The following is a 56,325-nucleotide window of genomic DNA, read 5'->3' as shown; positions in this document are numbered from 1 at the left end:
CTTGTTCGGGAAGGTGTGAGGCTCAGTCCTCGTCGGGTCCGAGCGTCGGATCGAGATCGCGCGGGCGGACGAAGCGCGTCAGCCGTCCGCTCCCGCCGGCAAGCGTCGCCCATTCGCCCGCGAAGCTGATCTCGGCGATCGTCGCGGTCGGATATTTCGCCTCGAGCGCGACGCGCAACGGTTCGTCTGAATCGGGAACGAGCAGCATCGCGAGATCCTCGAGCCCGGGATTGTGCCCGACGAGCAGGAGGTGCACCGCCTCGGCGGGCGCTTCGTGGATGATATCGAGCAAGGTCACTGCCGAGGCGAGGTAGATGCGCCGGTCAAAATGAGGCGCGAGCGTGCGGCCATAGCTGCTCTCGACCTGTTCGAGCGTCTCGACGACCCGCACTGCGGGCGAAGCGACGACATGGTCGAACACGCCGGCGGCATTGCGCAGATGGCCACCGATCAGCGCCGCCGCACGCTTGCCCTTGGCGTTGAGCCCGCGATCGTAATCGCGCAAAGCGGGATCGTCCCAGCCCGATTTGGCGTGGCGGAGCAGCGTCAGCGTCTTGGTGCCGGCGGTCATGCTAAAGTCTCCGTCAGGCGGGTTCGCGCGCCTCATGCCCCGTTTGCACGGCGGAGGGAAGCGCTCCCGCGCGCGCGACCGCTTCGTCGAGCGTACAGCGCGTGATCTTCACCCCCGGCGGGAACGCGCTGAGCAGGCGCGACGGCATTGCGGCGGAAAGCAGGACGAACAGCCCGTGGTCGTCGGCGCGGCGGATCAGCCGGCCGAACGCCTGCGCCATGCGCGCGCGGACGATCCGGTCGTCATAGCGGCTGCCGCCTCCGGCGAGCCGCCGTGCGGCGTGAAGCACGGTCGGCTTGGGCCACGGCACGCCCTCGAGCACGACGAGTCGCAGCGAGCGGCCGGGCACGTCAACCCCGTCGCGCAAGGCATCGGTGCCGAGCAGCGAGGCGGCGGGATCGTCGCGGAAGATGTCGACCAGGGTGCCGGTGTCGATCGGGTCGACATGCTGCGCATAGAGCGGCAGCCCCTCGCGCGCGAGGCGGTCGGCGATGCGGGCATGGACGCCGCGCAGCCGCCGGATCGCGGTGAACAGCCCGAGCATCCCGCCGCCGCTCGCGACGCCAAGCTTGGCATAGGCGTTGGCGAGCGCGCCCATGTCGCCGCGCTTGACGTCGGTGACGATCAGCACTTCGGCCTGATCGGCATAGTTGAACGGCGATGTCGCGGCGAAGCGGCTCGCGCCGCGCAACAGATGGTTGGCGCCAGTGCGCGACTCGGCGACGCCCCAGCCTTCCTCGCCATCGGTCCCGCCGCCGCGCAGCGTCGCCGAGGTGATGAGCACGCCGTGCGCTTGCTTGAGCACGGTTTCGGCGAAGGGCCGCGTCGGGTCGAGCCAGTGGCGGTGAAGGCCGATATCGTATTCGCGCCCCTCGACGCGGTCGACCGCAAGCCAGTCGACAAAATCGGGCGAGGCCGGCCCGCCGATTCGGGCAAGCAGCGACAGCCATGCCGCGACCGTCTCGGCGCGCCAGCCGAGCGAGGCGACAGCACCTTCGATCCGCGCGCGCGCCTGGCCGTCCATCCAGTCGGGCCCTTCCTCGAGCACCGCCTCGAGCCGGCGTCCGAGCGCGACGAGTGGCCGGACGAGCGCATCGAGCGCATGCGCGGCGGGGCCCGCGGCTTCAACCAGCCCGGGGTCGGGCTCGGCGAGTTCGGTCTCGAGCGCATAGCCCGCATCGCCTTCTGCCTCGGCGCGCGCGTAGGTCAGGCCGCGGACGGCCGCGAGCAGCGTCTCGATCGGGCCGAAAGGCGCGCCTTCGCCGATCCGCTGGAGCCAGCCGTCGCTCGCCAGGCCCTGCGCCGCCGCCACCGCATCGGCGATCGCGCGTGCGCCGCCCTCGTCATAGCTCGCCACGTCGGAAAGACGCGCGGCAAGCCCGCGCCGCCGCCCACGTCCGCCCGATTCGGGGCCGAGCACCCAGCGGCGGAGTTCGATCGTCTCGGAGCCGGTCAGCGCGGTCGAGAACATCGCATCGGCGGCATCGAACAGGTGATGGCCCTCGTCGAACACGTAGCGCGTCGGACGCGTGGTCGATTCGCGCCCGCGCGCGGCGTTGACCATCACCAGCGCATGGTTGGCGATGACGAGATCGGCATCGGCGCTGGCGCGCGCGGCCTTTTCGATGAAGCACTTCCGGTAATGCGGGCAGCCGGCATAGACGCACTCGCCGCGCCGGTCGGTCAGCGCGGTCGCGCCGTTGCGGCGGAACAGCGTGGGGAGCCAGCCGGGCAGATCGCCGCCGACCATGTCGCCATCGGCGCTATACGCCGCCCAGCGCGCGACCAGCTGCGCGAGGATCGCGGCGCGGCCGGCGAAACCGCCCTGCAGCGCATCTTCGAGATTGAGCAGGCACAGGTAATTCTCGCGCCCCTTGCGCGTGACGACTTTCGCGCGGCGCGTCGCGGCGTCGGGGAAGAGGCGTGCGCTTTCATGGCCCAATTGGCGTTGCAGCGCCTTGGTGAAGGTCGATACCCACACCGCGCCATCGGCCTTCTCGGCCCAGAGCGAGGCGGGTGCGAGATAGCCGAGCGTCTTGCCGATGCCGGTGCCGGCCTCCGCAAGCACCATGTTGGGTGCGCCGTGCGCCATGCGCGGGGCGAACGCCTCGCGCGCGGCCTGGGCATAGGCGCGTTGGCCTGAGCGTTGCTCGGCGGCGCTGCCCGTCAGTCGCGCAAGCCGCGCCTGGGTCTCGTCGGCATCGAGCGTTACGGTGCGCGGCTGTGGGCGCGGTGCGCCTTCGGACCATTCGCCGAGTTTCGAGAACAGCCACCGTTCGGCGACGTCGGGGGTCTTAAGCCGCTGCGCGAGGATCGGCGCCCAGGTCCAGCGCAGTTTGAACAGCGACTGCGCCGCGGTCCATGCGCCCTCGCGCTCGGGCCAGTCGGTGCGGGGCTCGGTCATGCCGAGCAGCGCCACCGCGGCGTCACGCAGGAAGGCGGCGATCTCGCCATCCTCGCTCGGCGCTTCCAGCCCTGCAACGCGCGCTAAGCCGCGCGGCGTCGGCACCATGAAGCGCGCGGGGCACAGGAAGGCGAACAGTTCGAGCAGGTCGAGCCCCGACAGGTCGGCATAGCCGAGCCGCTGCCCGATCAGCGCAGCATTGAGCAGGATGACGGGGGTATCGGCGGCAATGCGGATCGCCTCGCCGCGTCCGATCGGTCGCGTGCCTTCGGCATCGGCGATCCAGATGCCGCTGTGGCTCGCATGGAGCGCGGGGTAGGGGAGCGCGGTCACGCTGGGTATATCGCGTGGCGGGAACGGAATGGCAACGTTGGAGGGGTCGGATTGCCGGGTTTATACCCTTTCCTATGCCGCTTCCCCGGCGAAGGCCGGGGCCCAGGAGCGAAGGTCGCAGTCTTCGTGCGCAACGCCCGCTTGCAATCGTGCCACGACTGGGCCCCGGCCTTCGCCGGGGAAGCGCTCTGTGGAAGCACCGTTGAGCGCTATAGGATGCCCCGTCCGTCGATCGTCAGCTCCGACATGGTTGCACTGGTCAGTTCGCCCTCGAACGGCACCGTGCGTCGCGCGGCGAAGCCGTCCACTCCCGGCTCCCAGAACTGGTGCACCTCGCCGGTCGGCAAGGCCACGACCCAATATTCGGACACGCCCTGCGCCGCATACATCGCGCACTTCAGGCCGAGATCGCGCACAGCTGTGCTGTCGGCCACCTCGATGACGATCGCAAGGTCGTCGATCTCATAATAGCGCGAGTCCGTCCCGCCGATCGCGACGATGATATCGGGCTGCAACAGGTTGTGTTCCGACAGCGCGAGCGATGCTTCGCAAAACGCCTTATAAGGCGAGCCTAACGCAGCTAGCGCACTCCGCAGACGATAGGTCAGGTCGTTCTTGATATGATTGTGCCGCCGGAATTCCGCGTTCATGACCTCGATCACCCCGTCGATCAATTCGACCTTGCCGTACGCGTCAAACACGCCCGCGCGATCGAGGATGGTAAAATCCTCGATGCGGAGCTTCAGGCGATGCGGCTCGGTCAGGGACGGCGGCATATTCATGGGCTAACCATAGCATTTGCGCTTCCCGCACTAAAGCGTCAAACGCGTGCGCATATGACCGACACAGCCCTCCGCACCGCCGCATTCGATTCCAAGGCCTGGCCGTATGAGGAAGCGCGCAAGCTGCTCAAGCGCTATCCCGATGGCAAGCCGGGCAACCAGCCCGTCATCTTCGAGACGGGCTATGGTCCCTCGGGCCTGCCGCATATCGGCACCTTCAACGAAGTGCTGCGCACGACGATGGTGCGCCACGCGTTCCAGACGCTGTCCGACGCGCCGACCCGGCTCATCGAGTTCAGCGATGACATGGACGGCCTGCGCAAGGTGCCCGACAATGTCCCGAACCAAGCGATGCTGACCGAGCATCTCGGCAAGCCGCTCAGCCGAATTCCCGATCCGTTCGAGAAGTTCGAGAGCTTCGCTGCACACAACAACGCGATGCTGCGCGATTTCCTCGATCGCTTCGGTTTCGAGTATGAGTTCATCTCGTCGGCCTCGCAATATGAAGCGGGCGTGTTCGACGATGCGCTCAAGGGCGTGCTGCGCCATTACGCCGGGATCATGGGCGTGATGCTGCCGACGCTGCGCAAGGAGCGCGCCGCGACCTATTCGCCGATCCTGCCGATCAGCCCCAAGACCGGCATCGTGCTGCAAGTCCCGGTCGAGGTGGTCAATGTCGAGGAGGGCACGATCCGCTTCACCGACAGCGACGGCGAGGTGCTCGTGCAATCGGTGCTCGGTGGCCACGCCAAGCTGCAGTGGAAGGTCGACTGGGCGATGCGCTGGGTCGCGCTCGGCGTCGATTACGAGATGTACGGCAAGGATCTGATCGACAGCGGCGTGCAGTCGGGCAAGATCGCGCGCGTGCTCGGCGGTCGCCCGCCCGAGGGGCTGATCTACGAGATGTTCCTCGACGAAAAGGGCGAGAAGATCTCCAAGTCGAAGGGCAATGGCCTGACGCTCGAGCAGTGGCTCGATTACGGGACGCAGGAGAGCCTGTCGTTCTTCGCGTATCGCGAGCCCAAAAAGGCCAAGCAGCTGCATATCGGCGTCATCCCGCGCGCGGTGGACGATTATTTCCAGTTCCGCGCCAGCTACGCCGCGCAGCCGGTCGAGCAGAAGCTCGGCAATCCGGTGCACCACATCCATGACGGCGACGTGCCGGGGACGAACCCGCCGGTCACTTTCGGCCTGCTGCTCAATCTCGTCGGCGTGCTCGGCGCGGGCGCGACCGCGGAACAGGTCCACGGCTATCTCAGCAACTATGTCGAGGGCGCCATCACGCCCGAGCTCGACGCGCTGATCGGCCATGCGCTGGCGTACAACCGCGATTACGTTGCGCCGACGCTCCAGCGCCGCAAGCCCGAGGGGATCGAGGTCGCAGCGCTCGAACGGCTCGACCGTGAGCTCGCTGCGGTGCAGGCCGACAGCTCCGCGGTCGATCTGCAGAACATCGTCTATGCGATCGGAAACGAAGGCGGCTTCGATCCGCTGCGTGCCTGGTTCGGGGCCTTGTACGAGACGCTGCTCGGATCGAGCCAGGGGCCGCGGATGGGGAGCTTCATTGCGCTCTACGGGGTCGAGAATACGCGCAAACTGATCGCCGAGGCGCTCGCTCGCTAAGCGTACTTGCGGCGATGCGGGGTCGGCGCGGGGTCGGCGCGGGGTCGGCGCGGGCCGATCCCGCTGGTCTTTGTGCGGCGCGGCGATAGGGTGGCGCGATGACCAAGCGCAAAGCCTCTGCGCCGTTCCGCACCGTGCGGTCGGCGCTCCGCACCTTTCTGCATCAAGAGGCGGCGGGCGGGATTGTCTTGATGGCGACCGCGGCGCTGGCGCTGATCGTCGCCAATTCGCCGCTCGCCGAGTCCTATTTCGCGCTGCTCCACCATGCCACCGGCCCGACGCTGGCGCCGGCGATCGGCCCGATGACGGTCCATCTGTGGATCAATGACGGCCTGATGGCGGTGTTCTTCCTGCTCGTCGGGCTCGAGATCAAGCGCGAGCTGATCGACGGGCAATTGGCGAGCCCGGCGCGGCGGCGCTTGCCGATCATCGCGGCGGCGGCGGGGATGGCGGTGCCCGCCTTGGTCTATCTCGCGATCACCGGTGGCGCCGCGGACTTGCGACCCGGCTGGGCGATCCCGGCGGCGACCGACATCGCCTTTGCGATCGGCGTGCTTGCCTTGCTCGGCAGCCGCGTGCCGCCCGCGCTGAAACTGTTTCTGACGACGGTCGCGATCGTCGACGATTGCGGCGCGGTCGCGATCATCGCGCTCGCCTACAGCCACGGCATCGACTGGATCGCGCTTGGCGGTGCGGTCGGCGTATTGCTGGTGATGTTCACCTTGAAGCAGCGCCGCGTATGGGCGCTGTGGCCATATCTGATCGGCTTTGCCGCGCTCTGGTGGCTGATCCTGCTGTCGGGCGTCCATGCGACGATCGCGGGTGTGCTCGCCGCGACGATGATCCCGATCACGCGCTCGCCCGGCGCGCCCGACGACGTACATTCGCCGCTCCATCGGCTCGAACATGCGCTGAGCCCGTGGGTGGCGTTCGGCATCGTGCCGTTGTTCGCGCTCGCCAATGCCGGTGTATCGCTTGGCGGCGTGAGTCTCGCCACGCTCGGCGATCCGCTCGTGCTCGGCATTGCGGGCGGGCTGTTCCTCGGCAAGCAAGCGGGAATCATGGGGGGCGTCGCGCTCGCCGAGCGGCTCGGGATCGCGCAGCGCCCCAAGGGGATGCGCTGGATCCAGCTCTACGGCGTCGCGCTGATCGCCGGGATCGGCTTCACGATGAGCTTGTTCATCGGCGGGCTCGGCTTCCCTGACAGCCCGCATCTGCAGGACGAAGTGAAGATCGGCGTGCTCGCAGGTTCGATCGTCTCGGCGATCGCGGGCTTTCTCATCCTGCGCTATTGGCCGGTACGGAGGACGCATGCGTAATTTCTTCTCGCCCGCGCAGCTTGGCCATGCGCCGGCGCGCGAACTGCACAATGGCGGCTTTACCGCTTATGCCGAGACACCGTCGCGCGCGCAGCGGATCGCGGAGGCGATCGGCGGGGCCGAGGCGCCGCGCGATCACGGCATGGCGGCGATCGCGGCAGTCCACACCCCCGACTATCTCGCTTTCCTGCGCGAAGCCCCCGCGCGCTGGGCGGCGGCGGGGCGGCCCGGCGACGCGATGGGCTATGTCTGGCCAATCGTCGGCCGACGCGCGCTCAAGCTCGATCGGATCGACGGGCAGATCGGGCGCTACAGTTTCGACGCCTCGACCCCGCTCACCGCGCAGACCTGGGATGCCGCCTATTGGAGCGCGCAAAGCGTGCTCGCCGCGACGCACGCGGTGCTCGACGGCGACCGCGCCGCCTTCGCTTTATGCCGGCCGCCGGGCCATCATGCCGGGGCGGATTATTATGGCGGCTATTGTTACCTCAACACCGCCGCGATCGCCGCGCAGGCGGCGCGCGATGCCGGGGCGCGGCGCGTCGCGATCCTCGATATCGATTATCACCACGGCAACGGCACGCAGGACATCTTCTGGGAGCGCGGCGACGTGTTCTACGCGAGCATCCATGCCGATCCCGCGACCGACTATCCCTTCTATTGGGGCCATGCCGACGAGACCGGCGACGGCGACGGGCGCGGGGCGTCGCTCAACCTGCCGCTGCCGCACGGCACGACGCTCGACCCGTTCCGCCGCGCGCAAGGCGTGGCGCTCGATGCGATCACGCGATTCGCGCCCGATCTGCTCGTGCTGAGCTTCGGCGCGGACACGTGGGAGGGCGACCCGATCTCGCACTTCAAGCTGACCAGCGCAGATTATGCGGTGCTCGCGCGCGACATTGCGGCCTGTGGCTGGCCCTGCGTGATCGCGATGGAAGGCGGCTATGCGCTCGACGCGCTCGGTGCCAATGTCGAGAGCCTGCTTACCGGATTTTAGCCGCGATTGCCGGTGTCTTCTTGGGTCCACAGCGCGTAGGCTTGACTTATGTTGGCCGAGTTCCGCGTTACGTTCTCCTTTCGGTCCGTCATTCGTGCGGTGCTGATCGGCATGCTCGTTTTTGCGGCCTCCGCTGCGGCGATCCGCTTCACGCGCTTCGGCGGCGGACCCGCCTGCCTGTGGTTCGCCACCGCGATCCTGATCGTCGAACTGGTGGTGCGGTCGCCCCGCGCCTGGCTCTTGCCGGTGACGGCCGCGATGATCGGGGGCGTCGTGGCGACGGGGCAGTTCGGGATCGGCTATGGCTATGCGCCACTCGTCACCGCATGCACGATCGGCGAAGCGATCCTCGCGGCATGGCTGTTGCGGCGCGGGCGCGGCAGCGGGGCCGATCTCGGATCGCTGCGCGGCGTCTTCCTGTTCATCGCGGTGGCGGGCGGGATCGCGCCCGCAGTCTCCGGGATCGGCGGTGCGGCGACGATCGCGCTGGCGACGCCGACGGGTTTCGCCAGCAACTGGCTGAGCTGGTATCTCGGCCACGCGCTCGGCAATCTCACGCTCGCACCGGTCGTGCTGCTCGCGCTCAATGGCGAGATGTTCGCCGGGATCGCGCGTATGCGCTTGGCACGCAAGCTCGAGGGCGCGGGGCTGATCTTGGTGACGATCGCGGTGACGCGGCTCGTTTTCGGCCAGGAGACGTTTCCGCTGCTGTTCGTGCCGCTCCTCCCGCTGATGATCGCGGCGTTCCGCTTCGGCCGGATCGGCGGCGCGATCACGATCGTGATCCTCGCGACGATCGGCGCGACGTTCACGATCGGCGGGAGCGGCCCGATCCGCATGATCAGCGGCGGCACGTACGAACGCGTGCTGTTCCTGCAATTCTATCTGGCGACCGCGGTCGTCATGACCTTGCTGATCGCGGCCGAGCTCAACCAGCGCAGGCGACTCGTGGTCGCGCTGCGCGCGAGCGAAGCGCGCTATCGCCTGATCACCGACAAATCGACCGATATCATTCTGACGCAGACCGTCGCGGGCGTGATCGATTATGCCTCCGCCTCGATCCTCCCGCTGGCGGGCTATGAACCGGCTGACCTGATCGGCGTCGCGGCCGGAACGCTCGTGCAGTCCGAGGATCTGCCGATCGTGACCAAGACCATCCGCGACGCGCTTGCGAACCCGGCGGCGACCTTCATCGTCGAATATCGCGGGCGCAAGGCTGACGGGACGATGCTGTGGTGCGAAAGCCATACGCGCGCGATCACCGACGAGGATGGCAAGGTCGTCGGCACGGTGAGCGCGATTCGCGACATTTCGCGGCACAAACAGCTGCAGGCTGCGCTCGCGCAGGCGGCGCAGACCGATCCGCTGACGGGGATCGTCAATCGGCGCGCGTTCGACGTGGCGCTCGATCAGCGCCTCGCCGATGTCGCGGCGGGACGCGGGATCGGCGTGTGCGCGGTGCTCGATCTCGACTTCTTCAAGCGCGTCAACGATCGCCACGGCCATGATGCGGGCGACCGCGTGCTGTGCACCTTCGTCGATGTCGCTCGGCGCTCGTTGCGTGCCGAGGACTTGATCGCGCGGCTCGGCGGCGAGGAGTTCGCGCTGATCATCTGGAACGCCGACTTGGCGGAGGCGCATGCGATCTGCGAGCGTTTGCGGCGTGAGGTCGCCGATCTGTCGGTCACGACCGGGTTCGGCGAGGATATCCGCTTCACCTTCAGCGGCGGGCTGGCACCGCTCCGCGCGGGGCGTTCGCGCCAGCATATCCTGCGCCATGCCGACGAGGCCTTGTACCGCGCGAAGAACGCCGGGCGGAACCGGCTCGAACTGTCGCGCTAAGCGCACAAACGAAAGGGGCGGCGCGACCCGGTCGCACCGCCCCTTGCTACGTGAGGTCGCCCTCGCGCTTCGCTTCAGAGCTTCTCGGTCAGCTCCGGCACCAGCTTGAAGAGATCGCCGACCAGGCCGAAATCAGCGACCTGGAAGATCGGCGCGTCTTCGTCCTTGTTGATCGCGACGATCACCTTCGAGTCCTTCATGCCGGCAAGATGCTGGATCGCACCCGAAATGCCGACCGCGACATAGACTTCGGGGGCGACGATCTTGCCCGTCTGGCCGACTTGATAGTCGTTGGGTGCATAGCCCGCATCGACCGCAGCGCGCGATGCGCCGACGCCCGCGCCGAGCTTGTCGGCGAGCGGATCGATCAAGGTGTGGAACTGCTCGCTCGAGCCAAGCGCACGACCGCCCGAGACGATGATCTTGGCCGAGGTCAGCTCGGGCCGCTCAGACGCTGCGATTTCCGAGCCGACATACGTCGATACGCCGGCGTCACCGGTGGTGTCGACCGCTTCGATCGTGCCCGAACCGCCTTCGGTGGCGACCTTCTCGAACGCGGTGCCGCGGACCGAGATGACCTTCTTCGCGTCCTTGGTCTGGACCGTTGCGATCGCGTTGCCGGCGTAGATCGGACGCGTGAAAGTGTCCTCGCTCTCGACCGAGAGGATGTCCGAGATCTGCATCACGTCGAGCAGCGCTGCGACGCGCGGCGCGATGTTCTTGCCGTTGGTCGTCGCGGGCACGAGGAACGCGTCGTGCGATTCCATCAGCTTGGCGACGAGCGGCGCGACGTTCTCGGCGAGCGCATGCGCATAGGCCGCGTCGTCGGCGACATGGACCTTGCCGACGCCGGCGATCTTGGCGGCCGCCTCGGCGACTGCACCGACGCCGTGACCCGCGACAAGCAGATGGACTTCACCGAGCTTGGAGGCTGCGGTGACGGTGGAGAGGGTGGCGTCCTTTACGGACGTGCCATCATGTTCGACCCAGACGAGCGTCTTCACTTTGCGACTCCCATGGACTTGAGCTTGGCGACGAGTTCATCGACGTCGGCGACCTTGACGCCGGCCGAACGCTTGGCGGGCTCGACCACTTTCAGCGTGGTGAGGCGCGGCGACACGTCGACGCCGTAATCGGCGGCGGTCTTTTGTGCGAGCGGCTTCGACTTCGCCTTCATGATGTTGGGCAGCGAAGCGTAGCGCGGCTCGTTGAGGCGAAGGTCGACGGTGATGATCGCGGGGAGCTTGAGCGTCTCGGTCTCCGAGCCGCCATCGACTTCGCGCGTCACGGTGACGCTGTCGGCGCTGAGCTCGACCTTCGAGGCGAAGGTCGCCTGGCCGACGCCGAGCAGCCCTGCCAGCATCTGGCCGGTCTGGTTGTTGTCGTCGTCGATCGCCTGCTTGCCGAGGATGACCAGGTCGGGCTTTTCTTCCTCGACGATCTTGGCGAGGAGCTTGGCGACGCCGAGCGGCTCGACCTTGTCTTCGGTGACGATCAGGATCGCGCGGTCGGCGCCCATCGCGAGCGCGGTGCGCAGCGTTTCCTGCGCCTTCTGCTCGCCGATCGACACGACGACGATTTCGGTGACGCCCTTGTCCTTCAAGCGGATCGCTTCTTCGACCGCGATCTCGTCGAACGGGTTCATGCTCATCTTGACGTTGGCGAGGTCGACCCCGCTTCCGTCCGCCTTCACGCGGGGCTTCACGTTGTAATCAAGCACGCGCTTGACCGGCACCAGCACTCTCATCGGGATTCCTTCCAGGACAGTTTCTTGCTCGGCAGCATCTGGTGGTCAAATGGCGGTTTTGCGCGGTTTTCGCAAGTCCGGTATGCCAGCCAAGCTTGCCGTAGCGGCATCTCGTCCGATTCGAACGCGCCCTCAACGCAAAAGGGCCCGGCGTTTCCGTCCGGGCCCTTCTTTAGCGCAAAGTGCGTTGGTCAGTCCACTCAAGCGGCGGCCTTGACCTCCGCGACGATCTTGCGGGCGGCATCGCCCAGATCGTTGGCGGGGACGATCGCGAGGCCCGAATTGGCGAGGATCGCCTTGCCGGCCTCGACATTGGTGCCCTCGAGGCGGACGACGAGCGGAACCGAAAGGTTCACTTCCTTCGCCGCGGCAACGATGCCCTCGGCGATGATGTCGCACTTCATGATGCCGCCGAAGATGTTGACCAGGATGCCCTTCACGTTCGGATCGGCGAGGATCAGCTTGAACGCGGCCGTCACCTTCTCCTTGTTGGCGCCGCCGCCAACGTCGAGGAAGTTGGCCGGGAACATGCCGTTCAATTTGATGATGTCCATCGTCGCCATCGCAAGGCCGGCGCCGTTGACCATGCAGCCGATGTCGCCGTCGAGCTTGATATAGGCGAGGTCGTACTTCGACGCTTCGAGCTCGGAGGGATCTTCCTCGGTCTCGTCGCGCAGTTCCATCAGGTCCTTGTGGCGGAACAGCGCGTTGTTATCGAAGCCGACCTTGGCGTCGAGCACCATCAGTTTGCCGTCGTCGGTGACGGCGAGCGGGTTGATCTCGATCTGCTCGGCATCGGTGCCCATGAAGGCATCGTACAGCTTCGATGCGACAAACGACGCCTGCTTGGCGAGATCGCCCTTGAGCTCGAGCGCGGCTGCGACGGCACGACCATGATGCGGCATGAAGCCGGTTGCCTGGTCGATGTCGATCGCGTGGATCTTCTCGGGCGTGTCGTGCGCGACGGTTTCGATGTCCATCCCGCCCTCGGTCGAGGCGACCATCGACACGCGGCCGGTGGCGCGATTGACGAGGAGGGCGAGGTAGAATTCCTTGGCGATGTCGACGCCGTCGGTGACGTAGAGGCGGTTGACCTGCTTGCCAGCGTCGCCGGTCTGGATCGTCACCAGCGTGTTGCCGAGCATGTCGGTTGCCGCGGCACGGACTTCGTCAGCGGTCTTGGCGAGGCGGACACCGCCCTTGGCGTCGGGGCCGAGTTCCTTGAACTTGCCCTTGCCGCGGCCGCCGGCGTGAATCTGCGCCTTGACGACATAGAGCGGCCCGGGGAGCTTTTCCGATGCTGCAACTGCTTCCTCGACCGACATTGCCGAGAAGCCCGCGGGAACGGGCACGCCGAATTTCGCCAGGAGTTCCTTGGCCTGATATTCGTGGATGTTCATGAGCGCGTGCCTTTCCAAGGGTCGGGTTTGCGGGGGGCTTAAGCACACACGGGGGTACGAATCCACCCCTTCGCAGTTGCGAACACTCGCTATCGGGCGCGCGCCGCGCTATATCGCCTGCATGTCGCTGATCTCTGGTCTGTTGCTCTTTCTTGCCACCGTCGCTGGGATGGAGCTGTTCGCTTATGCTGCGCATCGCTGGGTGATGCACGGCTTCGGCTGGTTTCTCCACGAGAGCCATCACCGCCCGCGCACCGGCAATTGGGAGCTGAACGACTGGTATGCAGTGATCTTCGCATTGCCGTCGATCACGATGCTGGTGTTCGGCGTCCAGCTCGGCTGGTGGCAGGGCTTTACCTGGATCGGCGCGGGAATCGCGGCGTACGGCGCGATCTATTTCGGCTTTCACGACATCATCGTCCACCGCCGCATCCCGACGCGCTATCTGCCCAAGTCGGCGTACATGAAGCGGATCATCCAGGCGCATCGGCTGCACCATGTCGTCGAAACCAAGGATGGCTCGGTCAGCTTCGGGTTTCTCGTCGCCCCCAAGCCCGAGGATCTGAAGGCCGAACTCAAGCGCCGCAAGCGCGCCGGCGTGCGCGCGCCGGTCGGCCAGACGACGCTCATCCCGGATTGAGCGAACCGCTGCTTTTCTACGCGCTGGCGGTGCCGGCGGTGGTGCTGCTCGGCCTGTCGAAGGGCGGCTTCGCGGGTCTTGGCGCGCTTTCGCTACCGATGCTCGCACTCGCCATCTCGCCGGTGCGCGCGGCGGCGATCTTGCTGCCGATCCTGATCGTGCAGGATGTCGTCGGCGTCTGGGCGTTCCGGCGCGATTGGGATGCGGCGATCCTCGGTTGGATGCTGCCGGGCGCGGGAATCGGGATTTTGCTCGGCTATGTGTTTGCCGCGCAGGTCTCGAGTGCGGCAGTGCTCGCCTTGGTCGGGACGATTTCGGTGCTGTTCGGGCTCTACCGATTGTGGAGCGAGCGCCGCGGCACGGTTGCCGTCGCGGCGCAGGCGCCGGGTTGGGTCGGGTCGCTGCTCGGCATCGCCTCGGGCTTTACCAGCCAGATCGCGCATGCCGGCCAGCCGCCGTTCCAGGTCTATGTCCTGCCGCGGCGGCTGCCGCGCGACGTGCTCGTCGGCACGACCGCGATCTTCTTCGCAGCGGTCAATTGGGCGAAGGTCCCCGCCTATTGGGCGCTCGGCCAGTTCGACCGCGACACGCTCGGTGTCGCGGCGCTGCTGCTGCCCGTGGCGATCGCGTCGACCTTTGCCGGCGTCTGGCTCGTGCGGCGCGTCTCGCCCGAGCGCTTCTACACCGCGATCTACGCGTTGATGGTGCTGGTCGGCGTCAAGCTGATCTGGGACGCGCTCGGCTGATTTAATCGAACAGCGACGACACCGACGATTCGTCGGCGATCCGGCGAATCGCCTCGGCGAGCAGCGGCGCGATCGTCAAATGGCGGATCTTCTTGGCCGAGGCGACGATGTCGTGGCTGCCGAGCGAATCGGTGATGACCAATTCCTCGAGCGCCGAGCTTTCGACTCTTGCGACCGCGCCGCCCGACAGCACGCCGTGCGTGATATAGGCGGCGACGCCGGCTGCGCCCGCCTGCTTGAGTGCGGCGGCGGCGTTGCACAGCGTGCCGCCCGAATCGACGATGTCGTCGATCAGGATGCAGAAGCGCCCCTCGACCTCACCGATGATGTTCATCACTTCGGATTCGCCGGCGCGCTCGCGGCGCTTGTCGACGATTGCGAGCGGGGCGTTGTTGAGCCGCTTGGCGAGCGCACGCGCGCGCACCACGCCGCCGACGTCGGGCGACACGACCATCAAATTGCGATTGCCGTAGCGCGTCAGGATGTCGGCCGACATCACGGGTGCGGCGAACAGGTTGTCAGTCGGGATATCGAAGAAGCCCTGGATCTGCCCGGCATGCAGATCGACCGAAAGCACGCGGTCGGCACCCGCGACGGTGATCAGATTGGCGACGAGCTTGGCCGAGATAGGCGTGCGTGGCCCCGGTTTGCGGTCCTGCCGGGCATAGCCGAAATACGGGATAACCGCCGTGATTCGCTTGGCCGAGGCGCGCTTCAGCGCGTCGATGCAGATCAGCAGCTCCATCAGATTGTCGTTTGCCGGATAGCCGGTCGATTGCAGCACGAAGACGTCCTCGCCGCGGACATTCTCCTGGATCTCGACGAAAATTTCCTCGTCGGCGAAGCGGCGGACCTGCGCGTCGGTCAGCGGCAGCTGGAGATAGGCGGCGACATCGCGCGCGAGCGGCAGGTTCGAATTGCCGGTGAGAAGTTTCATATGGGCCGCCCCTTGCGCTTGCCGAGTTGCAGCCTTCTTAGGAGCGTCGTCGGCTCGGGGAAAGAGACCGCGTGCCCTGCGATGCCGCAACCAGTGCCGCAAAGCGCGTATGGATGCGCGGGCTTGTCGAGAGGGCGCCGCGTCCTCTACCGCTCGTGGCATGACGATCCGCACTCGCTTCGCCCCTTCGCCGACTGGCATGCTGCACGTCGGCAACATCCGCACCGCGCTCCACAATTGGCTGTGGGCGCAAGCGCAGGATGGCGAGTTTTGGCTGCGGATCGACGATACCGATGCCGAGCGCAGCGAAGCGCGCTTTGTCGATGCGATCCGCGCCGATCTCGCCTGGCTCGGGCTGACGATTGCTGGCGAGGAGCGGCAGTCGGCGCGCTTTGCGCTCTATGAGGCGCGCTTTGCGGCGTTGCGCGACGCAGGGCGCGTCTATCCGGCGTACGAAACCGCGCAGGAGCTCGACCTCAAGCGCAAGATCGCCGCCGGGCGCGGGCTGCCGCCGGTCTACGACCGCGCCGCGCTCGCGCTGAGCGACGCCGAGCGGGCGAGTTTCGAAGCCGCTGGCGTCAAGCCGCACTGGCGCTTCAAGCTCGATCATGCCGCGCCGATCGTATGGGACGATCTGATCCGTGGGCCGCAGAAATTCGATGCCGCGACGATGAGCGACCCCGTCATCCGCCGCGCCGATGGGTCGTGGCTCTATATGCTGCCCTCGGCGATCGACGATATGGAGATGGGCATCACCCACGTCGTGCGCGGCGAGGACCATGTCTCGAACACCGCGCTGCAGCTCCAGATGTTCGATGCGATGGGCGTTACACCGCCGGCCTTCGCGCACGAGGCGCTGCTGGTCGGCTCGGAGGGCAAATTGTCGAAGCGGCTGGGCTCGCTCGGCGTCGCGCATTTCCGTGAGGTGGGGATCGAACCCGAGGCGGTGCGGGCGTTGCTCGCACGGATCGGGACGAGCTTGCCGGTCGAACCGCTGGTCGAGACGGCGACGCTGGTCGAGAGCTTCGATTTCGCCAAGTTCGGTCGCGCGCCCGCGCGCTTCGACGAGGCGGAACTTGCCGGGTTGAACGCCAAGATCGTTCATCAACTTGAATTCGCGCACGTCGCCGACCGACTTCCCGCCGGGATGGGCGCGGCGGAGTGGGCGGCGGTGCGGCCCAATCTCCAGACGATCGCCGAGGCGGCCGACTGGTGGGGCGTAATCGAGGGTCCGATCGTCGCCGAGCGCGACTCCGCCGATGCCGACTTTCTCGCCGCCGCCGCGCGGGCCGCCGAGTCGCTCGATTGGGCGGGGGACCCGTGGCAGGCGCTGACCGCCACGCTGAAGGCAGAGACCGGACGCAGCGGCAAGGCGCTGTTCCTGCCGTTGCGGCGTGCGCTGACCGGCCGCGAGCATGGTCCCGACATGAAGGCGCTCCTCCCGCTGATCGGCCGCGTCCGCGCGATTGCGCGCCTGTCGCCCGAGTGAGGCGACAGGATATATTGTCTCTTGCAGGCAGAATGTTATGATGTAACATTCTCTCCATGTCCGGCGCAGAATCGGACGGCATAGATGGAGACGGGACGATGTACGCAGATCGTTATGCCAACCGCCATGGTCTCAACCCCGGCGGAGTCGCCTTCGCGCTCGGCGCCGGCGGCGTGTTGCTGTTCGGGCTTTCGCTGACCGCGCCGCATTTCGTACGCGACATCGTCCCGACGATCACCGCGACCAACATCCCGCTCGATCCGCCACCCCCGCCAAAGCCCGAACCCAAGCCGGTCCCGCAGATCCAGCATGTCGCGCAGCCACTGAAGCCGCCGCCCGAATCGATCGACCTGACCAAGCTCGTGACCCCGGGCGTCCCGAGCGGACAGATCGCCTTGCACATCGATCCGCCGCCGCTTCAGCCGTTTCCCGGCGGCACGGGTGATGTCGGCACGATCGTCAAACCGCCTGCGCCGGTCATTACCATCCCAAAACTCGACTCGCGCTATCTCGGCGCATTCCAGCCGACCTATCCGAGCGACGAGCGCCTTGCCGGGCACGAGGGGCGCGTCGTCGTGCGCGTGCTGATCGGTACCGACGGGCGCGTGAAACAGGTCGAGCAAGTCAGCGCGGCGAGCCCCGCCTTCTTCGAGGCGACGCGCAAGCGCGCGCTCGAGAAATGGCGCTTCACCCCGGGCACGCGCGACGGCGTCGCGATCGAGGCGTGGCAGACGATGGCGGTCCGCTTCGTGCTCGACGAAGAATAGCCGGCGCGGGTGGGCGCGGCAGGGCTGGCATCGCCTCCCTGTCGCGCCTATCTCTTGGCGATGAATTTCCTGCGCTACATTTCCCCGCTGCGCGCTTGGCGCGATATGCGCACCTATATCGTGACGCGGCGGCCGCATCAGCTCGGCTTCATGGGGCTGGCGCTCGCGCTGACCTATGTGATGGTCGTCGGGGTGATCTACGAATCGAAGATCCCGCCCAAGCCGTATCACCGCGACATCATCTATGTGCAGCAATGGCGCGCCGACCGCACCGATGCCGAGATCATCGCGCAGCAGAAGATCGACGGCGTCGAACAGACGCGCCAGGCCAACGAGCTCAAGCGGCTCGAAGCCGAACGCCGCGCGCAGTTCAAGAAGGTCAATGACGGGCTCAAGGCCTACGGGATCTGAGCGTGGCCACGGCTTTCGACGACACGCGCTGGATGGGCGCAGCGCTCGCGCTCGGCGAGCGCGGACGCGGGCGGACGACGCCCAACCCCAATGTCGGCTGCGTTATCGTCGCCGATGGCGTCGTCGTCGGGCGCGGTTGGACCCAGCCCGGCGGGCGGCCGCATGCCGAGGCGATGGCGTTGGCGCAAGCCGGCGAAAAGTCGCGCGGCGCAACCGTCTACACCACGCTCGAACCCTGCGCGCATGTCTCGACGCGTGGGCCGGCGTGCAGCGATCTGCTGCAGCTGGCGGGCGTGGCGCGCGTCGTGATCGCGCTCGGCGATCCTGATCCGCGCACCAACGGCGCTGGCGTCGCGCGGTTGCGCGATGCAGGGATCGTGGTCGATCTCGGTGCGCGCGCCGCTGCCGCGCGCACGGCGATGGCGGGGTTCCTGATGCGGCGCGAGCATGGCCGCCCCGCAGTGACGCTCAAGCTCGCATTGTCGCTCGACGGCGCGACCGCGCTGGGATTGGGCGCGAGTCAGTGGATCACCGGGCCCGAGGCACGCGCGCACGCGCATCTCGAACGCACGCGCCACGACGCGATCCTGGTCGGACGCGCGACGATCGACGCCGACGATCCGACGCTCGACGTGCGCTTGCCCGGACTCGAGGCGCGGTCGCCACGGCGCTTCATCCTATCGCGCACGCCCGACTTGCAGCATCCCGCGCCCGACGGCGCGTTGCCGTGGGAAAATCTCGCGGCTCCAGACGCGATCGGCACGCTCGAAGGAATCGACACCATGCTCGTCGAAGGCGGCCCGACCACCGCCGCCGCGTTCCTCGCCGCCGACCTCGTCGACCGTCTGCTGCTGTATCGCGCGCCGATCATGGTCGGCGGCGGGCGGACCTTGCCCGACATCGGCCTCGCCGATCTTTCCGAGGCGCATGGCCGCTGGACGATGACCGACGCGCGCACCCTTGGCAGCGACCGGCTCGAGGTTTACGAGCGCGTCAGGGAGTAGGCCATGTTCACCGGGATCATTACCGACATCGGCACGATCGATCGGATCGAGGAGCGCGGTGACCTGCGCATCTTCGTCGCGACCGGCTATGATATGGGGGATGTCGATCTCGGCGCCTCGATCGCCTGTTCGGGCGTGTGCCTGACCGTCGTCGACAAGTCCGCGCCCGGCGCGTCGGGCTGGTTCGCCGCTGATGTCTCGGGCGAAACCGTGTCGCGCACCCCTGCCGCGCAATGGACCGCCGGTCGCCGGCTCAACCTCGAACGCGCGCTGAAGCTCGGTGAGGAACTGGGCGGGCATATCGTCACCGGCCATGTCGACGGCATCGCGTCGATCGTCGAGACGAGCAGCGACGGCGATTCGTGGAAGGTCGTCATCGCGGTCCCGGCCGCGCTCGCGCCGTTCGTCGCGCCCAAGGGCTCGATCACCGTCGATGGCGTATCGCTGACCGTCAACAGCGTCGCCGACCAGGCCGACGGAACGACGCATTTCGCGATCAACATCATTCCCCACACCCAGGCGATGACCACGCTGGGCGATCTTCATTCCGGCGCACACGTCAATATCGAGATCGACGTTCTCGCCCGCTATCTGCAACGCATGGAGCATTATCGTGCAAAAGCCTGAAGTTGCGCGCTTGCGCCATGGGTTCCTGTCCTCGCCCGAGGAATTGATCGACGAGGCCAAGAACGGCCGGATGTTCATCCTGGTCGACGACGAGGATCGTGAGAACGAGGGCGATCTCGTCATCCCCGCACAGATGGCGACCCCTGAGAAGATCAACTTCATGGCCAAGCACGGTCGCGGGCTGATCTGCCTTGCGATGACCAAGAAGCGCGTCGACGAGCTCGGCCTGGGCCTGATGAGCCGCCACAACGGCACGCGGCATGAAACCGCCTTCACCACCTCGATAGAGGCGCGCGACGGCGTCACCACCGGCATTTCCGCCGCCGACCGCGCGCGCACCATCGCGGTCGCGATCGATTCGTCGAAGGGCAAGGAAGAGATCGTCACGCCGGGCCACGTCTTCCCGCTCGTCGCGCGCGACGGCGGCGTGCTCGTCCGCGCCGGGCATACCGAGGCCGCAGTCGACGTCTCGCGGCTTGCCGGGCTCAATCCGTCGGGCGTGATCTGCGAGATCATGAACGAGGACGGCACGATGAGCCGGCTCGACGATCTCGTCTCGTTCGCGCAGCTCCACAATCTCAAGATCGGCACGATCCGCGACTTGATCGCGTATCGCCGCCGCCACGACCATCTCGTCGAGAAGCGCGCCGAAATGCCGTTCGAATCGAAATGGGGCGGGACGTGGAAGGCGATGACCTTCCACAACAAGGCGACCGGCGACGAGACGATCGCACTGGTCAAGGGCAAGATCGACCCGACCAAGCCGACGCTGGTGCGGATGCACACGCTGTCGACCTTCGTCGACGTGTTCGGCGAGGAAAATGAGCGTTCGGGCCTGCTCTCTGGCTCGATGCAGCTGATCGCCGAGGAAGGCACCGGTGTGATCGTCGTGATCAACCGCCAGATGGCCGATGGCATCACGCGCTTCATCAAGCTGCGCGGCGAGGGCAAGGGCGCGGGCGCGCCCGAGGTCGAGGAATTGCGCGATTACGGCGTCGGCGCGCAGATCCTCGCCGAGCTTGGCGTCGAGGAAATGGTGCTGCTCACCAATACGCATCACGCGCTGGTCGGCCTCGAAGGCTATGGCCTGTCGATCGTCGCCGAGCGCGCCATTCCGGGTACTGGGGGCGAATAATGGCCAAATTGCTTATCGTCGAAGCGCGCTTCTACGACCATCTCAACGACCTGCTGCTCGAAGGCGCCCGCGCCGCGATCGAGGCGGCGGGGCACAAGCATGAGACGATCACCGTCCCCGGCGCACTCGAAATCCCCGGCGCGGTCGCGCTCGCGGCCGAGAGCGGGCTGTATGACGGCTTCGTCGCTCTGGGCGTCGTGATCCGCGGCGAGACCTATCATTTCGAGATCGTCGCGGGCGAGAGCGCACGCGGGCTCATGGCGCTGTCGATGGACGGCCTCGCGATCGGCAACGGCATCCTCACCACCGAGGACGAAGCGCAGGCGCTCACGCGCGCGCGCAAGTCCGAAAAGGACAAGGGCGGCGAGGCGGCCAAGGCAGCACTCGCAATGATGGCGCTGAAAGCGCGCTTCGGCTGACCCGGGTGGTGAGCGGGCCGATCCTGTTCACCGACCGGCTGATCCTGCGGCTCCCCGAGCCCGCGGATTTCGAGGCCTATGCCGCCTTCGCCGCCGATGGCGAGACGATGGCGCATCCCGGCGGCGCGATGCCACGCGCGGTCGCGTGGCGCGACTTTTCGGTGCGCGCCGGTGCGTGGATGACGCGCGGCTTCTCGATGTTCTCGGTGATCGAACGCGAGTCGGGCGCCTGGGTCGGGCGGATCGGCCCGTGGCAGCCCGAGGGCTGGCCCGGCACCGAAGTCGGCTGGGGCGTCGCCAGCGGTTTTGCGGGCAAGGGCTATGCGCATGAAGCCGCAGTCGCGGCGATCGACTTTGCGTTCGACAGTCTTGGCTGGGGCGACGTGATCCACACGATCGCGCCCGATAATATCCGCTCGATCCGGCTCGCCGAGCGGCTCGGCTCGGCCAACCGTGGGCCGACACGCTTGCCAGCCCCGCTCGATGGCTACCGCGTCGATGCGTGGGGCCAGAGCGCGGCCGAATGGCGCGCGCACCGCGGCAGATGAGCAAGCCGCCGCCCCCGCGCTACAAGATCGTCGAGCGCGACGGGCGGCTCCTCACGATCGACACTTGGGCCACGCAAGCGCCGGACGCGCCGCCGCAGCGTCGCGCGGACTTGATCGCGCCGGGTGACGCGCTCGGCGCGCCGCTCGTCGCCGCGCTGTTCCGGGTCCGCGATGCGCAGGGCCGACGGTTGCTGACAACCTCGCCGAATTGGGACCGCAAGGGGCCGTGCGTCATCGCGCTGTCGTCCACAGGCGAGCGCCGCATCGCCGCGCTAGGTCTGCTGAGCATCGGCGTGATGCTCGTCCTGCTGCTGGTGGCGCTGATCGATCTCGAATGGCTGCTGCCGATCGTCGTGGTCGTGGTCGTGCTGGCGGGCGCGATCTCGAGCAGCCGCACCAGCCTGGTCACCCGCTGGCTCGACTCGCTCGGCGAGGAGACGTGGCGCTAAGCTCTTCCCAGCGCTCGACTCCTTACTTATACCGATGTCAGTAAGCAGGAGCGCGACGATGCCCTACGCCCATACCTTCAAAGCCAATCCGCATTGGCTGCCGCGGCAGAAGAGCACCGCCATTCGCGCCATTCCCGGCGAGGACGGGCTGCCCTTTGTCGGCAACACCTTCCGAATGCTCAAGGATCCGGTGCGCTTCGGGCGCCACATGATCGACAGTTATGGCCCGGTGTTCCGCAACAATGCGTTTGGCGGGCCGACCGTCAGCCTGATCGGTCCCGAGGCCAACGAACTCGTCCTGTTCGACCGCGACCGCGTCTTCTCGTCGGAGCAGGGCTGGGGGCCGTTGCTCAACCTGCTCTTCCCGCGCGGGTTGATGTTGATGGATTTCGACAAGCACCGCGCCGACCGCCGCGTGATGTCGGTCGCGTTCAAGCCCGAGCCGATGCGGCATTATGCCGAGACGCTCGACATCGGCATCGCGCGCACCGTGGCGGACTGGGGCAACCAGCCGATGCGCTTCTACGATGCGATCAAGGAGTTGACGCTCGATCTCGCCGCCGAGAGCTTTCTCGGCATGCCGCTCGGGCCCGAGGCGACGCGGATCAACCAGGCGTTCGTCGATGAGGTGCAGGCCTCGATCACCCCGATCCGCGTGCCGCTGCCGGGCTCGCAGATGCGCAAGGGCGTGCGCGCGCGGGCCTATCTGATCGATCTGTTCGAACGCGAGATCCCGGCGCGGCGGGCAGGCGCGGGGCAGGACTTCTTCTCGCAATTCTGCCGCGCGACCGACGATGATGGCCAGCCGCTCGCCGCCGATGCGATCGCCGACCACATGAACTTCCTGATGATGGCGGCGCACGACACGATCACCTCGTCGGCGACGAGCCTCGTCATGCTGCTCGGGCGCAACCCCGAATGGCAGGAGAAGCTGCGCGCCGAGATCGCCGAGTTGGGGCGCAACGATGCGGGCGGGCTGCCCTATGGCCAGCTCGATCGGCTGGTGCTGACCGACATGGCGTTCAAGGAATCGCTGCGGCTGATCCCGCCGGTGCCCTCGTTGCCGCGCCGCGCGGTGAAACCGTTCGATTTCGGCGGCTTTCACATTCCGGCGGGGACGACGGTGAGCGTGAGCGTCGCTTATACGCACACCATGCCCGAACTCTGGCCCGATCCGCTGCGCTTCGATCCGCTGCGTTTTACGCCGAAGGCGGTGCGCGCGCGGCACAAATATGCGTGGGTCCCGTTTGGCGGCGGCGCACATATGTGTCTCGGGCTGCATTTCGCGACGATGCAGATCCGCATCCTCATCGCGCATCTCCTCAGCCGCTATCGCATCGAGCTCGATGCCGGGGCGGGTGATGTGTGGCAGGCCTGGCCGATCCCGCGACCCAAGGATGGGTTGCCGTTGCGGTTTGTGCCGTTGGGGTGAGGTGGGGCGATTGAGCGCCCGCTAGGTCCGTCGAGCCGGGGGGCGTTCGACCTCGATCGCGATCGGCTGCACGGGCGCGACGCGACAGTGTCCCGATCACCGTATCGTCGTGGTATGCCCGTGATTGGCCGGAACGGCACGATCAGACGCGGCAGACCGCAATCTCCGACGATTGCCCCAGAACGAGGCGACGGGGTCGCCTGGGGGCGGCACGGCGTGGTGGGAGGCCCATCCCGACTGAGCGTCTCGCACTAACTGCTGATTCGCCGCGAGCTGATTCGCCGCGACCAGCGCGCGCCCGGCCCTGTGTCGTCCCGCGTGACTCCAAACCGATGCCAAGCCCGGCCGTAAGCGCATCAGACAGCGACGCACATCGTCTACTGACGCGCCGGACGAAAACCACCCGTTCATCTAAAATCTAGGCTGAAACGAAAACAGGCCCGAAGGCCTGTGATCATGTTTTCCCCAAAGGAAAACTGGAGCGGGCGAAGGGATTCGAACCCTCGACCCCAACCTTGGCAAGGTTGTGCTCTACCCCTGAGCTACGCCCGCTCTGGCGTTTACGGCCCAATCAGTCGTTGACTGGGCGGGTAAGGTGGCGGGCTCTAACAGCGACTTTCATACTCGGCAACCCCTTATCGCGATTGCGTGCAGATCGTTTGATAAAAGGGTTGGCTTCGTACGCTGAGCGCCCACATAAGGCGCACAGCACACAAGATTGGAGCGACACTTGGCCACCCTGGGAATGAGCGCTGCAGAACGCGACGCGGTGGAGAGCTTCCGCCGCGATGTCGTCGAGCCGTCGATGACCAAGCTCGTCGTGATCGATTTCTGGGCGGAGTGGTGCGGGCCGTGCAAGGCTCTGACGCCGCTGCTCGAGAAGGTCGCCGCGGCCTATGCCGACAAGGGCGTGCTGCTCGCCAAGATCGACACCGACAAGAATCAGTTCATCGCCGCGCAGTTCCAGATCAAGTCGATCCCGACGGTTTATGCGATGTTCCAGGGGCAGCTGGTCGCCGATCTGACGCCCGCGCGCACCGAGACGCAGTTGCGGACGATGCTCGACCAGCTGCTCAAGCAATTGCCGCTCGAAAGCGAGGCGGCGAGCCTCGAGGCCGAACTCGAGCCGCTGATCGCGATGGGCGAGCAAGTGCTCGTCGAAGGCGATGCCGAGCGCGCGGTGAGCGTGTTTGCGCAATTGAGCGAGATGGCGCCCGAGCATCCCGCGGTGCTGTCGGGCATGGTCCGCGCGCTCGTCGCCGCGGGGCAGACCGACGAGGCCGAGGCGGCGATCGCGGCGCTTCCCGAGGAGATCGCCAAGCTTCCCGAGATCGAGCGTGCGCGTACTGCGCTGGCGCTGGCGCGCGAAGTGCAGCCGGTCGATGATCTTGCGGGCCTCGCCGCCGAAGTTGCCGCCAACCCCGAAAATTTCGACAAGCGCTTCGAGCTCGCTGGCGGCCAGATGGCGGCGGGCGACCGCGATGCGGCGGCCGACACGCTGCTCGCGATGATCGCCGCCGACCGGACATGGAACGAGGGCGCCGCGCGGACGCAATTGCTCAAGATCTTCGAGGTCGTTGGGCTCGAGGATCCGTGGGTCTCGGCGCAGCGGCGCAAGCTCTCGGCGATCCTGTTCGGATGACGATCACGCGGCTCTCGATCTTCCCGCTGCCGGGCGCGTTGCTGTTTCCGGGCATGCATCTCCCGCTGCACATCTTCGAGCCGCGCTATCGCGCGATGATCTCGGACGCGATGGCACGTGACCGGCGGATCGGCATGGTCCAGCCGCGCCCCAACGTGCCGGCGCGGCCCGACAAGCCACCGCTGTTCGAGATCGGCTGCGTCGGCAAGATCGCCGAGTTCGAGGCGAGCGAGGACGGGCGCTACAATCTCATCCTCGAGGGACTGTCGCTGTTCCGCATCGTGCGCGAACTCGACGTGACGACGGCGTTCCGCCAGGTCGAGGCCGAGCTGATCCCGGGGCCGAGCGAGCCCGAGATCCTCTCGCTGTCGCGCCGCTCGGCGCTCGAGAGCGAATCGCGCGCCTTCGCCGATGCGCAGGGCTATGCGGTCGATTGGGATGCGGTGACGCGGCTCGACGACGAGGCTTTGGTCAACGGCATCGCGCAGATCGCGCCGTTCGACGTGGCGGCGAAGCAGGCGCTGCTCGAGGCGGGGCGGATCGAGGATCGCGCCGAGCTGATCATCCAGCTGATGCAGTTCTTCGGGCGGCACGACGGCGAGGATTCGGTGACGCTGCAATGAAGGACGCCGCGAAGCGCAAGGGTCGCGCCGGTGGGGCTGCGATGATGTTGGGCATGTTCTTCGCGACGCTGTTCGACCCCAAGAAAGGCGCGGCGATCGTGCAGATCGATACGCAGCGGCGAATCGGTAGCGAGAGCGATCGGATCGCGGCGACGGCGAGCGCGCCTCCGACGAGTGTGCGGAGTGGGCGCGACTGATCTAGCGAGATCGTGTCGGCGTTGGTGGAATGGTTCGCGCAGAGGCGCGGAGGACGCAGAGATGATGATGCGCTTTGGGTTGTAGGGGCCACACCTTCCCCTAATTGCTTTCCCGCTTTTCCCCCAAACCGCTTCCCCGGCGACGGCCGGGGCCCAGTCGGAATGGCCGAACTGATCGAGCGCAGCGTGCGACCAAGAAGCGTGCGGCTCCTGGGCCCCGGCCTCCGCCGGGGAAGCGCACTCTAATAGAGCGCACCCTAGCAACGCGATCCTCCGCGTCCTCCGCGCCTCTGCGCGAACCCAATCGACGCTGCCGCGAGCGTTGCCGCAGAAGAGGCTAGACCGTAATCCCCTGCAGCAACTTCGGCACATCTCCGCTCTCGCCGCGCGCCTCGGCGATGAAGCGGCGCTTGAGCGGCGGTACGCGCTGCACCGCCGATAGACCCATCCGCCGCACCGCATTGGCGGTCTTGCCGGGAATGCCGAACAGTCGCGTCAGGCCATCGGTCGCGACCGACACCATCAAGGTATCGAGGCTGCGCCAGCGATCATAGCGCGCGAGCAATTGCGGATCGCCGAGATCGAGCCCCGAGCGCTTGCCCTCGACCAGCACTTCGACCAGCGTCGCGACGTCGCGGAAGCCGACATTGACGCCCTGGCCCGCGATTGGATGGATCCCGTGCGCGGCGTCCCCGACCAATGCGAGCCGGTCGGACACGATCTTCGCGGCATGATGGAATCCGAGCGGATAGCTCATCCGATGGCCAAGCGGCCCGAGCTTGCCGAGAAACCCGCCGATTCGCTTGTCGGCCTCGGCGAGCCAGCCGCGATCGGACAGCTTCATCATCCCCGGCGCCTGGTCATGCGTCACCGACCAGACGATGCACGACCGATGCCCCTGCTCGTCGTCGTTGAGCGGCAGGATCGCGAACGGGCCGTCGGGGTAGAAGATCTCGAACGCGATATTCTCGTGGCTGCGTTCGTGGTGCAGCGAGGTGACGATCGCGGCATTGTCGTAGGTCCAGCGCGCGACGCGCAGGCCTGCGGCTTCACGCGTCGGCGAAGTGCGGCCCTCGGCGGCGATCAGCAGCGGGGCCTTGATGACGGCTCCCGAATCGAGCGTGACGCTGACGCCCGCGGCGCCGCGATCGATCGAGACCGCGCGCGTCTGCATCCGCACGTCGACATTGGGGGCAGCCGATGCCGCCTCGAACAGCGCCGCACGCAGCTTGCGGTTCTCGACCATATGCCCGAGCGCGCCGTCGCCCGGCTCGGGCTCGAAATCGAGCGCGCCGGGTTCCAACCCGTCGCTGACGCGAATCCCCTGGATCGGGCAGGCGAAGGGCGCGAGCCGGTCGGCAACGCCAATCGCTTGCAGCATCCGCCACGGCGCACCGGCGATCGCCGAGGCGCGCCCGTCGAAACCCGCGGCGAGAATCACCGCGGGATCGGCAATGTCGATGACGATTGCGGTGAGTCCATGCGTGTCGAGCGCCACGGCGAGCGCGCTGCCGACGAGTCCGCCGCCGAGGATGATGACGTCTGCTGTATCCATACGCGCTGCTGTAGCGCCTCGGCCGGGCGCTCGCCAGCCCGCAAAGTCTTGACGGCGGAGCCGCCGCGCGCGATGAATCCGCAGCACAGACAGCGAACATCGGGACAAGAGATCATGGCGAGCCGCGCGCAGCCACCCTTATGGCGTGAGACCGTCAAGGCCGGCGCCGTGCGCAGCGGCGCATTGCTTGCCGCGATCACGCTCGTCGTGCTGGTCGTTTTGCTCGTCGTCGCGGTCGCGAGCTATCATGCGAGCGACCCGTCGCTCAACACGGCGTCTGGCGCCGCCGCGCGCAACTGGCTCGGCAAGCCGGGCGCGCTGGTCGCCGATGGCGCATTCTGGCTGCTGGGACCCGGCTTCCTGCTAGTGTTGCCGACGGCGGTGCTGGTCGCGCTGCGGCTGTGGCGCGGCGTCCCGGTAGGGCGTTGGCGGTTGATGTTTGGCGCATCGCTCGGCGGTGTCGCGTTGATCGGGACGGCGTTCGCGCTGATCTGGGCGGCGGCGGTGCAAGTGCTGCCGGCGGGTTATGGCGGCGCGGTCGGGCTCGGCCTGGCCGACGTGCTGCGCGCGTTGATCGGCCTGCTGCCCAATCCCAATGCGGTGTTGTGGACGACGCGCGGGATCGCGGTGGTGCTCGGGTTCGCCGGGCTCGCGCTCTGGGCGTACAGCTTCACGATCGACGTCAGCGAGCGTGTGCCGCGGATCGCGCGTGAACCCAAGCGGCTGACCGATCAGCGGCGCGACCGTGGCGACGAGACGGACGACGATGTCTTCGCGCCCGAGCCGACCCCGCGCAAGCTGTCGATGCCGCGTGCGCTTGCGAGCCCCGATGTCCGCCCCGGCCCGGTGATCGCCGACCGCGCGATGACGCCGGTGACGCTGGCCAAGCCACGCGCTAAGCAGACCTCGATGGATTTCGGCGACAAGTCGACCTTGCCCTCGCTCGACCTGCTCAACCCGTCGCCGCCCGCGATCGGTGGCCCGGTCGACAAGGTCGCGCTCGATCGCAATGCGCGGCTGCTCGAGACGGTGCTGAGCGACTTCCACGTCAAGGGATCGATCATCAACGTGCGGCCGGGCCCGGTCGTGACGATGTACGAGCTCGAGCCCGCGCCCGGCATCAAGGCGAGCCGCGTGATCCAGCTCGCCGACGATATCGCGCGTAACATGTCGGCGGTGTCGGCACGAGTCGCGACGATTCCGGGGCGCACCGTGATCGGCATCGAGCTGCCCAACGCCAAGCGCGAGACGGTGGGCCTGCGCGAGCTGATCGATTCGCTCGACGACCAGCCGGGCTCGCTGTCGCTGGTGCTCGGCAAGAATATCGCGGGCGACCCCGTCATCGCCGATCTCGCGCCGATGCCGCATCTGCTCGTCGCGGGCACCACCGGCTCGGGCAAGTCGGTCGGGCTCAACTGCATGATCCTGTCGCTGCTCTACCGGCTCAAGCCCGAAGAGTGCCGGATGATCATGATCGATCCCAAGATGCTCGAACTGAGCATGTACGAGGACATCCCGCATCTCTACGCGCCGGTCGTGACCGATCCATCGAAGGCGGTGCGCGCGCTGAAATGGACCGTCGAGCAGATGGAGGACCGCTATCGCCAGATGTCCTCGCTCGGCGTGCGCAGCCTCGCGAGCTTCAACGACAAGGTGCGCGCGGCCAAGGCCAAGGGCCAGCCGCTCGGCCGCAAGGTGCAGACGGGATACGAGCCCGGCACCGGCGCACCGATCTATGAGGAAGAGACGCTCGACTATCAGGTGCTGCCGCAGATCGTCGTGATCATCGACGAGCTTGCCGATCTGATGATGACCGCGGGCAAGGAAGTCGAATTCCTGATCCAGCGGCTCGCGCAGAAGGCGCGCGCGGCGGGCATCCATCTGATCATGGCGACGCAGCGACCGTCGGTCGACGTCATCACCGGCGTGATCAAGGCCAACCTGCCGACGCGAATCAGCTTCCATGTCACCTCGAAGATCGATTCGCGCACGATTCTGGGCGAGCAGGGCGCCGAGCAGCTGCTCGGCAAGGGCGACATGCTCTACATGCCCGGCGGCAAGGGCATCGTCCGCGTCCACGGTCCGTTCGTGTCGGACGACGAAGTTCGCGCCGTCACCGATCACTGGCGCGCACAGGGGCAGCCCGATTACAACCAGGCGATCACCGAGGAGCCCGAGGACGGCTTCGCGATGGACGGCGCGCCGACCGGCGAGGATACCGCCGAGGACCAGCAATATCGCACCGCGATCCAGCTCGTCGTCGAAAGCCAGAAGGCGTCGACCTCATGGCTGCAGCGCCAGCTGCGTATCGGCTACAACAGCGCGGCGCGGCTGATCGAGCGGATGGAGAAGGACGGCATCGTCGGTCGCCCCGACCATGTCGGGCGCCGCGAAGTGTTGCGCGACCGCGACGGGAACCCGGTATAAGGGAACCGGGCGCGCCGGCTTCGGTTCAGAGCGGGTTCAAGCCGCCTCGGGCTTAAGCGGCGGCGTCAGGAGAATATTCGTGTCCCTTCGTTACCCAACGCTTCTTGCCGCGCTCGCCGCGCCGGCGCTTGTCTCGGCCGCGCCCGTCGCCGACTTGTCGCTGGTGCAAAAGCATCTCCAGTCGGTCGAGAGCATGACTGCATCGTTCACGCAGACCGATCGCGGCGGCAAGGTGCTGACTGGCGTGTTGACGCTCAAGAAGCCCGGCAAGATCCGCTTCCAATATGAAAAGGGCGTGCCGATCCTCATCGTCGGCGACGGCAAGTCACTCTGGTTTCTCGATTACTCGGTCGGCCAGAAGCAGCGCTGGCCGATCGGCGGGTCGCCGCTCGGCATCCTGCTCGATCCGTCGCGCGACATGCGCGGGATCGCGAGCGTGGTGCCGACCGGCAATCCTGAGACGGTCGCGGTCGATGCCGCCGACCCCAAGCATCCCGAATATGGCCGGATCAGCCTGGTGTTCGTGCGCAATGCGACCGCGCCGGGCGGGCTGATGCTGCAGGGCTGGGTCGCGCTCGATTCGCAGAACAACCGCACGACGATTCGGCTGTCGAACCAGCGCTTCAACGCGCCCGTCAGCAACTCGGCGTTCCAATGGCGCGATCCGACGCCCGCGTCGGGCAGAAAATGACCTGCGCTAGGATCGGTTCATATTGGCGACAGGTTTGCAGCGGTAATGCGGTTTTGCGGATGCGAGGTGCTACCGGGATTTTTCCCCCTGTTGCCCGGACCCTTGCTTCCCGCCTGCGTGACGAACGCTAGGTCGGCCCTCGCTCCATGCCCCCGGAGCGAGGGCCTTTCCATATCCGGTATTGGCGTCGGGTAGCGGCGGGTGGCGTGGGACGGTCACGATGGCTACAGCGCTCGCATGACGACACCGCTCAAGATCGTATCGTGGAACATCAATTCGGTCCGCTTCCGCCTCGACATCGTCGAACAATTCCTGCGCGAGATGGCACCCGACATCCTCTGCCTGCAGGAAACCAAGGTGGTCGATCAGGATTTCCCGACCGACAGCTTCCGCGCGCTGGGCTACACCCACATCGTGCTCCACGGGCAGAAGATGCACCACGGCGTCGCGATCGTGTCGAAGGTCCCGCTCGTCGAGGATGACCGCTTCGACTGGCAAGCCAATCAGGAAGCGCGCCATGTCGGCGTGCGGCTCGAATCGGGGCTGCGGATCGAGAATGTCTATGTGCCCGCCGGCGGCGACGTGCCCGATCGCGCGGTGAACCCCAAATTCGGCCAGAAGCTCGATTTTCTCGAGCGGATGACGCAGTGGTCGCAGGGGCTGACCGTGCCGACGGTGCTCGTCGGCGATCTCAACATCGCGCCGCTCGAATCGGACGTGTGGAGCCATAAGCAATTGCTCAAGACCGTCAGCCATACGCCGATCGAGGTCGCGGCGATCGACCGGCTCAAGGCGTCGAACAGCTGGGTTGATCTCGGGCGGCATTTCTTCCCGGCGCCGGCGCGGCTGCATACGTGGTGGAGCTATCGCTCGGTCGATTGGACGGTCAACGATCGCGGCCGGCGGCTCGACCATATGTGGGCGACCGCCGATGTTGCCGCCAAGGCGACGCGGCACCATGTCTATGAGGAATGCCGCAGTTGGCTCAAACCCTCTGACCATGTGCCGATCATGACCGAGTTCGCGATATGAGCGCTTCCATTCCTGGCGACGCGCACAAGACCGCGCTCGCAATCGATGCGTTGCGGCGCGGCTGGCCGGTCGCGATCGCGGGTGCCGATGGCACGCTTGCGCTGCTGCCGATCGAGACCGCCGATCCGCCGCGGCTTGCCGCGTTCGATCCGGACGCAAGCGCACCGCTCTTGCTTTCGGCTGGCCGCTCGGCGACGCTCAAGCTCGCCAACCAGCTCGAGGCGGCAGCGCCCGATGCGCCGGTGCTGGTCGAGCGCGTGCCGTGGATCGACTTTGCGATGGCGACCGCGCTTGCCGATCCGCAGTTCGATCTCGACACGCCGATGAAGGGACCGTTCCGCGCGATCCACCTCGCCGAGACCGAGGCAGGAGCCGCTGCGTTGCGGCTCGCGCGGATCGGCGGCGTGCTGCCGGCATTCTTTGCGCGCGCGGGCGAATCGGCCGCGCTGGTGCTGACACCGGGCGATATCGACGCGCATGAGGACGCCGCGCGGCTCACCATCGCGACGCGCGCGCATCTCCCCGTCGTCGGCGCCGAAGATGCCGAGATCGTCGCGTTCCGGACGCCCGAAATGCCCGGTGAGCATATCGCGCTGCTGATCGGCAAGCCCGACGGCCGCCCGCCGCTGGTGCGGCTGCACAGCGAGTGTTTGACCGGCGACATGCTCGGCAGCCTCAAATGCGACTGCGGCCCGCAACTCCACGCTGCGATCGACGCGATCGCCGCGAGCGGATGGGGGATCGTGCTCTACCTGCGCCAGGAAGGACGCGGGATCGGGCTGATCAACAAGCTGCGCGCCTATGCGCTGCAGGATCAGGGGTTCGACACGGTCGACGCCAATACGCGGCTCGGCTTCGCGGTCGATTCGCGCAACTTTGCGGTGGCGGCGCGGATGCTCGCATTGCTCGGCCAGACTTCGGTACGGCTGCTGACCAACAATCCGCAGAAGGTCGCACAGCTCGAGGGCGCAGGGATCCGCGTGGTCGAGCGCGTGCCGCATTTCCTCCCGGCCAACCCGCACAACGAGCGCTATCTCGCGACGAAGCGCGACCGCACCGGGCATCAGTTCTAGGCGATAAGGCGCCGGATCGTCGCGAAGTCGCCCGCCACGTCGTGCACCCCGATCGCGCGCAGCTTGTCGGCATGGTCGGGCCCGCAATGCGAACCGCCGACGAAGCCGATGACATGCGCCCCCGAGGCGACCGCGCCGGTCGCCCCGACGGGCGAATCCTCGACGATCACGCAGCCCGCGATGTCTACGCCGAGTGCTGCTGCGGCGTGGAGATAGATGTCGGGTGCGGGCTTGCCGTTGACGACATGTTCCTTGCCCGAGAACAAGCGGTCGCCGAATGCATCCCGCAGGCCGATATGCTCGAGATGCCGCGCGATCCATGCGGTCGAGCTCGACGAGGCAATCGCCTTGGGCTGCGTGGGCGGCAAGTCGAGAATGAACTGCACCGCCCCTTCGACCGCGTCGATCCCCTCGCGCATCACGCGATCGTCTTCGGCGCGGCGCGCGGTGTGGAAATCGTCGGGAAGCGTGCACCCCAACCAGCGCTCGACTGCGCCGATGAACGACGCGCCCGACAGGCCCATGAAATTGGCGAACGAGTCGGCCGCCGTGGTGGGATGGCCGATGCTCGTGAGATAGTCGGCGATCTGGCGGTTGCCGACCGCTTCGCTTTCGATCAGCACGCCGTCGAAATCGAAGATGATCGCATCGAAGGTCATGCCCGGCTTCCAAACAGAGCGGTGCCGACGCGGACATGCGTCGCGCCAAGCATCACCGCGGTTTCGTAATCGCCCGACATGCCCATGCTGAGCGCATCGAGACCTTGGTCGCGCGCGATCTTGGCGAGTAGCGCGAAATAGGGGGCGGCCTCAGTTTCGAGCGGTGGGACCGCCATCAGCCCGAGGATCGGCAGCGCCGCTGCGCGCGCTTCGGCGAGCAATGCGGGGAGGCCCGCGATCGGACAACCGCCCTTTTGCGGCTCGTCGCCGATGTCGACCTGAAGGAAGCAGTCGGGCCGGCGGTCGCGCTTGTCCATCGCGCGGCCAAGCGCGGTGACGAGCGAAGGGCGGTCGACCGAATGGATCACATCGAACAGGCCGACGGCGTCCTCCGCCTTGTTCGATTGCAGCTGCCCGACGAGATGGAGCGCGACACCCGGATAGGCATCACGCAGCGCGGGCCATTTGGCCTGCGCTTCCTGCACGCGATTCTCGCCGAACGCGCGCTGGCCGGCGATGAGCAAGGGCTCGATCGCTTCGGCGGGCTTGGTCTTTGAGACGGCGATCAGCGTGACCGACTCGGGTTTGCGGTCGGCAAGCGCGGCGGCATGGGCGATCGCGGCCTGGACGGCGGCGAGCGCAGCGGCAGGGGCGGCGGTGGGGTCGTCGGTGGACATTGGCGGCGCTATAGGCGCGACTATGCCCCTGCGTCACCCCATATGCCGCAATCGTCCCACGCCGGCGCTGTGGCTGATGACCGACGAGCGGATGGGCGCGGCGCTATGGCCCGCGCTCGCCGCGCTTCCGAAGGGAAGCGGGGTGGTGTTCCGGCATTTCGCCACTGCGCCCGCCGAACGCGCCGCGCTGTTCGCCCGCATCGCGCAGATCGCACGGCAGCGGGCGCTCGTGCTGGTCGAGGGCGGCGGCGCCGCGCAACGCCGCGCGCTGCACCCGGCGCATTCGCTTCGCGAGGCGATCGCCGCACGCCGCGCCGGTGCCGCCGCGGTGCTGGTCTCGCCGGTCTATCCGACGCGGACGCATCCCGGCGCGCGCGCGCTTGGGCCGTTGCGCGCCGCGGCGATCGCGCGTGCAGCGGGATGTCCGGCAATCGCGCTGGGCGGCATGACGCGCGCGCGGTTCAAGCGGATGAAGGCGCTGGGGTTTGTCGGCTGGGCGGCGATCGACGGGCTGACGCCCTGAGTCGCGTCAGAAGCGGAACGCGGTCCCGACATAGACGGCCTGGCTGTCGCGACGAGTCGCATCGGCGGCAGGCTGTTCGATCAGACGATCACGCTCGGCCTTGTAGCGGACGCCGGCAGTGACATCGATCCGCCGCGTCAGCGCATACGAGCCGCCGACGTCGATCGAATAGGCCGGGGCGTCCTCGATCAACTTGGGCGCGCCGGCGAGCGGACGATCGGTCGCTGCCTTGACGCGGCCGGTGAAGCGGTTGCCGGTATAGCTCACGCCGAGATCGGCGGCCTCGCGACCACCGGGCAGACCGGCGAGGTCGACCTTCGAGACGTCGCCCGAGACGGCGAAGCGCTTCCAGCCGACGGCGACGCCGAGATTGTAGGCGATCGGCGTCAAGCTGGTGGTCGAGGCCGCAACCGGCGAAGTACGATCGACCACGGCGATGCCGCGCGCCGAGCGGGCGCGAATCGCAACCGTCACGGGACGGGCGCCTTCGCCGCGTGCATCGGACGGGGTGAAGCGGAATCCGCTGGTATCGAGACCACCACGCGCGAAGATCGCAGCGAGCCGGGGGTCTGCAGACGCCGGGGTGAACGAACCGATGCCGCGCACAAACACCGGCCGCTTGGCGGCAAAGCGTGCCGCCGGCGATTCGCTTGCGCCGAGTGCCGGAGCCACGGCACAGCCGAGGGCGACGAGCGACCCCACAGCAATCCCGGACAACCAACGAACAGACAACACGTGCGACCCCTTAGTGCGAGCCTCAATTCGGCATCGCTTATCTGACAACGCGCCTATCACGAATCAATTCCGTCGCACCACCGTAATGGCGCAATTTCCCTGAAGAGTGTCACGAAGGACACACATTGCGCGATGCTCCGCTCGACCTTGCTCGATCGTAGAGGGAGCCGCCGGAGGTGTTGCTTGCGGCGAACGCGCAACATTCTATAGATACCGCCACTCCCAAGTCTCCGTTTTGCTCAGGAACCGCCGATGATCCGCCGCTCAGGCACCGCGCCCCGCACCCTTTTCGTGGTTTCATGCGCGCTTGCCGCAACGCTGTCGCTCGGCGCGTGCGGCCAAAAGGGTGGCCGCCCGGTCAACGCCGATCTCGCCGCGTCGAAGGTGACGACGATCGGCGTCAATGCGTATCTCTGGCGCGCGAGCCTCGACACGCTGAGCTTCATGCCGCTGCTGCAGACCGATTCGAACGGCGGCGTGATCGTGACCGACTGGTACATCAACCCGGCGGCGCCTTCGGAGCGCGTCAAGGTGACGGTGACGATCCTCGACCAGGATCTGCGCGCCGACGGCCTGCGCGTTGCAGCGCTTCGCCAGGTCAACCAAGGGGGCCAGTGGGTTGCGGCCCCGGTCCAGGCGGCAACCGTCCAGAAGCTCGAAGACATCATCCTGACCAAGGCGCGTGACCTGCGTCGCGCCGCCGTCGCGGGCTGAGGCAGCACTCTTATGGCGTCACGCTTCAATGCGCTGAAGGCGGACGCGGCTTGGCAGAAGGTGTGGGACGACCGCGCCACCTTCGCCGCGGACGATAGCTCGACCAAGCCGCGTTCCTATGTGCTCGAGATGTTCCCCTATCCATCGGGGAAGATCCACATGGGCCATGTCCGCAACTATACGATGGGCGATGTGCTCGCACGCTATCGGCGGATGACCGGCATGGAAGTGCTCCACCCGATGGGGTGGGACGCGTTCGGCATGCCTGCCGAGAATGCCGCGATGGAGAAGGGCGTCCATCCCGGCGGCTGGACGCGCGACAATATCGCGACGATGAAGGCGCAACTGAAGCGGCTGGGCTTCGCGCTCGATTGGAGCCGCGAGCTCGCGACCTGCGAGCCCGAGTATTACGGGCACGAGCAGGCGCTGTTCCTCGATCTGTTCGCGGCCGGGCTGGTCTATCGCAAGGAAAGCTCGGTCAATTGGGATCCGGTCGACATGACCGTGCTCGCCAACGAGCAGGTGATCGACGGGCGCGGCTGGCGCTCGGGCGCGCTGGTCGAGCGGCGCAAGCTGTCGCAGTGGTTCCTCAAGATCACCGACTTTGCCGACGAACTGCTCGAAGGCCTCGACGGGCTCGAGCATTGGCCCGACAAGGTCAAATTGATGCAGGAGAACTGGATCGGGCGCAGCCAGGGGCTGCAGTTCCGTTTCAAGCTGTCCGACGGCGGCGCGGTCGAGGTGTTCACCACGCGCCCCGACACGATCTTCGGGTCGAGCTTCGTCGCGGTCGCTGCCGATCACCCGATTGCGCAGGCGCTGGCGGCCGAGGACCCTGCCGCCGCCGAGTTCATCGCTTTGTGCAAGCGCGGCGGCACCACCGCGGCCGAGCTCGACACGCAGGAGAAGCTGGGCTTCGACACCGGCCTCACCGCGGCGCATCCGTTCGACCCCGCGTGGCAGCTGCCGGTCTACATCGCGAACTTCGTGCTGATGGAATACGGCACCGGCGCGGTGTTCGGCGTCCCCGCGCACGACCAGCGCGATCTCGATTTCGCTCGGAAATACGAGCTTCCGGTCCGCCGCGTCGTCTCCGACGGCGACGTGACCGACCCGGCGTTCGAGGGCAACGAAGCCGCGACTGGCCCGGGAACGCTCGTCAACTCGCACTTCCTCGACGGCATGGACGTCGAGGACGCCAAGCGCGTGGTCATCCAGCGCGCCGAGGGCGAGGGCTGGGGCACCGGATCGACCGTGTTCCGCCTGCGCGACTGGGGCGTCAGCCGCCAGCGCTATTGGGGCACGCCGATCCCGATCATCCATTGCGACGCGTGCGGCGCGGTGCCGGTGCCCAAGGAGCAACTCCCCGTCGTGTTGCCCGAGGACGTGTCGTTCGACATTCCGGGCAACCCACTCGATCGCCATCCGACGTGGAAGCATGTGGCGTGCCCGTCGTGCGGCGGGCAAGCGCGGCGCGAGACCGATACGCTCGACACCTTCGTCGATTCGTCGTGGTATTTCATCCGCTTCGCCAGCCAGCCCAAGGACAAGCCATTCGACCGCGCCGTCGCGGAAAAGTGGCTCCCGGTCGCGCAATATATCGGCGGGGTCGAGCATGCGATCCTGCACCTGCTCTACGCCCGCTTCTGGACGCGCGCGCTGAAGCATATCGGGCTGCTCGACGTCGCCGAGCCGTTCGCGGGGCTGTTCACGCAAGGCATGGTCACGCACGAGACGTATAGCCGGCAGATCACCGAGCTCGGCAGCGACGGCGTCGACAGCATCACCAAGCCGCTATGGCTGTCGCTCGACGATATCGTGCGCAACGGCGATGGCTGGACCGAGAAAGCGACCGGCGCGACGGTCACCGTCGGCCGCGTCGAGAAGATGTCGAAGTCGAAGAAGAACACCGTCGACCCGACCGGCATCGTCGATCAGTATGGTGCCGACGCGACGCGCTGGTTCATGCTCTCCGATTCACCCCCCGAGCGCGATCTGCCGTGGAGCGAGAGCGGGATCGAAGGCTCGTGGCGCTTCATCCAGCGGCTGTGGCGGCTGTTCGACGGCGAGCGTGCCGGGGAGGGTGGTGCCAAAAGCGCCGCGCTCGACCGCAAGCTGCACCAGAGCATCGCCGGCATCGCGCTCGATATCGAGGCGCTGAGCTTCAACAAGGCGGTCGCCAAATTGTACGAGCTCACCGCCGCGATCGAACGCGCCGAGCCCTCGGCGTCGCGCGACACCGCGATCGCGACGCTGATGCGGCTCGTCGCGCCGATGGCGCCGCATCTCGCCGAGGAGGCGTGGGCCGCCGCCGGGAACGAAGGCCTGATCGCCGCCGCGCCGTGGCCCGCAGTCGATGCCGCGTTGCTGGTCGAGGACGAAGTCACCATCGCGGTGCAGGTCAATGGCAAGCTGCGTGACACGCTCACGCTGCCCAAGGGCCATCCGAGCGATGCGGTCGAGGCCGCCGCGCTCGCGTCGGACAAGATCGTCCGCATCCTCGAAGGCAAAGCCCCCCGGAAGGTCATCGTCGTGCCCGATCGTCTCGTGAACATCGTCGCATGATGCGGCGGCTTGCCCTCGTCGTCCCGTTCGCCGCGCTCGCGCTGGCGGGCTGCGGGCTGCATCCGCTCTACTCGGGCGGCGGCTCTGGCGTGGTCGCAGGCGGGCTGACGCAGATCGAGGTCGGTCCGATCGAGGGCAAGTCGGGGTGGTTGATGACCAACGCGCTGCGCGATCGGCTCCACGCGCAGGCGACCCCGCGCTACCGGCTCGAGATCAAGCTCGACGATCAGATCACCGGGCTCGGCGTCAATCGCGACAACTCGATCTCGCGCGAGCGCCGCACGCTGCGCGCGCGCTATCAGCTGGTCGACCTGTCGAACGGGTCGGTGCTGCTCGACGCGACCGCCGGGTCGGACGCGGGCATCGATGCAGTGAATTCGGAATATGCGACGATCGCGGCCGAAGACACTGCGCTCGAGCGGCTGTCGCAGATCGTCGCCGACCAGATCGTCGCGCGCGTCGCAACCTATGTGCAGCGTACCGCGCCCGAGCCGCGCTGACATGCCCCGCGGGCGGGCGTCGTGAAAGCCAATCTCAGCCAGCTGACGCGCGCGATCGACAGCGGCAACCCCGACATCCGGCTTTACGTGCTCTACGGCCCCGATGAAGCGGGCGCGCGCGACATAGCGGCGCGTGTCGCGCGCGCGCTCGGGCCCGATGCCGAGCGTGTCGATCTCGAGCCCGCTCTGCTCAAGGCCAATCCCGGGCGGCTTGCCGACGAAGCCGCGTCGATGTCGCTGTTCGGCACCGCCCGCCACATCCGCGTCGCGGGCGCGGGCGAGGAAAGCGTCGCGGCGGCGACCTTGCTGCTCTCGGCCGAGCGCGCGGGCAATCCCGTCGTCCTGCTCGCGCCCAGCGCCAAGGCGACATCAGCGCTGGTCAAGCTTGCGACGGGCGACCCGCGCGCAATGTCGTGCGTGTTCTACGTCCCCGAGGGCGGCGAGGCCGACAAGATCGCGACGAGCATCGCGCGCGAACAGGGCCTGCGCACGATGGGCGGGACGGCGGCGCGAATCGCGCTCGCCGCGGCGGGCGACCGCGCGGTAATGACGCGCGAGCTCGAGAAGATCGCGCTCTATCTCGACGCCGCGCCCGAGCGGCCACGCGAGCTCGACGATGCCGCGCTCGATGCGATCGGCGCGGATCTCGGCGATTCGGAAATGTCGCGCGCGATCGATGCGGCGATCGGCGGCGGGCCCGACGTGCTCGGCGAGGAACTGGCGCGGCTCGCGGTCGCGGGCGTCTCGCCGATCCCGTTGCTGCGACAGCTCGTGCGCCGCCTGATGAGTCTCGCCGAACTGCGCGCCGAGATCGACAATGGCGCGAACATCAACAGCGTGATCGAACGCGTCTTCTTCCGCGAACGCGCGGCGACCGCGGCGGCGCTGCGGATCTGGTCGGCACCCAAGATCAGCGACGCGATCGACCGCGTCCGCCGCGCCGAACGCGCGACGATGGCGCCGTCGAATGCGGGAACGGTCCTGTCGGACGCAGCGATGCTCGGCGTCGCGCGGATGGCGGCGCGGCAGCGCGGTTAAGCGCCCGGCGGCAACGCCCAGTCGATCGTGCCGCGTCCGTGCGCGGTGAGAAACGCGTTGGCGGCGGAGAAAGGACGGCTGCCGAAAAAGCCGGTATAGGCCGACAAAGGCGAGGGATGCGCCGCCTTGAGCACGAGGTGCCGGCCACCCTGCGTCACGTCCTGAACGAACGCCGCCTTCTTCTGCGCGTGCGCGCCCCACAGCACGAACACGGTGGGATCGGGCGACGCCGCCACCACGCGGATTACTGCGTCGGTAAACCGCTCCCAGCCGCGCTTCTGGTGCGAGGCAGCGGCGCCCATCCGCACCGTCAGCACCGCGTTGAGCAACAACACGCCCTGCGCCGCCCATCCGTCGAGCAGGCCGTGCGGGGCAGGTGCGATGCCGAGATCGGTTTCGAGCTCCTTGTAGATGTTGCGGAGACTCGGCGGGATCCGCACGCCGTTCGGGACCGAGAAGCTCAATCCGTGTGCCTGGCCCGGCCCATGATACGGATCCTGCCCGAGGATCACGACGCGCACCGCTTCGGGCGGCGTCAGTTCGAGCGCGCGAAACCAATCGGCGCGGGCCGGGAAGATCTCGGTTCCCGCTGCCTGCTCGGCATCGAGGAACGCATCGAGCGCCTGCATGTACGGCTGCGCGACGTCGCTCGCCAACGCGTCGCGCCAGCGCGGAGGCAACGGCTGCATCGTCGTCCCGTCAGCGCTTGCGGACGAACTCGGCGCGCAGCACGAGGCCCTTGATACCCTCGTACCGGCAATCGATTTCCTGCGCGTCGCCGGTCAAGCGGATCGCCTTGATCAGCGTGCCGCGCTTGAGCGTCTGCCCGGCGCCCTTGACGGTGAGATCTTTGATCAGCGTGACCTGATCGCCGTCCGCGAGCACGTTGCCGACCGAATCGCGGACGACGACGGTATCGTCGGCCGCGGCGGCTGGCGCGTCGGCCGCGGCGACCCATTCGCCGCTGGCTTCGTCATAGATATAGCTGTCGGTGTCGCTCATGTTCAGCTCTTGATCGTGACCATCGGGACAGGCTGGCCCTTGCTGGTCGGGTTCGAGGCATTGGCCTTGGGCGCTTTCTCGGCCTTGGGCTTGCGCACTTCCTTGTTCGATTTCTTCTGGCTCTTCGCCATGACGGTTCCTGACCGGGGCGAAAGGCCCCGGCCAACCCTAGCGCCAAAGCGCGGGGGGACCCGCATCAATTCGGACACGCGCGGGTTGATCGCGTGCGCCACGATCGAGGACGGATCGCGGCGCCTTGGGTGGCGGGCGCCCGTTACCCTGCGGTCGGACGCTGGTCGCCTTTGCGTCCGGCACTCCCCAACAATCGCTCAGTACGACCCCGGGACCTGGCGCTGCCCGGAGTCGGGATGGTCGGGCGTCATCAGTTCGAGCGCGGCGGTATCGGCGCGGAACGAGCGCGCCGCGACGCTGCTCGTCGCGGCAGCGGTGATCGGGGTGCAGCTGCGCCCGGCGAGATAATCGAGCGCGGCGCGCGTCGAGCTTTCGAGCGGGCTCCCCATTTGATGGGTGATGTCATCATTTGCCTGGCAGCTCGCCTCGACGATGCTGCGCACGCCATCATAATAGGCGCCCTGGCGGTTCGCATTTTGCAGAGCGAAGGCGATGACGCGGAGCCGATCGTCGCATTGCGGGCGGTCGAGCGCGATCTGCCCGACGGGCTTGCCATAAGTGTTGGTGCCGATCAGCCCGACATTGGCGCGCAGATACGGAATCTGCGCCGCGAGGACGAGCTCGCTCGCCGAGGCGGTGCCCGCGGTCCCGATAAACGCGATTTTGGTCGGCGTGATCGATTGCGGCTGCGGCGCGAAGAACGCGGTCGTGTTGTTCGCGGACTTCTCGGGCCGGAAGGTCATGTAGTCGATCACGTCCGACGTCGCGCGGTTCGCGCCGAGCAGATTGCTCATCAACTCGGCGATCGAGACCAGTCCGCCGCCATTGTAGCGCAGATCGATGATGACGTTGGTGATCCCGGCGGTGCGGAACGACGCGAAGGCCGCCCGCAGCGCGGGATCGGCGGTCGAGATGAAGGTCCGCAGGTTGATATAGCCGACCTGGCGGCCGCCATCGTTGATGATCTGCGCGCCGTAGCGGCTCGAGACCGGGGTGAGCGCGAAATCGGTCTTGCTGAGCGTCACGGTGCGCGTCCCGCCGGCGTCGTTGATCCGGAGCAGCCGCGTCGTTCCGGCGGTGTTGGTGCCGAGCGCATCGCTTACCCCCGCGCTCCCTTGCGTGGCGATGATCGAATCGACCGTGCGGAGATCCGCCGTTGTCGTACCGATCGCAAGGATTTCGGTTCCACGATCGATTCCAGCGGCGAGCGCGGGGGTGCCCTCGAAGGTTTCCGCGCTGAACGCGCGCCGCGCGGTCGAATCGATCGCCAGACGGAAGCCGAAGCCGGCGCTCGCGCCGCTGTCGTAAAACGCGGTCTCACTCGCGATCGAGGTGAGGTACGTGAAATAGCGGTCCTTGCGCTGCGCCCGCGCCGTTGCCGTCAGCGCGTCGACATAGTCGCTGACCGTCGCATACGGCGTCGGGTCGAGCACGGCGGGCAGCGTATCGGGGAACAGATACCATTCGCGCAGCTGGGCTGCCGCCCAATCCTGGCGGTCGCGCAGCGAACAGCCCGCGACGGTGGTTGGCGTCGGGGTGGGTGTCGGCGCGGGAGTCGATGCGGTCGGGCTCGAGGTCGACCCGCCGCCGCCACCGCCACCACTGCAGGCCGAGAGCAAGGCGGCAAGCGCCAGACAATGGGTCACGCTGCGCCGCTTCGTCATCAACAACTCCCCCAAAGAAGAGCAGCTTAAGGGCCTGTATCGACCTTGTCAGTCCGAAAATGCGAGGGCGTCGAAAGACACGCGGTTGCCCGCTCCCGATCAGGCGATCGGGGCGAGCGACACGGCGGTCGAGGCCAGAAGGGCGGTGAGCATGAATGCGGCGACGAGCGAGACGGCGACGCGTTGGAGCGATTCGAAACGGTCGGTCATGATGGAGGTCCCTTTGCAATCTGGCGCTCCGGACCATCCGAAGCGTCGATGCCGAGACCTTTGCATGCGCCGTGCCAGATCAAGAAAATCAGCGAAAACAACGTAATAGCGTAGTGCTTCGCAAGGCTACCAAAGGTCGCATCGGAAGTTACGCCAAATATGGGCGTAGTTTGCTATGCGAGCCGGACTTGATTGCGGCCGCCGTCCTTTGCTGCGTAGAGCAGCTTGTCGGCGCGCCCGAATACGGCGCCGAGCGGCTCTCCGACGTCGGCCGACGACAGCCCGGCGGAGAAGGTGACCGCGCCAAGCGGCGTGTCGGTCTCGCGCAATCGGTAGCGTTTGGCATCGACGGTGAGTCGCGCCGATTCGAGCGTCGTGTGGGCCGTTGCGAGATCGACGTTCGAGAACAGGATCACGAATTCCTCGCCGCCGTAGCGTGCGACGAAATGGCCGTCGCAGGCCGTGTTCAATGCCTCGGCGATCGCCTTGAGCACGCGATCACCGACCGAATGGCCGAATTGATCGTTGACGCGCTTGAAGCGATCGACGTCGCATACCGCGAGGCACAGCCGGGTGCCGCGCGCCATGTGCTCGGCAAACGCCTCTTCGAACGCGCGGCGGTTGGGAAGTCCGGTCAGCGGGTCGCGGCGGGCGTCGCCGCGCGCTTCCTCGAGCTTCTCGCGCAATTGGTCGGCCTCGGACGTCGCGGCCTGCAAGCGCGCTTCGGCCGAGCGGACGCGATCGAGCATCACCGCGGTCAGCCGAACCAAGTCGTCGCTGTTCGCGCCGCCCTGCATCGCCGTGGCGCTCGCGGCGAGATCGCGCCCGAAATCGGCGGTCTCGGCGCGCATCGAGCGGACCATGTCGGTGAAGCCCTCGACCTGCATCTGGGTCTGCGCGACGAGTCCGTCGGACGGAGCGGGATCGTTCGACGATTCGGCGTGGCCGCCGCCAAGCGTCTCGATGTCGCGCGTCGACAAGCGGATGCCGCCCTCGGTCATCGTCCCGACCGACTGGGCCAGCACGCCGGTGGGATTGCACACCACCTCGTGTGCGAACGCGTAATGCGCCGGGTCGGCGCTCAGGCGGTGCAGCGTCAGGAACGCACGGACGCAATCGAAGACCTGCGCAGCACGATCTTCGGCTGCAACGAGCCGTGTGCTCCTCGCTAGACCCATCGCTGTCAAAGCCCCTCAGCATCATGTGCCACACGCGGTGGCCAGTCCTGCCTGTCTACACGCCAACTGCTAAAATTGGGTGACTGGCCGTACGCACAGAAACGCGGGGCGTCAGCGACGTGATGACTGGCGAAACCCCGCCAGCCGCTTTAGGCAAAGGCGGATGCGCGTCACCGACACCGATCTCGCCCTTGCTGCTGCCCTTGCCGATGCGGCGGGCGCGGCGATCCGTCCCTATTACCGTGCCGATCACGGGCTCGAGGCGAAGGACGATGCCTCGCCCGTGACGCTCGCCGACCGCGCCGCCGAGGCTGCGATGCGGACGCTGATCGAGCGCGCCTTTCCCGCCGATGCGATCATCGGCGAGGAATATGGCACCAAGGAGGGCACGAGTGGGCGCGCCTGGGTGCTCGATCCGATCGACGGGACGCGCGCGTTCATCTCCGGCCGGCCGATCTTCGGGACGCTGATCGCGCTGGTGATCGAGGGCTGGCCGATGATGGGGGTGATCGACCAGCCGATCCTGCGCGAACGCTGGACGGGCGTGATGGGCAAGCCGACGCTGTTCAACGGCAAGCCCGCCGCGACGCGGCGCTGCGCCGTTCTCGGCAAGGCGTTGCTCGCGACGACTTCGCCCGCTTTGTTCGACGATTCGCAGCTCCATGCGTTCGAGCATCTCGACGGCGCGGTGATGAGCACCGTGCTCGGCGGCGATTGCTACAATTATGGCTGCGTCGCGAGCGGCTGGCTCGACGTGGTGGTCGAGGCGCAGCTAAAGCTGCACGATTTCGCCGCCTTGGTGCCGGTGGTCGAGGGTGCGGGCGGGCGGATGTGCGACTGGCAGGGCGATCCGCTCACCGCCGATTCGGTCGGCGAAGTCGTCGCGGCGGGCGATCCGGCGCGGATCGAGGAGATCCTCGAGGCGCTCGCCTGTCGCGGGCATTGAGGTTGCGACGAACCGAGGGGTGGTTGACTCGATTGACCCCCGGACGGAATTCGAACGGGGGGATCGTTTCTGATTATGTGCTAATGCGCGAACGGCGGCCCTTCGTCATCCCAGCGCAAGCTGGGATCTCGTGGCGCCGGCCGCGCGCTGGCAGCTTGAGACCCCAGCGTTCGCTGGGGTGACGGGTGTTGGGCAGACGTCTGCGCGAGATCGCGCCGCGCGGCACTTCGGTTCTCGACGATTTCAAAGAGCGGGTTCCACCCTAGCAGATTCGCGGCTTGTAGGACAGCGCGGGCGCATTGCCGCCTTGCGTTTTGCGCGACTCTCGCTTAAGCGACGCCCCTCCTGCGAGTAAGAGGAACTGCCCGGCCGGTATGGGCTGCCGTGGCCGTTCATAGATCGTCGCATATTTGGAAAGGACGAAAATGCCCAAACTCAAGACGAAGAGCGGCGTCAAGAAGCGCTTCAAGCTCACCGCAACCGGCCTGCTGAAGCACGGCGTCGCCGGCAAGCGTCACCGACTGATGAGCCACAACAGCAAGTACATCCGTCAGAACCGCGGCACCAAGCTGCTGTCCAAGGCCGATACGGCAACCGTCAAGGCGTGGGCGCCTTACGGTCTCGGCTGAGCGGAAGGAATTAGAGAATGGCACGCGTAAAACGGGGTGTAACCACCCACGCAAAGCACAAGCGGATCCTCAATCTGGCGAAGGGCTATTATGGCCGTCGCAAGAACACGATCCGTATCGCCCGTCAGGCGGTCGAGAAGGCCGGCCAGTACGCTTATCGCGATCGCAAGGTTAAGAAGCGCAACTTCCGTGCGCTCTGGATCCAGCGCATCAACGCGGCTGTCCGCGTCGAGGGCCTCACCTACGGCGTGTTCATGCACGGCCTGAAGCTCGCCGGCGTCGAACTCGACCGCAAGGTCCTCGCCGATCTGGCGATGCACGAGGGTGCCGCGTTTAGCGTCATCATCGCGCAGGCAAAGGCGGCTCTGCCCCAGGCCGCCTGAGGCGACCTGCTGCGAGACAGATCGGGGCGTCGGTGGCAACACCGGCGCCCTTTCTTTTTGCGCGCGATTCCCACTCCCGTTCGGTCGCGGACCGGATCCGGGCCGGATCCGGGATTGTCGAAGCCCTGGTCTTTCTTCTAACGCCACCCTGACGAAGAGCGGTGCTTCGACAGGCTCAGCACGAACGGACAAGCGATGACCGACCTCGACCAGATGAAAACCGACCTGCTCGCCGCGATCGACGCGGCGGCGACGCTCGATGCGCTCGAAGCGGTGCGGGTGCAGGGCCTCGGCAAGCAGGGCAGCGTGACCGCGCTGCTCAAGACGTTAGGCGGCATGTCGCCCGACGAGCGGCAGGTGCAGGGGCCGCGCATCCAGGGGCTGCGCGAGGCGGTCACCAGCGCGATCGCGACGCGCAAGGCTGCGCTCGACCGTGCCGAGCTCGACGCGCGGCTCGCCAGCGAAACGCTCGACATGACGCTCCCCGCCGAGGCCGCGCCGCACGGCTCGGTGCATCCGGTCAGCCAAGTGATGGACGAGCTCGCCGAGATCTTCGCCGATCTGGGCTTCGCGGTCGCGACCGGGCCCGAGATCGAGGACCAGTGGCACAATTTCACCGCGCTCAACATGCCCGAGAGCCATCCCGCGCGCGCGATGCACGACACTTTCTACCTGCAGGCAGGTGAGGGCGAAGAGGCTAAGGTCCTGCGCACGCACACTTCGCCGGTGCAGATCCGCACGATGATGTCGCAGGAACCGCCGATCCGGATCATCGCGCCGGGCCGCGTCTATCGCTCGGACTGGGACGCGACGCACACGCCGATGTTCCACCAGATCGAGGGGCTGGTGATCGACAAGGGCATCACGCTCGGCCATCTCAAATGGACGCTCGAGACCTTCCTGAAAGCGTTCTTCGAGCGCGACGACATCGTGCTGCGGCTGCGCCCGAGCTACTTCCCCTTCACCGAGCCTTCGGCTGAAGTCGATGTCGGCTACACCACGGTCAAGGGCCGCCGTACGCTCGGCGGTTCGGAAGGCTGGATGGAGCTGCTCGGCAGCGGGATGGTCCATCCCAAAGTGATCGAGGCCTGCGGGCTCGATCCCAAGGAATGGCAGGGCTTCGCCTTCGGGGTCGGGGTCGATCGGCTGGCGATGCTCAAATACGGCATGGACGATCTGCGGCCGTTCTTCGAGGGCGATGCGCGCTGGTTGAAGCATTATGGTTTCTCGGCACTCGACGTGCCCACGCTGAGCCAGGGAGTCGGCGCATGAAGGTCACCCTCGACTGGCTCAAGCAGCATATCGACACCGACGCATCGCTCGACACGATCGTCGAGACGCTGACGCGGATCGGCCTCGAGGTCGAAGGCGTCGAGAATCCGGGTGCCACGCTTGCCGCGTTCAGGGTGGCCAAGGTGCTCAGCGCCGCGCCGCATCCGCAGGCGGACAAGTTGCAGGTGCTTTCGGTCGACGCCGGCGATGGCCCGCTCCAGGTCGTGTGCGGTGCACCTAACGCGCGTGCGGGGCTCGTCGGCGTGTTCGGCCCGTCAGGCGCCACCGTGCCGTCGAACGGCATGGTGCTCAAGGTCGCGGCGATCCGCGGGGTCGAATCGAACGGCATGATGTGCTCGACGCGCGAGCTCGAGCTCGGCGAGGATCATGACGGCATCATCGAGCTCCCCGCCGATGCGCCGGTCGGCATGGCCTATCCCGATTATGCCGGGCTGAACGACCCGGTGATCGACATCAACGTGCTCCCCAACCGCCCCGATTGCATGAGCGTGCGCGGGATCGCGCTCGATCTGGTCGTCGCCGGGTTGGGGACGGCCAAGCCGTTGGCCTATGCCCCGGTCGAGGGCGCGGGCGAGGGCCCCGACGTGCGCACCGACGATGCGGCGGGCTGCCCCGCTTTCTTCGCCCAGAGCGTCAGCGGCCTCACCAATGGCGAGGCGCCCGAGTGGATGCGCCGCCGCCTCACCGCGATCGGCCAGCGGCCGATCTCGACGCTGGTCGACATCACCAATTACGTGATGTTCGATCTCGGGCGGCCGCTCCACGTCTATGACCGCGCCAAGCTCTCGGGCGGGCTCGTCGCGCGCAAGGCGGCGGCGGGCGAGCAGGTCGTCGCGCTCAACGGCAAGACCTACAGCCTTGCCGAGACGATGACGGTGATCGCCGACGCGGCGCATGTCCACGACATCGGCGGCATCATGGGCGGCGAGGATTCGGGCGTTTCGGCCGAGACCACCGACGTCATCATCGAATGCGCCTATTTCGACCCCGAGAGCATCGCGCGCACGGGCCAGGCGCTGATGCTGACCTCGGACGCGCGCTCGCGCTTCGAGCGCGGCGTCGATCCGGCGTTCCTCGAAGAAGGCCTCGCGATCGCGACGCGGCTGGTGCTCGACCTGTGCGGCGGCAGCGCCAGCGCGCCGACCTATTCGGGTGCGCCGCCGCTCGAGCGCAAGCGGATCGCCTATGATCCGGCGCTCGCGGAAACGCTCGGTGGCCTCGCGGTTGCCGAGGATCGCCAGCGTGCGATCCTCACCGCGCTTGGCTTCACGGTCGAGGCTGACTGGACCGTGTTGCCGCCGCCAGCGCGGCGCGACGTCGATGGCCCGGCCGACCTGGTCGAGGAAATCATCCGCATCGAGGGGATCGATTCGGTCGCCCCCGTGCCGCTGCCGCGCGCGGCTGGCGTCGCCAAGCCGACCGCCACGCCCGAGCAGCGCCTCGAAAGCCGTGCGCGTCGCGCCGCCGCGGCGCGTGGGCTCAACGAGACGCTGACCTGGAGCTTCCTGTCGGACGCGCAGGCGAGCGCGATCGGTGGCGGCGCGTGGACGCTCGCCAACCCGATCAGCGAGGAGTTGAAGGTCATGCGGCCGTCGCTGCTGCCCGGCCTGTTCTCGGCGGCCGAGCGCAATATGAAGCGCGGTGCTGCGGGCGTGCGACTGTTCGAGATCGGACGTCGATATTTGGCGGGTGGCGAGCATCCGACGCTTGGTGTCGTGCTTGCGGGCGAGAATCGCGCGCGCGGCTGGCAGGAGGGCAAGGCCAAGCCGTTCGACGCGTTCGACGCCAAGGCCGAGGCGCTCGCGTTGCTCGCCGCGATCGGCGCGCCGGTCGAGAATCTGCAGGTGATGGGGGATGCCGGCGCGGCGTGGCATCCGGGGCAGTCGGGCACGCTGCGGCTCGGGCCGAAGACGGTGCTTGCGGCGTTTGGCATGGTCCATCCGTTGACCTTGCGCGCGTTCGATCTCGACGGGCCGGTGGCGGCGGTCGAGCTGTATCTCGACGCGCTCCCGGCGAAGCGCTCGACCGGCTTTGCGCGCGCGGCCTATGCGCCGCCGGCGTTGCAGGCGGTGCGGCGTGACTTCGCGTTTCTGGTACCCGAGGCGCTTGCTGCCGATGCGCTGGTGCGTGCGGTCAAGGGCGCGGACAAGGCGAGCATCGTCGCGGCGCGGCTGTTCGACGTGTTCACCGGCGCGGGGGTCGAGCCGGGGCATAAGAGCCTGGGTGTCGAAGTGACGCTCCAGCCGGGCGAGAAGAGCTTTGCCGAGGCCGATCTCAAGGCGATCGCCGACAAGGTGGTGGCTGCCGCGGCGAAGCTGGGGGCAAGTTTGCGCGGCTGATTACGACTACCCACCGTCACCCCGGCCTTGTGCCGGGGGCCACCGTCGTCCGCGTGTTTCGGCGGCTGCGTTTGCGGCACGGTGGACCCCGGGACGAGCCCGGGGTGACGGTGTGAGGTTTATCTCCTGTCTCATCGAGGATGATGTCGATGCCTGAAGCTGCCCTGATCGAAATCGGCTCGGCCGAACTCACTGCCGCGATCAACCCGTACGGCGCCGAACTCACGCATCTCCGCGACGGCGATGGACGCGAACTGATGACCGACGCCGACCCGGCGTTCTGGACCGGCCATGCGCCGATCCTGTTCCCGATCGTCGGCGCGCTCAACGGCGACACGCTGCGGCTCGATGGCGAAAGTTACACGATGGGCAAGCACGGCTTCGCCCGCCGGAGCACTTTTGCGGTGGTCGAGCACAGCGCGACTCGCGCGGTGTTCCTGCTCGAGGACAGCGCCGAGACGCTTGCGGTGTATCCGCGCAAGTTCGCGCTGCGGCTGACCTACGCGATCGATGGCGCGACGCTCGCGATGACTGCCGAAATCGAGAATCGCGAGCGCGAGCGCACGCTGCCGGCAAGCTTCGGCTTCCACCCAGCCTTCGCGTGGCCGCTGCCGTATGGCGCGCCGCGCGCCGACCACCGCATCGTCTTTGCCGCCGATGAGCCCGAGGCGCTGCGTGCGCTCACCCCCGGCGGGTTGATCGTGGCGCAGCAGCGGCCCACGCCGCTCGAGGGGGGCACGCTCGCGCTGCGCGATGCGCTGTTCGAGCAGGACGCGCTGATCTGGGACGCGGTGCGGTCGCAGAGCGTGCGCTATGGCGCCGAGACCGGCCCGCAGCTGCGCGTCGATTTCCCCGATACGCCGATGCTCGGCATCTGGACCAAGCCCGGCGCGGCGTACGTCTGCATCGAGCCGTGGCACGGCATTGCCGACCCCGCGGACTTCACCGGCGATTTCACCGCCAAGCCCGGCGTGTTTGCGCTCGCACCCGGCGAAACGAAGACCATCGCGATGCACGTGACGCTGGAGCCGTAAACCGCTATCGCCGCGCAGATGAATCACACGTCCGACCGCCGCACCTTCGCGATCATCTCCCACCCCGACGCCGGCAAGACCACGCTGACCGAAAAGCTGCTGCTGTTCGGTGGCGCGATCCATCTGGCGGGGGAAGTGAAAGCGCGCGGGCAGAACCGCCGCGCACGCTCGGACTGGATGAAGATCGAGCAGCAGCGCGGCATCTCGGTCACCTCGTCGGTGATGACCTTCGAGCGGAATGGCCTGACCTTCAACTTGCTCGACACGCCGGGGCACGAGGACTTTTCGGAGGATACCTATCGCACGCTGACCGCGGTCGATTCGGCGGTGATGGTGATCGACGCCGCGCGCGGTATCGAGGCGCAGACGCGCAAACTGTTCGAGGTGTGCCGGCTGCGCTCGGTGCCGATCATCACCTTCGTCAACAAGGTCGATCGCGAGGGGCGCCCGCCGTTCGACCTGCTCGACGAGATTGCCGAGATGCTCCAACTCGATGTCACGCCGATGAGCTGGCCGGTCGGCATGGGCAGCGATTTCGAAGGCGTGTACGATCTCCACGCCAACAGCCTGAGCCAGCCCGAGGGGCCGAGCCGCGAGTTCATGGGCAAGGCCTTGAGCTTCACCGGGCTCGACGATCCCGCGCTCGCCAAGACGCTGAGCCCGGCGGGCCTCAAATTGCTCCAGGACGAATCCGAGCTCGCGCTCGGCGGCTATGGCGCGTTCGATGTCGAAGCGTATCGTGGCGGCGACCAGACGCCGGTCTATTTCGGATCGGCGCTCAAGGAATTCGGCGTTGCCGAGCTGATCGACGCGCTCGGCCGCCACGCGCCGGGGCCGCGGCCGCAGCCGGCCGAGCCCGCCGAGGTTTTGCCAGAACGTGCGGACGTCACCGGCTTCGTGTTCAAGGTCCAGGCGAACATGGACCCCAACCACCGCGATCGCATCGCGTTCATGCGGCTGTGCTCGGGCACCTTCAAGCGCGGCATGAAGCTGACGCCGACGGGCCACGGCAAGCCGATCGCGATCCACTCGCCGATCCTGTTTTTCGCGCGCGAACGCGAGCTCGCCGACGAGGCGTTTCCGGGCGACATCATCGGCATTCCCAACCACGGGACGCTGCGGGTGGGGGACACGCTGTCCGAGCGCGCCGATGTGCGCTTCACCGGGCTGCCCAATTTCGCACCCGAAATCCTGCGGCGTGTCGCGCTGAAGGATCCGACCAAGACCAAGCAGTTGCGCAAGGCGCTCGACGACATGGCCGAGGAGGGGGTGACGCAGGTCTTCTATCCCGAGATCGGGTCGAACTGGATCATCGGCGTGGTCGGGCAGCTCCAGCTCGAGGTGCTGCTCAGCCGGCTCGAGGCCGAGTATAAGGTCGATGCGGGGCTCGAGATGGCGCCGTACGACACCGCGCGCTGGGTTTCGGCGGCGGATCCGGCCGACCTCAAGGCGTTCATGGACCTCAACCGCACGTCGATGGCGAAGGATCGCGACAACAATCCGGTGTATCTGGCGAAGACCGCGTGGGACGTCGGCTATGTCGCCGACCGCTACCCCAAGGTGAAGTTCGCGGCGACGCGCGAGCGTTAAGCGCGCTCGTCGACCCAATCGCGGCGCAGCGACGGGACCGCGAAGAGGACGAGGACGGCCGCCAGGACGTAGAAGCCGAGGCAGCCGACCGCGGCGTAGCGCAGCGATTCGACGCCGCTCGTGGCCTTGAGGTGATCCGACAGGCCGCCCATCAGGATCGGCCCGACGCCGAGCCCGATCAGATTGTTGATGAACAGGAAGCTGCCCGACGCGGTCGCGCGCATCGGTGGCGGCACGAGGTGCTGGACCGCCGTCGCGACGGGCCCGAGCCACAAGATGTTGAGCGCGTTGGGAATCAGCAGCAACGGCCACGCTACCCACGGATTGGGCGCGAGCAGACCGAGCGCGTACATCGGCGCGGTGATCGCCCAGGCGATCGCGGGGAGCCTCGCATACCAGCCGCGGTCGCTCCGCCCGAGCCGGTCGGCGAGCCAGCCGCCGGCGAACACGCCGCCGACGCCGCCGATCAGCAGCAGCGATCCCATGAATTGCCCGGTCTCGATCAGGTTGAAATGAAAGCTGCGAATCAGCACCGAGGGCGCCCACAGCGCGAGGCCATAGCCGCATAGCGAGCTGAACGACGCCCCGAAGGCGAGCAGCCAGAAGGCGGGTTTGCGCGCGAGGATGGCGAACACCGCGCTCACCGGCACCGCATCCTGCGCGCTCACCACGGGCCGCGGCACGTCGCGCACCAGCCAGCGGAACAGCGGCGCGACCACGATCCCCGCCGCGCCGACCGCGATGAACGCGGTCTGCCAATTGACCAGCGCGGCGATATACCCGCCGAGCAGCACGCCGCCCGCAAGCCCGATCGGAATGCCGAGCGAATAGACCGCGAGCGCACGCGCGCGGCGTTCGGGCGGGAAATAATCGGAGATCAGCGCATAAGACGGTGCAACCCCGCCCGCCTCGCCGACGCCGACGCCGAGCCGGTAGAAGAAGAGTTGCCAATAGCCGGTCGCCGTCCCGCACAGAGCGGTGAAGCCGCTCCACACGATCAGCGACCACATCACCACGCCGCTGCGGCTGGTACGGTCTGCAAGGAAGGCGAGCGGCACGCCGAGCACCGAATAGAGGATCGCGAAGGCGAGCCCGCCGACCGCGCCGAACTGCGCGTCGCTCAGATGCAGGTCGGCCTTGATCGGCGTCGCCAGGATGCTGAGGATCTGGCGGTCGAGAAAGTTGAACGTGTAGACCACGAGCAACATCGCCAGGACGAGGCGCGCCCGGGCAGGCGAGGCAGGGCCCGAGGAAGGGCCCGGGGAAGGGGGGGCGGGCGCGGCGGTCATGGTCATATTCCCGAATCATCGCACCGGCCGCGTGCGCAAGGCAAGCGGCCGGTGCGGGATAGTCTGGCGGTCAGAAGCGCGCGGTGATCGTGCCGAACACTTGCCGCGGATTGCCGTAGAAGGCGGTGGCGATGCCTTCCTTGCCGAGCGTCGGCGTATAGCGCCCGGCAGCGTTGAGGATCGGCACCCCGGCGAGCGTCGAGCTGATATATTGGTAGCCCGACGTCTTGTAATGCTTGTCGGTGATGTTCTTGGCGTGGACGCCGATCGAATAGCGCCCCTTGCCGAAGGTGTAGGTCAGGTTCGCGTCCCACAGCGCATAGCCCGGCTGGTCGAGGAACGGGCTCGCGGTCTCGAACTGGTGCGTCAGGCTGCGATACGACAGCGTGGTCGAGGCGTTGATGCGGCCCGGGCCGGTCGGGATGTTGGCCGACAGCGTGCCCGAGGCGGTCCAGTCGGGGGTGTTCTGGAAGACGCGGACATTGGCGACGTCGGTGCCGGTCGGGCCGATGAAGCGATCGTATTTGGCGTCGATATACCCGAGCGTTCCGGCGAGCGACACGTTCGATCCGGCACCGGCGAAATCGCGCGCGAGCACCGCGTTCGATTCGAGTTCGATGCCCTTGATCGTCGCCTTGGCGGCGTTGGTGGTGATGCCGCAGAACGACTGCACCCCGCCGATGATGCAGCCGACCGAGCCCGGCACCTGCACGTTGCTATAGTTCGAATAGAAGCCGTCGAGCGCGAAGGTCAGGCGCTTGTCGAACACCGAACCCTTCCAGCCGATCTCGTAGCTCTTCACCACCTCGGGCTTGAACAGCAGGTAGTTGTAGATTTCCTGGTAGCTGCGCACGCCGTCCTGGTTGACGTCGGGCGCCGAGGTGCCCGAGCCGCGCGGATCGAACCCGCCGCCCTTGAAGCCTTCCGAATAGGACGCATAGAGCAAGTGGTCGGCGCTCGGCTTGAAGCTGAGCGAGGCGCGCGGGGTGAAGCGCTTGAACTCGGCGGTGCCGTTGAAATTGGTCGACGGCGCGCCGACGATCGTCGGATTGCCGCCGAATTCCGAGGTCAGGCCGAAATAGCTCGCCTTGAAGATGAACGACCGACGCTCGTCCCAGGTATAGCGCCCGCCGAGCGACAGGCTGAGCTTGGGCGTGAAATCATAGGTGAAGTCGCCGAAGATCGAGTGCGTCTCGGTCCGCACGTCGCCCGCGGTATAGGCGTCGAAATTGGCGAGCGTCGTCGAGAGCAGCACGTCGAACCCGGTCGAGGCCTTGGCGCCGAGATAGTAATAGCCGATCAGCCCGTTGAGCGTGTCGCTTTTGTACGCCAGCTGGAATTCCTGGCTGGTCTGCTCGTTGCGATAGACCGCGGGGACATCGACATCGACCGCGGGGAGCGCGTCGAAATCGATCGGGGTGAACGAACGATCCTTGCGGAACGCGCTGATGCTCTTGATCGTGAGATGATCGCTCAGTTCGCCGGTCGCGACCATCGACAGGCCGCCCGCCTGGATGTTCTGTTTCGGCGTGTTGAGCCCGGCGCGGGTGTCGAACGGGTTCGACTGAACGGGCGTGTTGGTCAGCAAGCTGGTAATCAGGCGCGAGCCGTTGCGCGCGTTCGACTTGTCCTCGGTATAGTCGCCGGTCAGGCGCAGGCTCATCCGGCTGTCGGGCGATTCGAATTCGATCGTGCCGCGACCCGCCCAGAGGTTCTTGTTGTAATTGTCGATGCTGAGGTTGGTGTTGCGCCCGAACCCGTCGCGCGTCAGCCGTGCGCCGGCCACGCCGACCTTGAACAGCGAACCGATCGGGGTCGACAGGCTGACGATGCCGTCGGCCTGGTTGTACGAGCCGTAGCTCGCCTTGAGGCTCGCCTCGGGGCTTTCGGGCAAGCGCTTGGTGACGTATTTCACCGCGCCGCCGATCGTGTTGCGGCCGTAGAGCGTGCCCTGCGGGCCGCGCAGCACTTCGATCCGCTCGACGTCATAGATGTCGAGCACCGCCGCCTGCGGGCGGTTGAGATAGACGTCGTCGAGATAGATGCCGATGCCCGCCTCGAACCCGGGAACCGGATCCTGCTGGCCGACGCCGCGGATGAAGGCGGCGAGCGTCGAGTTGGTGCCGCGCGCATTCTTGAGCGTGGTGTTGGGGGTGACGTTCTGGATGTCGGTGAGATCGACCGCGCCGGTCTTCTCGAGCCGGTCGGCGGAGAAAGCGGTGACTGCGATCGGCACGTTGAGCAGCGTCTCCTCGCGGCGGCGCGCGGTGACGACGATCTCGCCCGACGCGGTCTCGTCGGCCTGTGGCTCGGCGGCGGGGGCAGGCGCTGGGGCGGTCTGGGCCTGTCTCTTATACACATCT

54 protein-coding genes and 1 tRNA gene (1 of these 55 only partly in view) are annotated in these 56,325 nt (G+C 67.1%); 36 read left to right on the top strand and 19 right to left on the bottom strand.

The genetic code is table 11. The features are described from left to right. On the top strand, positions 1-19 hold the end of the coding sequence (locus QN347_RS06620) for a YceD family protein (RefSeq protein ID WP_133191180.1). The gene continues 509 nt to the left of window position 1, outside the view; only the last 19 of its 528 coding nucleotides appear in the window; its start codon lies off the left edge, out of view; it ends in the stop codon at positions 17-19. A 3-nt stretch (positions 20-22) separates the two neighbouring features. On the opposite strand, the gene QN347_RS06615 is transcribed toward QN347_RS06620, so the two are convergent. The 3 genes from QN347_RS06615 to QN347_RS06605 all read right to left on the bottom strand — a co-directional run bounded on the left by QN347_RS06615 (position 23) and on the right by QN347_RS06605 (position 4,090). After that, positions 23-571: a SixA phosphatase family protein gene (locus QN347_RS06615; RefSeq protein WP_189676547.1), complete on the bottom strand. Its 549-nt coding sequence runs from the start codon at positions 569-571 to the stop codon at positions 23-25. Between the two features lie 13 nt (positions 572-584). After that, complete coding sequence (locus QN347_RS06610; protein WP_322161489.1) at positions 585-3,308, bottom strand: ATP-dependent DNA helicase; 2,724 nt, start codon at positions 3,306-3,308, stop codon at positions 585-587. 209 nt (positions 3,309-3,517) lie between these two features. Further along, the gene (locus tag QN347_RS06605; RefSeq protein WP_322161487.1) at positions 3,518-4,090 is read right to left on the bottom strand and encodes a Uma2 family endonuclease; all 573 of its coding nucleotides are present in this window, start codon (positions 4,088-4,090) and stop codon (positions 3,518-3,520) included. A gap of 54 nt (positions 4,091-4,144) precedes the next feature. On the opposite strand from QN347_RS06605, the gene QN347_RS06600 reads away from it, so the two are divergent. The 4 genes from QN347_RS06600 to QN347_RS06585 all read left to right on the top strand — a co-directional run bounded on the left by QN347_RS06600 (position 4,145) and on the right by QN347_RS06585 (position 9,871). After that, complete coding sequence (locus QN347_RS06600) at positions 4,145-5,713, top strand: lysine--tRNA ligase (RefSeq protein WP_322161485.1); 1,569 nt, start codon at positions 4,145-4,147, stop codon at positions 5,711-5,713. A gap of 98 nt (positions 5,714-5,811) precedes the next feature. Then, positions 5,812-7,032 (top strand): Na+/H+ antiporter NhaA, encoded by a 1,221-nt coding sequence (nhaA, locus tag QN347_RS06595; RefSeq protein ID WP_322161484.1) that lies wholly within the window; start codon positions 5,812-5,814, stop codon positions 7,030-7,032. Beyond that, on the top strand, positions 7,025-8,029 hold the full coding sequence (locus QN347_RS06590; RefSeq protein WP_322161482.1) for a histone deacetylase family protein: 1,005 nt from the start codon (positions 7,025-7,027) through the stop codon (positions 8,027-8,029). Before nhaA ends, QN347_RS06590 begins: the two co-directional genes overlap by 8 nt. Positions 8,030-8,077: 48 nt before the next feature. Further along, entirely contained in the window at positions 8,078-9,871 is a 1,794-nt protein-coding gene (locus QN347_RS06585; protein WP_322161480.1) for a diguanylate cyclase, read from the top strand. Positions 9,872-9,945: 74 nt separating this feature from the next. Here QN347_RS06585 and QN347_RS06580 read toward each other — a convergent pair whose 3' ends face one another. The 3 genes from QN347_RS06580 to sucC form a co-directional block, all read right to left on the bottom strand. Then, positions 9,946-10,875 (bottom strand): electron transfer flavoprotein subunit alpha/FixB family protein, encoded by a 930-nt coding sequence (locus QN347_RS06580; protein ID WP_133191164.1) that lies wholly within the window; start codon positions 10,873-10,875, stop codon positions 9,946-9,948. Beyond that, the gene (locus tag QN347_RS06575) at positions 10,872-11,618 is read right to left on the bottom strand and encodes an electron transfer flavoprotein subunit beta/FixA family protein (RefSeq protein WP_322161477.1); all 747 of its coding nucleotides are present in this window, start codon (positions 11,616-11,618) and stop codon (positions 10,872-10,874) included. The genes QN347_RS06580 and QN347_RS06575 overlap by 4 nt, the downstream gene beginning before the upstream one ends. Positions 11,619-11,818: 200 nt before the next feature. Further along, the gene (gene sucC / locus QN347_RS06570) at positions 11,819-13,018 is read right to left on the bottom strand and encodes an ADP-forming succinate--CoA ligase subunit beta (RefSeq protein WP_133191160.1); all 1,200 of its coding nucleotides are present in this window, start codon (positions 13,016-13,018) and stop codon (positions 11,819-11,821) included. Positions 13,019-13,139: 121 nt separating this feature from the next. Between sucC and QN347_RS06565 the strand changes: the two genes are divergently transcribed. Further along, positions 13,140-13,658 carry a sterol desaturase family protein gene (locus QN347_RS06565; protein WP_133191158.1) on the top strand — a complete coding sequence of 173 codons (519 nt, stop codon included), beginning with the start codon at positions 13,140-13,142 and terminating at the stop codon, positions 13,656-13,658. After that, on the top strand, positions 13,655-14,404 hold the full coding sequence (locus tag QN347_RS06560; protein WP_322161475.1) for a sulfite exporter TauE/SafE family protein: 750 nt from the start codon (positions 13,655-13,657) through the stop codon (positions 14,402-14,404). The genes QN347_RS06565 and QN347_RS06560 overlap by 4 nt, the downstream gene beginning before the upstream one ends. Before the next feature lies 1 nt (position 14,405). Here QN347_RS06560 and QN347_RS06555 read toward each other — a convergent pair whose 3' ends face one another. After that, positions 14,406-15,341: a ribose-phosphate pyrophosphokinase gene (locus QN347_RS06555; RefSeq protein WP_133191154.1), complete on the bottom strand. Its 936-nt coding sequence runs from the start codon at positions 15,339-15,341 to the stop codon at positions 14,406-14,408. A gap of 160 nt (positions 15,342-15,501) precedes the next feature. On the opposite strand from QN347_RS06555, the gene QN347_RS06550 reads away from it, so the two are divergent. The 10 genes from QN347_RS06550 to QN347_RS06505 all read left to right on the top strand — a co-directional run bounded on the left by QN347_RS06550 (position 15,502) and on the right by QN347_RS06505 (position 23,622). Next, on the top strand, positions 15,502-16,830 hold the full coding sequence (locus tag QN347_RS06550) for a glutamate--tRNA ligase (protein WP_322161473.1): 1,329 nt from the start codon (positions 15,502-15,504) through the stop codon (positions 16,828-16,830). Positions 16,831-16,928: 98 nt separating this feature from the next. Further along, positions 16,929-17,597 (top strand): TonB family protein, encoded by a 669-nt coding sequence (locus QN347_RS06545; RefSeq protein ID WP_323493995.1) that lies wholly within the window; start codon positions 16,929-16,931, stop codon positions 17,595-17,597. A gap of 60 nt (positions 17,598-17,657) precedes the next feature. Then, on the top strand, positions 17,658-18,008 hold the full coding sequence (locus tag QN347_RS06540) for a hypothetical protein (RefSeq protein WP_133191148.1): 351 nt from the start codon (positions 17,658-17,660) through the stop codon (positions 18,006-18,008). Positions 18,009-18,040: 32 nt separating this feature from the next. Then, a complete protein-coding gene (gene ribD, locus QN347_RS06535; protein WP_322164154.1) occupies positions 18,041-19,012 on the top strand; it encodes a bifunctional diaminohydroxyphosphoribosylaminopyrimidine deaminase/5-amino-6-(5-phosphoribosylamino)uracil reductase RibD in 972 nt (323 codons plus the stop codon). Positions 19,013-19,015: 3 nt separating this feature from the next. Then, on the top strand, positions 19,016-19,639 hold the full coding sequence (locus QN347_RS06530) for a riboflavin synthase (protein WP_322161469.1): 624 nt from the start codon (positions 19,016-19,018) through the stop codon (positions 19,637-19,639). After that, positions 19,626-20,774: a 3,4-dihydroxy-2-butanone-4-phosphate synthase gene (gene ribB, locus QN347_RS06525; protein WP_416194477.1), complete on the top strand. Its 1,149-nt coding sequence runs from the start codon at positions 19,626-19,628 to the stop codon at positions 20,772-20,774. Before QN347_RS06530 ends, ribB begins: the two co-directional genes overlap by 14 nt. Beyond that, positions 20,774-21,193, top strand: coding sequence for a 6,7-dimethyl-8-ribityllumazine synthase (gene ribH, locus QN347_RS06520; protein ID WP_189676559.1), 420 nt, complete (start codon positions 20,774-20,776; stop codon positions 21,191-21,193). The genes ribB and ribH overlap by 1 nt, the downstream gene beginning before the upstream one ends. Positions 21,194-21,201: 8 nt before the next feature. Next, positions 21,202-21,741, top strand: coding sequence for a GNAT family N-acetyltransferase (locus QN347_RS06515; protein WP_322161467.1), 540 nt, complete (start codon positions 21,202-21,204; stop codon positions 21,739-21,741). Continuing rightward, the gene (locus tag QN347_RS06510; protein ID WP_323493994.1) at positions 21,717-22,190 is read left to right on the top strand and encodes a hypothetical protein; all 474 of its coding nucleotides are present in this window, start codon (positions 21,717-21,719) and stop codon (positions 22,188-22,190) included. The genes QN347_RS06515 and QN347_RS06510 overlap by 25 nt, the downstream gene beginning before the upstream one ends. Before the next feature lie 58 nt (positions 22,191-22,248). Further along, positions 22,249-23,622, top strand: a complete 1,374-nt coding sequence (locus tag QN347_RS06505) for a cytochrome P450 (protein ID WP_322161463.1) — start codon at positions 22,249-22,251, stop codon at positions 23,620-23,622. Between the two features lie 477 nt (positions 23,623-24,099). Here the strand turns inward: QN347_RS06505 and QN347_RS06500 are convergent. Continuing rightward, positions 24,100-24,174: transfer RNA gene (locus QN347_RS06500), tRNA-Gly, on the bottom strand. A gap of 193 nt (positions 24,175-24,367) precedes the next feature. On the opposite strand from QN347_RS06500, the gene QN347_RS06495 reads away from it, so the two are divergent. Genes QN347_RS06495 through QN347_RS06485 form a run of 3 tightly spaced genes read left to right on the top strand, consistent with a single transcriptional unit; the run spans position 24,368 to position 26,084 of the window. After that, positions 24,368-25,264, top strand: a complete 897-nt coding sequence (locus QN347_RS06495; protein WP_322161461.1) for a tetratricopeptide repeat protein — start codon at positions 24,368-24,370, stop codon at positions 25,262-25,264. Continuing rightward, on the top strand, positions 25,261-25,887 hold the full coding sequence (locus QN347_RS06490; protein WP_133191132.1) for an LON peptidase substrate-binding domain-containing protein: 627 nt from the start codon (positions 25,261-25,263) through the stop codon (positions 25,885-25,887). The genes QN347_RS06495 and QN347_RS06490 overlap by 4 nt, the downstream gene beginning before the upstream one ends. Next, positions 25,884-26,084 carry a hypothetical protein gene (locus tag QN347_RS06485; protein WP_322161458.1) on the top strand — a complete coding sequence of 67 codons (201 nt, stop codon included), beginning with the start codon at positions 25,884-25,886 and terminating at the stop codon, positions 26,082-26,084. The genes QN347_RS06490 and QN347_RS06485 overlap by 4 nt, the downstream gene beginning before the upstream one ends. Positions 26,085-26,421: 337 nt before the next feature. On the opposite strand, the gene QN347_RS06480 is transcribed toward QN347_RS06485, so the two are convergent. After that, positions 26,422-27,639 carry a UbiH/UbiF/VisC/COQ6 family ubiquinone biosynthesis hydroxylase gene (locus QN347_RS06480; protein ID WP_322161457.1) on the bottom strand — a complete coding sequence of 406 codons (1,218 nt, stop codon included), beginning with the start codon at positions 27,637-27,639 and terminating at the stop codon, positions 26,422-26,424. Positions 27,640-27,753: 114 nt separating this feature from the next. On the opposite strand from QN347_RS06480, the gene QN347_RS06475 reads away from it, so the two are divergent. The 4 genes from QN347_RS06475 to ribA all read left to right on the top strand — a co-directional run bounded on the left by QN347_RS06475 (position 27,754) and on the right by ribA (position 32,862). Continuing rightward, positions 27,754-30,066 (top strand): FtsK/SpoIIIE family DNA translocase, encoded by a 2,313-nt coding sequence (locus tag QN347_RS06475; protein WP_322161456.1) that lies wholly within the window; start codon positions 27,754-27,756, stop codon positions 30,064-30,066. A 79-nt stretch (positions 30,067-30,145) separates the two neighbouring features. Continuing rightward, positions 30,146-30,757: a LolA family protein gene (locus QN347_RS06470; RefSeq protein ID WP_133191124.1), complete on the top strand. Its 612-nt coding sequence runs from the start codon at positions 30,146-30,148 to the stop codon at positions 30,755-30,757. 237 nt (positions 30,758-30,994) lie between these two features. Then, on the top strand, positions 30,995-31,789 hold the full coding sequence (locus tag QN347_RS06465; RefSeq protein ID WP_189676566.1) for an exodeoxyribonuclease III: 795 nt from the start codon (positions 30,995-30,997) through the stop codon (positions 31,787-31,789). Further along, positions 31,786-32,862: a GTP cyclohydrolase II gene (gene ribA / locus QN347_RS06460; protein WP_322161455.1), complete on the top strand. Its 1,077-nt coding sequence runs from the start codon at positions 31,786-31,788 to the stop codon at positions 32,860-32,862. The genes QN347_RS06465 and ribA overlap by 4 nt, the downstream gene beginning before the upstream one ends. Here the strand turns inward: ribA and QN347_RS06455 are convergent. Next, on the bottom strand, positions 32,859-33,521 hold the full coding sequence (locus QN347_RS06455; protein ID WP_322161454.1) for an HAD family phosphatase: 663 nt from the start codon (positions 33,519-33,521) through the stop codon (positions 32,859-32,861). The two genes, ribA and QN347_RS06455, sit on opposite strands and share 4 nt — an antisense overlap. After that, a complete protein-coding gene (locus QN347_RS06450; protein WP_322161452.1) occupies positions 33,518-34,198 on the bottom strand; it encodes a YggS family pyridoxal phosphate-dependent enzyme in 681 nt (226 codons plus the stop codon). The genes QN347_RS06455 and QN347_RS06450 overlap by 4 nt, the downstream gene beginning before the upstream one ends. A 22-nt stretch (positions 34,199-34,220) precedes the next feature. Here QN347_RS06450 and QN347_RS06445 point away from each other — a divergent pair, with 22 nt between their 5' ends. Further along, positions 34,221-34,721, top strand: coding sequence for a thiamine phosphate synthase (locus QN347_RS06445; protein WP_323493993.1), 501 nt, complete (start codon positions 34,221-34,223; stop codon positions 34,719-34,721). 6 nt (positions 34,722-34,727) lie between these two features. Here QN347_RS06445 and QN347_RS06440 read toward each other — a convergent pair whose 3' ends face one another. Next, the gene (locus tag QN347_RS06440; RefSeq protein ID WP_323493992.1) at positions 34,728-35,456 is read right to left on the bottom strand and encodes a hypothetical protein; all 729 of its coding nucleotides are present in this window, start codon (positions 35,454-35,456) and stop codon (positions 34,728-34,730) included. 252 nt (positions 35,457-35,708) lie between these two features. Between QN347_RS06440 and QN347_RS06435 the strand changes: the two genes are divergently transcribed. Genes QN347_RS06435 through QN347_RS06420 form a run of 4 tightly spaced genes read left to right on the top strand, consistent with a single transcriptional unit; the run spans position 35,709 to position 40,273 of the window. Continuing rightward, positions 35,709-36,170 (top strand): DUF3576 domain-containing protein, encoded by a 462-nt coding sequence (locus QN347_RS06435; RefSeq protein ID WP_133191112.1) that lies wholly within the window; start codon positions 35,709-35,711, stop codon positions 36,168-36,170. A 12-nt stretch (positions 36,171-36,182) separates the two neighbouring features. Continuing rightward, a complete protein-coding gene (gene leuS / locus QN347_RS06430; RefSeq protein ID WP_322161448.1) occupies positions 36,183-38,735 on the top strand; it encodes a leucine--tRNA ligase in 2,553 nt (850 codons plus the stop codon). Next, on the top strand, positions 38,732-39,235 hold the full coding sequence (lptE, locus tag QN347_RS06425) for an LPS assembly lipoprotein LptE (RefSeq protein WP_322161446.1): 504 nt from the start codon (positions 38,732-38,734) through the stop codon (positions 39,233-39,235). Before leuS ends, lptE begins: the two co-directional genes overlap by 4 nt. 21 nt (positions 39,236-39,256) lie before the next feature. Beyond that, a complete protein-coding gene (locus tag QN347_RS06420) occupies positions 39,257-40,273 on the top strand; it encodes a DNA polymerase III subunit delta (RefSeq protein ID WP_133191106.1) in 1,017 nt (338 codons plus the stop codon). On the opposite strand, the gene ung is transcribed toward QN347_RS06420, so the two are convergent. The 5 genes from ung to QN347_RS06395 all read right to left on the bottom strand — a co-directional run bounded on the left by ung (position 40,270) and on the right by QN347_RS06395 (position 44,459). Continuing rightward, complete coding sequence (gene ung, locus QN347_RS06415) at positions 40,270-40,962, bottom strand: uracil-DNA glycosylase (protein ID WP_322161444.1); 693 nt, start codon at positions 40,960-40,962, stop codon at positions 40,270-40,272. The two genes, QN347_RS06420 and ung, sit on opposite strands and share 4 nt — an antisense overlap. A gap of 10 nt (positions 40,963-40,972) precedes the next feature. Continuing rightward, positions 40,973-41,275, bottom strand: a complete 303-nt coding sequence (locus tag QN347_RS06410) for an alkylphosphonate utilization protein (protein WP_229839393.1) — start codon at positions 41,273-41,275, stop codon at positions 40,973-40,975. A 2-nt stretch (positions 41,276-41,277) separates the two neighbouring features. Next, positions 41,278-41,406, bottom strand: coding sequence for a hypothetical protein (locus tag QN347_RS06405; RefSeq protein ID WP_268249508.1), 129 nt, complete (start codon positions 41,404-41,406; stop codon positions 41,278-41,280). Positions 41,407-41,604: 198 nt separating this feature from the next. After that, entirely contained in the window at positions 41,605-43,071 is a 1,467-nt protein-coding gene (locus QN347_RS06400) for a S41 family peptidase (RefSeq protein ID WP_322161441.1), read from the bottom strand. A gap of 383 nt (positions 43,072-43,454) precedes the next feature. Beyond that, on the bottom strand, positions 43,455-44,459 hold the full coding sequence (locus QN347_RS06395; RefSeq protein WP_133191098.1) for a GGDEF domain-containing protein: 1,005 nt from the start codon (positions 44,457-44,459) through the stop codon (positions 43,455-43,457). Between the two features lie 163 nt (positions 44,460-44,622). Between QN347_RS06395 and hisN the strand changes: the two genes are divergently transcribed. From hisN to QN347_RS06360, 7 genes are all read left to right on the top strand, one after another. Then, positions 44,623-45,405 (top strand): histidinol-phosphatase, encoded by a 783-nt coding sequence (gene hisN / locus QN347_RS06390; protein WP_322161439.1) that lies wholly within the window; start codon positions 44,623-44,625, stop codon positions 45,403-45,405. A gap of 425 nt (positions 45,406-45,830) precedes the next feature. After that, complete coding sequence (rpmI, locus tag QN347_RS06385; RefSeq protein WP_010184218.1) at positions 45,831-46,034, top strand: 50S ribosomal protein L35; 204 nt, start codon at positions 45,831-45,833, stop codon at positions 46,032-46,034. 17 nt (positions 46,035-46,051) lie between these two features. Beyond that, positions 46,052-46,417, top strand: a complete 366-nt coding sequence (gene rplT / locus QN347_RS06380) for a 50S ribosomal protein L20 (protein WP_133191094.1) — start codon at positions 46,052-46,054, stop codon at positions 46,415-46,417. Positions 46,418-46,612: 195 nt separating this feature from the next. Further along, positions 46,613-47,689: a phenylalanine--tRNA ligase subunit alpha gene (gene pheS, locus QN347_RS06375; protein ID WP_322161435.1), complete on the top strand. Its 1,077-nt coding sequence runs from the start codon at positions 46,613-46,615 to the stop codon at positions 47,687-47,689. Then, positions 47,686-50,049, top strand: coding sequence for a phenylalanine--tRNA ligase subunit beta (pheT, locus tag QN347_RS06370; protein ID WP_322161433.1), 2,364 nt, complete (start codon positions 47,686-47,688; stop codon positions 50,047-50,049). Before pheS ends, pheT begins: the two co-directional genes overlap by 4 nt. A gap of 149 nt (positions 50,050-50,198) precedes the next feature. Next, the gene (locus QN347_RS06365) at positions 50,199-51,083 is read left to right on the top strand and encodes an aldose 1-epimerase family protein (RefSeq protein WP_322161431.1); all 885 of its coding nucleotides are present in this window, start codon (positions 50,199-50,201) and stop codon (positions 51,081-51,083) included. An 18-nt stretch (positions 51,084-51,101) separates the two neighbouring features. Then, entirely contained in the window at positions 51,102-52,673 is a 1,572-nt protein-coding gene (locus QN347_RS06360) for a peptide chain release factor 3 (RefSeq protein WP_140851469.1), read from the top strand. Here the strand turns inward: QN347_RS06360 and QN347_RS06355 are convergent. Continuing rightward, complete coding sequence (locus QN347_RS06355; RefSeq protein ID WP_416194512.1) at positions 52,670-53,962, bottom strand: spinster family MFS transporter; 1,293 nt, start codon at positions 53,960-53,962, stop codon at positions 52,670-52,672. The genes QN347_RS06360 and QN347_RS06355 overlap by 4 nt on opposite strands. Positions 53,963-54,032: 70 nt before the next feature. Then, on the bottom strand, positions 54,033-56,321 hold the full coding sequence (locus QN347_RS06350) for a TonB-dependent receptor (RefSeq protein WP_323493997.1): 2,289 nt from the start codon (positions 56,319-56,321) through the stop codon (positions 54,033-54,035). Positions 56,322-56,325: the final 4 nt, after the last annotated feature.

This window comes from Sphingomonas sp. 10B4 (assembly GCF_035019905.1).
In the GTDB taxonomy this organism is placed as follows: Bacteria; Pseudomonadota; Alphaproteobacteria; order Sphingomonadales; family Sphingomonadaceae; genus Sphingomonas; species Sphingomonas glacialis.
This window is presented reverse-complemented; position numbering and strand designations above follow the sequence as displayed.

Bases quoted from the DNA above. Each gene is read 5' to 3' on its own strand.
- QN347_RS06495 (WP_322161461.1), top strand. From the start codon at position 24,368: ATGAGCGCTGCAGAACGCGACGCGGTGGAGAGCTTCCGCCGCGATGTC.
- rpmI (WP_010184218.1), top strand. From the start codon at position 45,831: ATGCCCAAACTCAAGACGAAGAGCGGCGTCAAGAAGCGCTTCAAGCTC.
- pheS (WP_322161435.1), top strand. From the start codon at position 46,613: ATGACCGACCTCGACCAGATGAAAACCGACCTGCTCGCCGCGATCGAC.
- QN347_RS06510 (WP_323493994.1), top strand. From the start codon at position 21,717: ATGGCGCGCGCACCGCGGCAGATGAGCAAGCCGCCGCCCCCGCGCTAC.
- QN347_RS06530 (WP_322161469.1), top strand. From the start codon at position 19,016: ATGTTCACCGGGATCATTACCGACATCGGCACGATCGATCGGATCGAG.
- QN347_RS06445 (WP_323493993.1), top strand. From the start codon at position 34,221: ATGCCCCTGCGTCACCCCATATGCCGCAATCGTCCCACGCCGGCGCTG.
- QN347_RS06490 (WP_133191132.1), top strand. From the start codon at position 25,261: ATGACGATCACGCGGCTCTCGATCTTCCCGCTGCCGGGCGCGTTGCTG.
- QN347_RS06480 (WP_322161457.1), bottom strand. From the start codon at position 27,639: ATGGATACAGCAGACGTCATCATCCTCGGCGGCGGACTCGTCGGCAGC.
- QN347_RS06360 (WP_140851469.1), top strand. From the start codon at position 51,102: ATGAATCACACGTCCGACCGCCGCACCTTCGCGATCATCTCCCACCCC.
- QN347_RS06555 (WP_133191154.1), bottom strand. From the start codon at position 15,341: ATGAAACTTCTCACCGGCAATTCGAACCTGCCGCTCGCGCGCGATGTC.
- QN347_RS06545 (WP_323493995.1), top strand. From the start codon at position 16,929: ATGTACGCAGATCGTTATGCCAACCGCCATGGTCTCAACCCCGGCGGA.
- pheT (WP_322161433.1), top strand. From the start codon at position 47,686: ATGAAGGTCACCCTCGACTGGCTCAAGCAGCATATCGACACCGACGCA.
- QN347_RS06585 (WP_322161480.1), top strand. From the start codon at position 8,078: ATGTTGGCCGAGTTCCGCGTTACGTTCTCCTTTCGGTCCGTCATTCGT.
- QN347_RS06565 (WP_133191158.1), top strand. From the start codon at position 13,140: ATGTCGCTGATCTCTGGTCTGTTGCTCTTTCTTGCCACCGTCGCTGGG.
- nhaA (WP_322161484.1), top strand. From the start codon at position 5,812: ATGACCAAGCGCAAAGCCTCTGCGCCGTTCCGCACCGTGCGGTCGGCG.
- QN347_RS06465 (WP_189676566.1), top strand. From the start codon at position 30,995: ATGACGACACCGCTCAAGATCGTATCGTGGAACATCAATTCGGTCCGC.
- ung (WP_322161444.1), bottom strand. From the start codon at position 40,962: ATGCAGCCGTTGCCTCCGCGCTGGCGCGACGCGTTGGCGAGCGACGTC.
- QN347_RS06615 (WP_189676547.1), bottom strand. From the start codon at position 571: ATGACCGCCGGCACCAAGACGCTGACGCTGCTCCGCCACGCCAAATCG.
- QN347_RS06405 (WP_268249508.1), bottom strand. From the start codon at position 41,406: ATGGCGAAGAGCCAGAAGAAATCGAACAAGGAAGTGCGCAAGCCCAAG.
- lptE (WP_322161446.1), top strand. From the start codon at position 38,732: ATGATGCGGCGGCTTGCCCTCGTCGTCCCGTTCGCCGCGCTCGCGCTG.
- QN347_RS06475 (WP_322161456.1), top strand. From the start codon at position 27,754: ATGGCGAGCCGCGCGCAGCCACCCTTATGGCGTGAGACCGTCAAGGCC.
- rplT (WP_133191094.1), top strand. From the start codon at position 46,052: ATGGCACGCGTAAAACGGGGTGTAACCACCCACGCAAAGCACAAGCGG.
- QN347_RS06400 (WP_322161441.1), bottom strand. From the start codon at position 43,071: ATGACGAAGCGGCGCAGCGTGACCCATTGTCTGGCGCTTGCCGCCTTG.
- sucC (WP_133191160.1), bottom strand. From the start codon at position 13,018: ATGAACATCCACGAATATCAGGCCAAGGAACTCCTGGCGAAATTCGGC.
- QN347_RS06550 (WP_322161473.1), top strand. From the start codon at position 15,502: ATGACGATCCGCACTCGCTTCGCCCCTTCGCCGACTGGCATGCTGCAC.
- QN347_RS06365 (WP_322161431.1), top strand. From the start codon at position 50,199: ATGCCTGAAGCTGCCCTGATCGAAATCGGCTCGGCCGAACTCACTGCC.
- hisN (WP_322161439.1), top strand. From the start codon at position 44,623: ATGCGCGTCACCGACACCGATCTCGCCCTTGCTGCTGCCCTTGCCGAT.
- ribA (WP_322161455.1), top strand. From the start codon at position 31,786: ATGAGCGCTTCCATTCCTGGCGACGCGCACAAGACCGCGCTCGCAATC.
- QN347_RS06355 (WP_416194512.1), bottom strand. From the start codon at position 53,962: ATGACCGCCGCGCCCGCCCCCCCTTCCCCGGGCCCTTCCTCGGGCCCT.
- QN347_RS06575 (WP_322161477.1), bottom strand. From the start codon at position 11,618: ATGAGAGTGCTGGTGCCGGTCAAGCGCGTGCTTGATTACAACGTGAAG.
- QN347_RS06590 (WP_322161482.1), top strand. From the start codon at position 7,025: ATGCGTAATTTCTTCTCGCCCGCGCAGCTTGGCCATGCGCCGGCGCGC.
- ribD (WP_322164154.1), top strand. From the start codon at position 18,041: ATGGGCGCAGCGCTCGCGCTCGGCGAGCGCGGACGCGGGCGGACGACG.
- ribH (WP_189676559.1), top strand. From the start codon at position 20,774: ATGGCCAAATTGCTTATCGTCGAAGCGCGCTTCTACGACCATCTCAAC.
- QN347_RS06455 (WP_322161454.1), bottom strand. From the start codon at position 33,521: ATGACCTTCGATGCGATCATCTTCGATTTCGACGGCGTGCTGATCGAA.
- QN347_RS06540 (WP_133191148.1), top strand. From the start codon at position 17,658: ATGAATTTCCTGCGCTACATTTCCCCGCTGCGCGCTTGGCGCGATATG.
- QN347_RS06395 (WP_133191098.1), bottom strand. From the start codon at position 44,459: ATGGGTCTAGCGAGGAGCACACGGCTCGTTGCAGCCGAAGATCGTGCT.
- QN347_RS06605 (WP_322161487.1), bottom strand. From the start codon at position 4,090: ATGAATATGCCGCCGTCCCTGACCGAGCCGCATCGCCTGAAGCTCCGC.
- QN347_RS06485 (WP_322161458.1), top strand. From the start codon at position 25,884: ATGAAGGACGCCGCGAAGCGCAAGGGTCGCGCCGGTGGGGCTGCGATG.
- QN347_RS06410 (WP_229839393.1), bottom strand. From the start codon at position 41,275: ATGAGCGACACCGACAGCTATATCTATGACGAAGCCAGCGGCGAATGG.
- leuS (WP_322161448.1), top strand. From the start codon at position 36,183: ATGGCGTCACGCTTCAATGCGCTGAAGGCGGACGCGGCTTGGCAGAAG.
- QN347_RS06505 (WP_322161463.1), top strand. From the start codon at position 22,249: ATGCCCTACGCCCATACCTTCAAAGCCAATCCGCATTGGCTGCCGCGG.
- QN347_RS06600 (WP_322161485.1), top strand. From the start codon at position 4,145: ATGACCGACACAGCCCTCCGCACCGCCGCATTCGATTCCAAGGCCTGG.
- QN347_RS06435 (WP_133191112.1), top strand. From the start codon at position 35,709: ATGATCCGCCGCTCAGGCACCGCGCCCCGCACCCTTTTCGTGGTTTCA.
- QN347_RS06450 (WP_322161452.1), bottom strand. From the start codon at position 34,198: ATGTCCACCGACGACCCCACCGCCGCCCCTGCCGCTGCGCTCGCCGCC.